Here is a 57,671-nt window from a genome sequence, read left to right on the forward strand (position 1 = left end):
TCCGTGACCTGCTTCACCGCCTCGATCTTGAATTCTTCGGAGTATCGCTTTGCGCTCATCATCAACACCTGTAGATTTGCGTTTAGTGTAACGCTACCAGGCGTCTACTGTATCGGGGGCTTGCCAGTCATCCAGAACAGCAATGAGATCGACATCGAGCATGTGGTCCCGCTGAATGGTTGCCACCGTCAGGCCAGTGCGGTTATGTGGCAAATCGTACTTGTTTGACTGCGTTGGTTCTTGCTAAGGGTAGAGTTGTCAGAGTTTTTCAGGCGCGATAACCCACTCGTTAACTTCCGTGAATTCAAAATTCAATCGTGACCTTTAATCCACCCCGTGGGCGATTTGAAAAGACGATCTTCCCACCATACCGGCTAACAATGTCTTGAACGATTGCAAGGCCGAGCCCGTGGCCCGGAGTCTGCTCGTCCAGCCTTAATCCTCGTTGACCAAGCTTGCTCAATTCAGCTTCCTCAACGCCGGGACCATCGTCTGTCACGACAATTCGTTTTGAGGGGCCGCGTTGTTCCAATATTAGCTCCACCTCTCTATGTGACCACTTCCCCGCATTGTCCAGCACGATCCCCAGTATTTCAGATAGGTCGTATTCTTCAATTGGCCAACGGCTATTCTCTGGGAGAGAACTTGATAACTCAAATGATTTTGCCGGGTATAGTCTTCCCATCATCCACAGAAGGTCCCGTGCTTTTTCTACTGGATAGCAGCTTTTTCCTACCTGCGGCCCAGCAAACCGGCTGCGGCGCATTTCAGCTTCAAGTTGTTTGTCAATATCTCCGAGACGCGCAGCTATTTGCTGCCTTAACTCGCTATCTAGCGGCGTAGAAGTGTCGCTGAGAATTTGTTGGACAGACGCAATCGGAGTTTTAACGCTGTGGGATAGGTTTGCCAGCGCATTCCTCGAGCGCTCCAATCGTTGATCAAGTGAGTCAAGCAGCTGGTTCAACTGTTCGACGAGAGGGTGGAACTCCTCGGGGACAGTCATATTTATACGTGAGACTCTCCCATCCTGAAGTCTTTTCAGCGACGCCTTGAGTCGTGTGACAGAATGCATGGATAGATTGATTCCGAACCAGATTGCACAAACTAGTAACGAGATAAGTAAAAGAGATGCGATTGCTGTCCATGCATGTAGCTCTGCCTGGCTATTCTTCAATGCGCCGAGATCTTCTGCAACGATAACCACAAACGATTTTTCGTTTGCGACGAAGGAACTTCGATACGCCAAAATGTCGGCTGGACCCTCTGTTATTTCAGAATTCTCGACCCGAATAGTGCCTTCTTTTTCCGATTTGATTAGCGGCGCCAGGAGCGGCTTCCACGATTCCGGCGAAATGATGGTCCTGGAATCGGAGTGTTGCACAAAAGCATGGTGGAAGACGCGCTGAAAGTAATCGCCCGTCTTGAGTTCGTCGAAGGCTCCGTCACTGTCCCGGATCTGGTGCTCTAAAAACGAAACCTCCTCTCTTAGCCTGTCCGTGATAAATTCACGGGACATTCTCTCGAGTAAAACACCATGTGTGAACCAGGCAATTCCCATCAAGGCAACACCTGCGGGCAGCAGCAGTGCAAGCAGGGCGCCTTTTACAGAAGCAGGTTTCTTAAACTTGATCATTGAACATATAGCCTTGTCCGCGTCGGGTTGATATTGTGGAATTTCCCACCAGTTTTCGCAGCCTCCGAATATATGCCTCGATAACGTTCGCGCTCGGGCTATCTTCGAGGCTGTAAAGCTGCTCCAGCAATTGGTCTTTTGAAAAGACATGGCCCGGCTTACTCATCAGACAGCGCAGGAGACGAAACTCTGTGCCGGTAAGTGGATGTTCAGTTCCATCGTCCACCGATAAATATTGACGATTCTCATCCAGAACAAAGCGACCTGCCTTAACCAATGAATGTGTTCTCCCTTCACTTCTGCGAACAATAGCATTCAGCCTCGCTATTAGCTCTTCGGTCTGAAAGGGTTTCGCAAGGTAGTCGTCTGCCCCGGCCTTCAATCCAGCCACTTTATCATGCCAGTCATCTCGTGCTGTCAGGATTAGTACGGGAAAGGCAATGTTCTTTGCGCGCCACTTTTTTAAAACATCTAAACCGTTGCCGTCGGGCAGCCCCAGATCCAAGATGCTGACCCGATAATCTTCCTGTTCACCCAGAGTTATTGCTTCTTTTGCCGTATACGCAGGGTCCACGCTGAACCCCGATTTTTCAAGTTGATGCAAAAGGCTACGTGAGAGTAATTGATCGTCTTCAACCAGTAGTAAACGCATTTTTTTTCCTTTTTGCTGAGCGGCGACTGTGAATTCAACGTAATGTCTTTAGTAGTCCTGAATTCAGCCTAAATAAATTTTTTTGAATTTTCAGTAAGAATTCAGGTTGGTAAGCGATCTTATGTAACGATTCTGGACATTGATCAAGTGTCCTGAAAATACAATTAATTGTTGCTGAACGATTTCACAGGAGAAGATGGTATGAATGTATCAAAGTTGTTGGTAGCGGGTGTGGCCTTTTCAATGTCAGCGGGTGCTTTTGCAGCAGGAGCCCACGGTGGTGGGCACGGAGCCAGCAGCGGAGAACCTGCTAAAGCGTCCGAAGCTGCCCGCACGATCACGGTTGAAATGTACGACAACTACTATGAGCCGGAAGCGATCGAAGTGAAACCCGGTGAAACGGTGCGTTTTGTGGTAGAGAACAAGGGCAACCTCGTGCATGAATTCAACATCGGCACCCCGGATATGCACGAAGCCCATCAGAAGGAAATGATGATGATGGTTGAGCATGGCGTGATTCAGGGCGGCAAGCTGAACCACGACATGATGAACATGGATATGGGCAATGGTCATTCCATGAAACACGACGATCCCAACAGCGTCTTACTGGAACCCGGGCAGAGCAAGGAAGTTGTCTGGAAGTTCTCTGATAAAGGCAATATCGAATTTGCCTGTAACGTGCCGGGCCATTACCAGTCAGGAATGTACGGTGACGTAAATTTCGAATAATACAGTGTGCTGAGCGCCGCACGATTGCAAGGGCTGGTGAAGGCTTTCCAGCCTAGCTCCAATGAAGTGCAGTTGGGAATAAAACAGATGAAGATACGCCTTTTGACAGGGCTTTTGACCCTGCTGATGCCGGCCATGGTCATGGCCGGTGAATACGGCCTGACGGTTGACCGGGTTAAAATTGATACCGGCGATTTCGTGAAAGAAGGTATCGGCTACAATGGTGCATCTCCGGGACCGGTGATGCGCTTCAAGGAAGGTGAAAACGTCAAAATCAACGTGACCAACAACCTGGACGAGATGACCTCGATCCACTGGCACGGACTGATCCTTCCCTTCGACCAGGATGGTGTGCCAGGTATCAGTTTTCCAGGTATCAAGCCGGGTGAAACATTCACCTATGAATTTCCTATCCAGCAGGCAGGCACCTACTGGTTCCACAGCCACTCTGGTTTTCAGGAGCCGGACGGCGCCTATGGTGCCATTGTCATCGAGCCCGAGGGCCGTGAGCCATTCCGCTACGATCGTGAATACGTGGTGCAGTTGACTGACAAGCACCCCCATTCCGGTGACCGCATCATGCGCAACCTGAAAATGATGCCGGATTACTACAATCGCGAGCAGCAAACCGTTGGCGAGTTTTTCTCGGACGTGTCAAAAAATGGCCTGATGAACACCGTCAGTGACCGTATGGCCTGGGGTGGCATGCGGATGATGAAAGCGGACGTTGAGGATATCCATGGCTTTACGGGCTTGATCAACGGCAAAGGACCAAGCCAAAACTGGACAGGGATCTTCGAGCCGGGCGAACGCATTCGGCTGCGTTTTATCAACTCTTCGGCGATGACTTACTTTGATATCCGGATCCCCGGTCTGGACATGACGGTTGTGCAGGCAGATGGCAACAACGTTCAGCCGGTTAGTGTGGACGAGTTCCGGATCGGTGTGGCGGAAACCTACGATGTGATCGTCCGTCCGAAAGATGAGCAGGCCTACACCATTTTTGCTGAATCCATGGGGCGGTCCGGCTATGCCAGGGCAACGTTGGCCCCCGAAGAGGGTATGGAAGCGGCCGTGCCGCAACTGCGTGAAGCTGCCCGACTGACCATGGCGGATATGGGCGGTATGCCCGGTATGGACCATGGCAGCATGGCAGGCATGGATCATGGAAACATGGATATGGGCAGCTCAGAAGGTGTGTCCGGAATGGACCACTCAAACATGGGCAGCATGGACCATTCGAATATGAAAGGAATGGATCACTCCAACATGAAAGGAATGGATCACTCTGACATGTCCGGCATGGACCATGGTTCCATGGCGATGGGAAAAGGCGGTCCCAGCGATCCCTTCTATGCCAAGGGCAGTGGCCTTGTGCCGACGGCGGCCAATGGTGGCAAGTTCCTGTCCTATGCTGATCTGAAGGCTCAGGACCCGTTGTACGAAGACCGCGAACCGACTCGGGAGATCGAGCTTCGTTTGACCGGCAATATGGAGCGCTACACGTGGAGTATCAACGGTGTTAAATACGAAGACGCGGATCCCATTCGTCTCAAATATGGTGAACGGGTCCGTTTCAAGTTTGTGAACGAAACCATGATGACTCATCCCATGCACCTGCACGGTATGTGGTCCATCCTTGATGTTGGCGCAGGTCAGTGGAACCCGATCAAACACACCGTTAGCGTGAACCCGGGCACTACGGTGTACATGGAAACCGAGGTTGACGAGCCAGGCCAATGGGCGTTCCATTGCCATCTTTCTTACCATGCGGCTGCCGGGATGTTCCGCAAGGTGATTGTTGAGGGTGGCCCTGAGTCCACGCAGGCCAAGACAGGCGTTGTTGCTGAAGATGGAGGTGAGGCATGAGCTGTATTCGATCACTTGCCGCAGTCAGTTTCCTTGCCTCTATTGGTTTCTCAACGACGGTGATAGCTCAGGAAATGATTTCCGATACCACCGCTCGTAAACAACCGCTCACAGCCTGGGGTGTTCAATTTGAGGAGTTTGAGTACCGATACAGCGATGATGATGAGGAACTGGGCGTCTGGAATGCGGATGCCTTCTATGGCACCGACGAGTTCAAAGTCCGGCTGCTCACAACCGGGGAATACGAGATAGAGGCACAGGCCTACGAAACACTGGAAAACCAGTTGGTCGGCCAGATCCCCATCTCCAAGTTCTTCGACGCCAAAGCGGGTGTTCGCTTCGACACCCCTGAAGGGCCGGATCGCACTTATGCCGTGCTGGGTGTCGCTGGGCTTGCCCCACAATGGTTTGAAGTCGATGCCAACCTGTATGTTAGCAAGGATGGTGATTCGTCTGCCGAGATCGACGCGGAATACGAGCTGCTGTTCACTAACTACTGGATCCTGTCTGCGACGCTGGATGCAACGGTAGCATTCAGCGAGGACGAGGAAATTGGCGTGGGTAAAGGCTTGGTTTCCACCGAAACTGGCCTCCGGTTAAGCTATGACTTGATCGATCGTGCGTTCTCGCCTTACGTGGGCGTGGTGCATGAGCGCAAGTACGGCGATACCGCAGATCTCGCTAAAGCCGAAGGCGGCGGTACAGAAGACTGGTTTGCCGTCATCGGTGCCCGCATCGCGTTCTGATTGGGATAACGAGCCAGGTTTTGTCCTGGCTCTCTTTTTGATGTACATCAATTTCATCGAAAACCTTCACTGATTTTCAGTCGCAGTTCAGGTCCGCATGTTGTCATTGAGGGGAAATGATAAGGCGAAGAGGGGCCCGCCATGACTAAAGCACATAAAGCATCGAACCAGGAACAGTTCCTGCTGCGACGGAAACTTGTCGTGGAAGGTTTTGAAGAGAGTGAATGGTCTGACTTTATTCACGAACTCAATCATCACCCCTGTGTTGATTTTGCCGAACGCAAGCCAAATAATCTGTTAGACGTTACCTTCGATGGGACTCATTGGTCTACCGACGAGTTATTGGAGGTGATTGGAGCACATGGTGGCCGGTTGAAGGCGGGGTGGTGGGCTCAAAGGAAGCTGGCGTGGTATCGATTTACAGATGACAACGTTCGTGCCAATGCCAAGCATGATCCGTTTTGCTGTTCAAAGATCCCGCCCATGAAACGAAAATAACCGGAGGTTAAATGAGCAGGGAGCAAGATAGAACCACTCGCTATAAGGAAGGCAGTCTCACACTCGCGGGAACCGTTATGCTCGGTACCGGCGTCATGATCGGCGCCGGTATCTTTGCACTTACCGGGCAGATGGCGCAGATGACCGGTGTTCTTTTTCCGCTGGCGTTTCTGGCTGCGGCGGTAATCGTCAGCTTCAGTGCCTATTCCTACATTAAAATTTCCGATGCCTACCCGTCAGCTGGTGGGATTGGCATGTACCTTCACAAGGCTTATGGAAACCGGCTGCCGACGGCGTTTAACGCTCTGCTGATGTATTTCTCGATGGTGATCGCCCAGAGCTTTCTTGCGCGCACCTTTGGTTCCTACACCATGCAGCTGTTCGGTGGCGATGAAAGCGGTCGCATGGTGCCCATTCTCGGCGTGTCCCTGATCCTGGCAGCGTTTCTGATCAACCTGCTCGGTAACCGAATGATTCAGGGGGTGGCCTCCTTCATAGGCATCCTGAAGATCGGAGGCATACTTATTTTCGGGGTCGTGGGTGTATGGGTTGCCGACAGTCTGTTGGTCGACTTTTCAAGCACGGGCGAAGCCGGAGCAACGGGTAATTTCCTGGGTGCGACGGCACTTGGAATACTGGCCTTCAAGGGCTTTACTACGATCACTAACAGCGGCTCTGAAGTCATAGATCCCAAGCGGAATGTAGGGCGGGCCATCATTATTTCCATCGCGGCCTGCGTGGTGATTTATACTTTGGTTGGTTTTGCTGTGGCCAGTAACCTGTCGCTGGCTGAAATCATCGAAACGCAGGATTACTCGCTTGCTGCCGCCGCGCGCCCGGCTCTGGGAGAGTACGCGGTCTGGTTCACCGTTGCCATTGCCATGATGGCCACCGCCGGCGGTATTCTGGCCAGTATTTTTGCGGTCTCACGTATGCTTGCGATGTTAACCGAAATGAAACTGGTTCCCCATCGTCATTTCGGTATGCCGGGCAGTATCCAAAAGCACACGTTGGTGTACACCGTGGTCCTGGGGCTGGTTCTGACGGCTTTCTTTGATCTCTCCCGGATTGCAGCATTAGGTATCGTATTCTATTTGGTAATGGATATTGCCATTCACTGGGGAGTCCTTCGTTATTTGCGCCACGATGTGAAGGCAAAGGCGTGGGTGCCAGCGGTTGCCATCCTCCTGGATTTGCTCGTACTCGGAGGGTTTGTTTGGGTCAAACTGAACTCTGACCCGTTTGTGATTGGCGTTGCGGTTGGCACGATGGTTGTTATTGCGGCAGCAGAGCAGTTTTTTCTGAAAAGGTTCCAGGAAACCGGACATTCGGGACATGATGAATCTCATGCCCATGATCACCACTAATCAGTAGTCAACCGGGAGGACAGCACCGTGATGGAAGGTGATATGTTTGGCAACACAATGTGGGCAGGTCACTGGCTCTGGATGCTGGTGATTGGCATTGTGGTAGTGATACCGGCCTGGCGTATTTGCCAGCGCACGGGATATCCGGGGTGGATGGGGGTCTTGATACTTATCCCCATCGTCAATCTGGTTTTGCTCTACTTCATCGCTTTTAGTGACTGGCCAGTTGAGCGGAGTGGAAAATAAGTGGACTGTTGTAATGCAATTGATACATTGAGCTTTCTTCACAATCCTACGATACGACTTAAGGCTGTTGTTCGTATGATCACAATAATTGAAAGAAACTGGGAGATAACCAGATGAAAGCAATAAATTTTAAACTGTTCGTATTTTTGACTTTTTTGCAAGCGCCATTTTTGCACGCTGAAGAAGTTCTTTCTGGCGAAGATGTCGCAGATGTTGTCGTCGGAAACACGGTGCAAATGGAATTCCGAGATGCTCAGGACAATTTTCGCACTCGAACTTTTCATGAGTACTATGATCCTGATGGTTCGATCTATGGAATGACCAAATATCGCGAACAGCAGGGAAACCTTACCCACTATATCGGAAGATGGGAGGTCAAAGACGGTAAATTTTGCACATCTGTCTATGGTCGCGACTATTCCTGTAACAAGATAAAGCCTTTGTCTGGAAATGATTTCGAATTGCTCAATGAGGGAGGCAAGATAAGGAACGTCAAGGTATATGAAGGGAAGCATCATGGACTGGAGTAAGGATATCTGCGGGTGAGTTTTTAGCCTCTGTTTTCTCGGGAAGTACGGTTCGCCCATGCGGAACCAAGAAGCGAGTTAAGGGCATATTGATCTTGTCTCTGGAGAACGCTATCGGAGTGCAGACTCCGTTGCGCGACTTGAGGATTGGATGATGAGTATTTTGGAGCAGTACGGTCTGCTGCTTGCCTTGGTGCTTGGCATCGCAGCTACGGTTTTGGCCCTGTTTGGGATTGCCCGTGCCATGGGCCCGACGCGTCGGGAGCCGGGCAAGGACGTGCCAGCGAGTTCCGGAGTGTTGTCACGGGACCCGGTCTGGGGCCGCTATCACGCACGGTACTACGGCTACGCGCTGCTCTTTCTGGCCTTCGACATGGAGATGGCGTTCATGTACCCGTGGGCTGTTGTATACAGGGAAGTAGGGTTAGTCGCTTTGTATGACATGGGCGTGTTTCTTGCCATTCTCTTTCTTGGTCTGCTCTACGGCTGGAGTCAGGGGGCATTGAGGCGGCAATGATTTCTGACCCAACAATGACCATTACGGGCGCGCGCCAGCGGCAGGGGGGGTTCACGGTACTTCAGAAGTGGGTTTCCCGGGCTCTCGCGGGCAACCTGAGCTGCCTGATCGTCCCGGGGCCTGAAGTGGCACTGTCCCATGGCCTGGATGTGACGGCGGCAGGTATGCGCATCACCGCGACACCTCGCGATGCGAGCGTGCTCCTGATTATCGGCGAGCTTTCAGAGAAAATGAGTGAGGCCGTGGCGGTGCTCTATGCGCAGATGCCGAGGCCGCGAGCCATTGTCATTTTGGGCGGACAGCCGCCGTCAACGCTACCGGACGCTGATTTTTCCGCGGGTGTTTCGCAAGCCGGTCTGATCGACGCGGTTGACTGGTTGAAGCGCGCGCTGGCCAAGGGCGCATTCTCAGACTCCCCCGAGGATTTCGACGCCGCTGTTCTGCACGCCAGGATCGACTATGTCTGCCCCATGCACCCGGAAGTTGTCCAGAACGAGCCGGGTAGTTGCCCCAAGTGTGGCATGGACCTGGTCGCCCGGGAGGCAGGGGAGCCGGCCCCCGAGCATGACCATGACCATGGGCACGATCATCGCGAGCACCGGCACCATGAGCACGAACACCAGCATCATGATCATGCGCAGCAGCACGAACACCATGAACAAGAACGTCATCATGGTCACTGCCATGAACATCATGATTCGCATGAGCACGATCATGAGCAGCACGAGGGTCATCAGCACTCGCACGAAAACCATCATGATCACGGACACAAGCACCAGCACGATGAGTCCGACGGCGACGCGGAGGAGAAAGGTTCTGGGCATGATCATGGTGGGCATGACCACGGCGCCTCGGGATTCATGTCCATGATTGAAGTGACCAAGGACCTGCCTCGTAGCGCCGACGGGTTGGCGATGGACTGGATGGAGGTGCCGTTCGGTCCGGTTTTCCCCGGTCTGCCTGGTGGGCTCAAGTTGACGCTGACTCTTGACGGTGACGGCGTAACAGAAGGACAGGCCACATCCTTGGTGGGCATGATCAATGAGAGTGAAAAAGGCAAGGAGATCGACGCCGAGACCTTTATCGAGCGCCTGGCGTCGGCCATGCCACTGGCCAGCGTGAGCTACCGACTGCTGGCCTGCCTGGCAATCGAGCGGGCGGCTGGTCTTGAGAACGATTCGGCAACCGATCAGGCCCGGGCCGTGGCGCTTGAATGTGAGCGCATCGCCAGTCACCTGGGTTGGCTGGCGCAAACGGGGCGCCAGCTCGGCTTCGCCTGGTTGACGGATCGTGCCGCAACCCTGCAACTGGAGATCCGCCGCGCCAGTGGAAAACGGCTTTTGGAACTGACGCCCGCTCTGCAGGCATTGGCGGCTCGTCTTGGGCGAACGCCTTTGCTCAAATCGCGATTGAAGGGGATCGGCATACTGCCATCGGGCACTGGGGGCCTGAGTGGCCCCGTGGCGCGCGCTGCTGACGACGCCGGAGATGCCTGGGCGCGCCTGTGGCAGCGCCTGGACGAAATCATCACGAGCCTCGACTACATCAAGGCAACCGGGGAGCCGGGGCTACCTGTTTTGCGAAACATCGGGCGTGGATCAGGCACCGGTGAGGCCACCGTGGAAACCCCGCGCGGCGAGGCTCAACTGAGCCTGATTCTGGAACACGGCCAGGTGAAATCCTACAGGTTGGACACCGCCTGCAGTCACCATATCGGCCTGGTCGCAAAGCTTGTCGAGGGCCGGGAACTGGGCGACGCACTGGTGGCGGTCGGATCACTTGACCTTTCGCCCTGGGAGGTGATCTCGTGAACTTCGTCATCGTGTTGGTTGCGTTGCTTGGTAGCGTCTGGCTGCTCGCCGTGGTCGAGGGCTGGACGACAACGGGCCGCCTGCGTCCGGCCGCGCCCCTACTCAGCGGCCTGGCGCACCTCGGTCGTGAATCCATTGTACCGCGCACGCCGGACCGGGTCTTTTTCGAGACGGCGCCGGTGCTACTGCTGATCGTCGCGGTGCTTGGCGCGGCGGTTCTGCCGCTGGCGCCGACCCTGGTGATCGCGGATCTGGCTACCGGTGCGCTGTTCATCAACGCGGCGCTTGCCTATGTGCTGGTGGCGCTGATCATGGCCGGCTGGGGCCCGAATGGCGCCTACGCCATGATCGGCGGCTGGCGATTCCTTGGCCAGCTCATCGCCTACGCCATGCTCATTGTCATGCCCATCACTGCGGTGGCGATGCGCGCCGAATCCCTGGTGACCACGGTGATCGTTGGCTCCCAAGGCGGCTTGTGGAACATTGTCTATCAGCCGCTTGGTTTCGTGCTGTTTTTCATTGCCGCCATGGCGCTGGCGTTTCGTGCGCCTTTTGATCTGCCAACCGCACCCGGGGAACTGGGCGGGGGTGTGGACGCGGAATACACCGGCGTGCGCCTGGGGGTGTTGCGCCTGGCCAGGCTGACGCTGGTGATCACGCTGGCTTCCGCGACCACGGTGTTCTACCTCGGCGGTTGGCACGGGCCGCTGCTGCCGCCCTGGGCCTGGAGCCTGATCAAGACCCTGGCCGTGGCCGTGTCGATGCTCCTGGCCGGTCGCTATCTGCCGCGCATTCGCGAGGCGGATCTGATGCGGTGGTGCTGGACCCTGGGGATTCCCCTGGCACTGCTCAATATCATTGTTGTCGGTTTACTGGTTCTGGTGGTTCCATAATGTACGCTCAGGCTTTTTTTGTTGCCGTTTTCGGGCTGGCCGCCATCGGCTTCGGCGTGGTGGTGTTTCGCACATCGTCCATGGTGCGTTCCGCGCTGGCGCTGTTGTTTTCTCAGACTGCCGTCGGCTGCATGTTCCTGGCGATGCAGACCGAATTCCTGGGCGTGCTGCAGATCATGATGATGGCGACGGAGATGAGCATCATGGCCATTTTCATGGTGATGTTCATGATGGACCCGGGCGGGATGGGGGGCATGGATATGACCCACCAGAAGCGCTTTTCAATTGGCGCTGGCGTGGTCGCTGCCGGTGTTGCGATAGTGGTCGCGTTTTGGGCCGATTGGGGACCTGTAACGGCCGAGGCGCCGGATGCGGCGATGCAGACACGGGCGCTGGGCATGGAATTGCTGGGTCGTTCCATGCTGATCTTCGAAACCGCCGGTATCACTATCCTGACCGCGATGATTGCGGCCACGGCGGTGGCGATACCGGTGCAAACGACGGCCAATAGTGCTGACAAGGAGGATACGGAATGACTCTCGTCCTGATCGTGGCGCTTGTAACCGGTGCAATCCTGTTCGGTATTGGTGTTTATGGCGCGTTGTCCCAGACCAATCTGGTTATGATCATGATGGGGGTGGAGCTGATTCTTGCGGGCGCGTTGGTGAACCTGGTCGCCTTCTGGCGTTTTCTGCACCCCGAAAGCTACTCCGGCCAGATGTTCGTGCTGGTGGTGATGACCGTCATGGCGGTCGAAATGGCGGTTGGCTTCGGTGTCGCGATTGCGCGTTTCCGGGCCAAGGGCTCGGTTGAAATGGAAGAAGCCGGGGACCTGAAAGGATGAGTGCAGTGCTTCTACCGATAATGCCACCGCTGATCGCGGCCATGGCGTTGCTGGTCCTGCGCCGGGGCTCCACGGCGCTGGTTCTCGGCGGGGCGACGTTGAGTCTGGGCGGCAGTCTATGGTTACTGACCCGGGTCGCCGGCGGGCAGGCCGAAACCCTGCTTCTGCCGGGGCTGCCAGACATGCCGCTTCGAATGGTTGCCGGACCTCTGGAAGCGCTGTTGACGGTGGCGGTGGCCACCGTAGGCACGTTCGTGCTGATTTATGCAGTTGGTTATATGAAGCGGGAGTCCGGCCTGTGCCGCTTCTACGCCGTAATGTCCCTGTTCCTGGCTGCCATGCAGGCGTTGGTGCTGTCCGGCGACTGGGTTCTGTTGCTGGCGGCCTGGGAATTGATCGGTTTGTGCAGTTACCTGCTGATTGGCTTCTGGTTCCAGCGACCCGAGGCCGCGGATGCCGCCGGTCGCGCTTTCCTCTACACTCGTAGCGCCGATCTGGGTTTGTACGTGGCGGTATTTATGCTGATTGGGTCGGCCGGTACCGGCGAGATTGCCGCCTCCCTGGAGGCCGGCGGCAGTGCCTCGACTGCCGCGGGGCTTTTGTTGCTGCTGGCCGCCATGGGTAAGTCGGCCCAAGTCCCCTTGCAGGACTGGCTTATGCGCGCGATGGCGGGGCCGACACCGGTTTCGGCGCTGCTGCACTCGGCCACCCTGGTGGCGGCGGGTGCCATCCTGCTGATCCGTTCGGCCCCGCTGCTGACACCGGAGGTGTTGCTCGTCGTCGGACTTGTCGGCGGCGTTACCACGGTGGCGGCCGGAGTTATTGCACTTGCCGAGCGTGATCTCAAACGCCTGCTTGCCGCTTCCACTGCCAGTCAATATGGCTTGATGCTGGTTGCGGTTGGAGCCGGCGTTCCGCTGGCGGCCCTCCTGCATTTGCTCGCCCACGCCGCCATCAAGAGCACCCTGTTTCTTGCCGCCGGAGACTTCCAGCATGCCCGCGGGGGTACCGGGTTCGATCAGTTGGAGGGTGTTGGTCGTGACAGACCCTGGACTTTTGCCGGCTTTGTGCTGGCAGCGCTGGCACTGGCCGGTATCCCGCCACTGAGTGGGTTCTTTTCCAAGGACGCGGTAATCGCCGCCGCCCTGTCTGCGCAGGGCACCGCCTGGCTCGGCCCCCTGGCGCTGGCCGGTGCCCTGCTGACCGGCGGCTATATGGCCCGGGCCTTGTGCCTGCTATGGCGAGGCTCCGGAGAAACCCGCCCGGTTGCCGGTAGTGCCTGGATGACTTTGGGCGTTTGGGGGTTGGCGGTCCCTGCCACGATTCTCGGCCTGGCCTTCGGCCCCATCGAGGCCGTTCTTGATCTGCCCGCCGTCACCGCAGGCACATTGGCCGTGCTCCTTGGGCTTCTTGCTGCCGCGTGCGGCCTCGGCCTGGGCTGGCTCGTGCCGGCTCCCCGCCTGCTAGGGCCGGTTTATCCGTGGGCGCGACGCGGACTTTCCGTTGGCGGTGGGCTTACGGTCTGGGTCGGTAGGCCCGCAATGGCTGTGGCCCGAGGATGTGAGCGTTTGGAAGGGCGTCTGTATGAAGCTGTGCTTTCTCTTGGGCGCGCCGGTCTCTTCCTTGCCTCTGCGGGCGAGCGAGCGGAGCGGGGCTTGTTCAAGATTGTGCTTTGCGTGGGCAGAGTGAGCCTGAGGGTCGCGACCTACGTGCGGTTTGGAGATGAACGCCGTATCGACGGCCTGATTTTCGCCCTGGTGGCGGCTGTGCGTGCACTGGGTGCACGAGCCCGAAACCTCCAAAGCGGCCTCATCCACCACAGCCTGGCGATCAGTGCGGTCGCAATCGCCGTCACATTGGCTGTTCTGCTTTTTGCTTCATCGACGAGCTTTTAGAGGAAACCCATATTCATGTTACCACTTGTCTCGCTCACCCTGTTTTTGCCGCTGGTCGGCGCGGTGCTGATTCTGTGTCTTCCGAAGCCCGCAACGCGTACGGTACACGTCATAGCGATTATTACCGCCGCCCTTACACTGATCGGTGCTCTGTCCATGTGGTTTCAGGGTGCGAGCGGTGCAGGCTTTTCCCAGGTCGAAGAGCTGCAATGGATACCGGCCATCGGTGCCGCCTACCGGGTTGGAGTTGATGGGATCAGTCTGCCTTTGGTGCTGTTGAGCGCTGTTCTTTTCCTGGTTGCTGTGATCTATACGTCGTCGCTTCGTGAACGTCCGCGCGCCTATATTGCTCTGGTACTTCTTCTGGAAACTGCGTCTATCGGTACCTTTACAGCCCTCGACGGTATCCTGTTCTACGTCTTCTTCGAGGTTTCCCTTGTCTCCATGTATTTCATGATCGCCGGGTGGGGCCACGAAGACAGGCAACGGGCAGCGTTGATGTTTTTTATATACACCTTGCTGGGAAGTCTGCCGCTTCTGCTTGCTATCCTCGGGCTTTATCTGGGCAGCCCCGAACCGACCTTCGACATGCGAGCCTGGATTGAGAATCCCCCCTTGGAGGGTGCGGCGGCCATGTGGGCATTGGTCGCTATGCTGATCACCTTTGCGGTAAAAATCCCCGCGGTGCCGCTGCATACCTGGTTGCCCGCCGCACACGTGCAGGCGCCGACCGTCGGCAGCGTCATCCTCGCCGGCGTCATGCTGAAATTCGGCACTTACGGGCTGGTTCGATTTGCTCTGCAAATGACCCCCGATGCGTTCCGTGAAGCGGGCGTTGTTGTTCTTGTTCTCGGTGTTGTCAGCGCGCTCTACGGGGCTTTTGCCGCTCTGGCCCAGAGTGATCTGAAACGCTTGGTCGCCTATACGTCGGTTAACCACATGGGGTATGTCATTGTCGGTGTGGCCGTGGCGGCAATAACTCTGGATCCCTCGGTGCGAACTGTTGCTTTGGATGGTGCGGTATTGCAGATGTTCAGCCATGGACTGGTTACCGGTGCCTTGTTCTTGCTGGTGGGCATGATCCAGGACCGTGCCCACACCCGTGAAATGGGCGAATTGGGTGGGTTGCTCAAGACGGTCCCAATGCTCGGCTGGACCTTTGTGTTGGCGGCCTTTGCATCGCTGGGCTTGCCCGGGCTGGCGCACTTTCCGGCCGAGTTTCAGATATTTCTTGCCACTTTAAGCGCTTCGCCTGCCGCGGTGGTTGTGATTTTGGGTATTGCCATTATTGCCGGTACGTTTCTCAAAGCACTGCGGGAAACCTTTCTGGGCGAGCCCCGGCAGCGCTGGCAGTCCATGCCTGATTTGAGCGCTCGTGAGTGGCTTGCTGTGGGGCCATTGCTGGTGCTCACTGTCGGCACTGGCGTGGCACCCTCCTGGGTGCTGGGTATCATCCACCGCACTACATCGGCGCTGGCACTGTGATGGCTCGTGATCTTGCACTGTTGATTCCTGAAATTGCCGTACTGTTGACGGCTGTCGGTGCGCTGATCGCGGAAATGCTGCGTAGGCCGCAAATTGCGCTGCTGGTCGCAGTTAGCGGTCTGATCGTTGCCACGGGTCTGACCGTCAGTCTGATTGGTGAGGACACAACGGTGTTTGGTGGCAGTTTCCGGGTTGACGACCTCAGTGTGTGGGCCAAACTCATTCTGCTGCCGGCCACCATCCTCGCCATATTTTTGGCGAGAGTGGATGTGAGAGGCACCGTGCGAGAGGGCACGGTTTACAGCCTGCTTTGCTTTGCCACCATCGGCGCGCTCGTTCTGGCAGGCGCGGGTGATACGATGTTCCTTGTACTGGGTACATTATTAACTGGCCTGGCCACCTTTGCCTTGGTTGCCTACCCGGATACCGACCCTGCCACAGAGGCCGCCATGAAGTTTTTCGTGTTCGCCTCGGTCACAGGTGCGATCATGATTTTCGGCCTGAGTTACTGGTTCGGCGCTGCGGGATCCACGTTACTCGCGGATCTTCCTGGTATGGATACCATGCCAATGGCGGTTCTTCTTGGGTTCGTGGCGGTGGTTGTCGGTCTGGGTTACAAAGCCTCGCTGGTTCCATTCCATTTCTGGGCGCCAGATGCCTATGAGGGTGGGCCACTGTCAATAGCGGCCTACCTGTCAGTGGTGCCCAAGATCGGTGCTCTGTTCGCACTCGCTCAGGTGGTTCGCGATCTACCCCCGGAAAGTGGTTGGACCGCCATCATCGCCGGGCTGGCTGTTCTGACCATGACCTATGGTTATCTGGCCGCGCTGGTGCAGGATAACGTCGTTCGGCTGCTGGCCTATTCGTCGATTGCCCAATCCGGCTATTTCCTTCTGGGTATCCTGGCAGTCGGCGCCAGTGAACTTGCTCTGCCATCCATTATACTGTTTGCTGCCGCCTATGCGGCCATGAATCTGGGCGCTTTCGCCGTTGCCGCCAATATCGGACGGACTCTGAACGATTTTGACGGATTGGGTCGATCTCAACCGCTTATTGGCATCGCTATGGTGATCTTTTTGCTGTCGCTGGTTGGGATTCCCCCATTGGCGGGTTTTGTCGGCAAGTTCCTTTTGTTTGCCGCAGCCATCGACGTGCAGTACACCTGGGTGGCAGTGGTGGCGATCATCAATAGCGTACTCTCGCTGGCTGTTTATCTGCGCCTCGTTGTGCCGATGTACAGGCAAGGGAATGTCGTGGTGGCTAGAACTGATATCTGGTTGAAAGCCGTACTGATAATAGCGCTGACTGTCACACTCCTTTTGGGTGTATTTGCGCAAGTGTTTGTAGGGCCGTTTGCATGATGGCCGAAGCCCATTATTTATTGCCGAGAGTAATCACCGCCCTGACGTCTGAGATCAAGCCAGCCTCTATAGAGCCAACGCAGACCAAAGAGCGAGACTGTTGGAACGATAATCCACTGCACTAGAGGCGCAATACCTGTGCCAATAAAGGGTAACAGGGGCATAGAATCATTGTAGCTCCAGCGCTGGCCTGCGCCTGTGGCCCATGCTTCAAAGACTATGGTTATAAGCAGACCGGTAGCAAAATACGCTCCTAAAGCATGGCGGCGCCACCGCCCCTGTATCCAAAAGCCATCTTTAGTTGCCGCTGCGGCGACGCCATAGGCAAATAGTGCAATATTGGCATCGCCGATTGCCGCCCGCGTGCACAGCCAGACGACCGCACCATGGGACGCCTCCATCATCCCTGTAAAGAAAGGCACCTGGATCATTTCCCAAAAAAAATGCAGCAAAAAGCTGACAGACCAGATTAAAAAAAACAGGAACCAGCCTCTACGTGATGGTCGACGTGAACAATGCATAATCTATCCAGCCAATCTAATAACTTCAGGCAGCCGAAGTTGAAATCGCAACCCTTCATCGCAGCGGCCTCCTGACCACCCGATAATTCGGAAATGGCCAGAACCGGTCCACCCAAAAACAACGGCAGCAGCAAGGAGATAACTCGTCGGTTCATTGCGGCCATCTCGATTTCATGCGCCAAATGGTCGGATTGCATGCTTGGCGCCCAGTATGCCTTTCAATAGTGAGCAATCATAGCACCTCTCCAAGATGGGCGCTGGGTGCGAAATAGCCTCTTTGATGCGTCGTCAGGTCTGACAGTCTGACGGGTGGGGATGTCAGTACGAAAATCGGGAAAATGAAATTTAGCTGAAAATTCAGGTTCGTTTCAGTTGACCACTACAAGCTTTGTGCGTCAAGATTAAGTGCCGTTTAACTGGCACATCCACCTTGAGGCAATAAATCGTTGTCGATATGAAAATTAAAATAAGGAGTTTCAGGTGAGCAAAATCTTCAAATCAATAAGCGCTCCGCTGGCGATAGCTTTAGTAGCAACACCGGCGTTGGCCGCGGAGCCGGTCGGGCGTGCGTCACCGACCGTAGAAGACCTGAAGGTTGAAATAAATCAACTGACGGCTGAAGTGGAAGAGCTCAAGAAAGGCGATTCCCCCTTCACGGTGAACGGTTATTACCGCCTGCAGGCGACCTCAGAAAGCCTAGATACGACCGACGATAACAGTACTGCTTTTGTTGACCAGCGCCTGCGTGCAAAGATCACCGGCGACCTCAACGATAACGTGAGCCTGGTTTGGTACGGTGAGGTCGATTCTCCCTGGGGTGAGAAGGGAAGCTGCCAGGGTGACGATTGCGGCAAACTCAGCGCCGACGGCGTTGGCGTTGAGACCAAAAATGCCTACGCTGAACTGAAGGTGCCGAACAGCGACTGGAAGGTGCGAGCGGGCATCCAGGGGTATGGCTTCGGCAAGTACGAGAGCTTTGTTACCAACGACGACATGAATGGCGTCTCCTTTGCGGGCAATGTTGGTATGGCCACGCTGACAGGTGGCTGGTTCAAGTGGGAAGAAAACGATAGAGATTCTGCGGACGACGTGGACTTCTACATGTTGAGTGCCGAACTTCATCCCAGCGAGGTTTTCCACTACGGCCTTACCGGAGCTCAGATCAGCAACAGCAGTCCGGATGCTCTGAATGGTACGGCGGCTCGAACGGATGACAACTATTTCGGTGCCTACGCCGATTTTACCTATAACAAAATGGCCTATAGCGGCTCGGTACTTTACAAAAAGTCGTCCGGGCGTGACTCTGACGCAACAGATGGCGACACGTACATGTTGAATCTGTATGCCCAGAGGCATTGGGGTAACGCAAGCCTCAAGATTCACGGCATCTACATTCCGGCTGATGACAGCAGCAATGGTGCAGATCGCTTCGCGGCAAACCAGTCAGGCTGGGAGCTGAATAGCAGCAATCTGCAAATCTTCGGAACAGACTACTACTACAACAATGGTTCCCAGGGGGCCAAGTCAGTTTATGACGCAGCTTACCAGGGATACGGTCTGATGGGGCTGATAGTCTCGGGTGATCAGGAGCTTTCCAACGACTACTATCTGAAGTACGGCACCGGTTACTTCCGCGCTGCCGATGACGCGCCCGACAGCGCAGCTCAGGCCAACGGCTCAAGTCTTGGTACTGAAGTGGCTGCCCAGGTTGGGAAAAAGTTTGCTGGCTTGTATGACATCAGCCTCCGCGGCTCTTACGGTTTCATGGGGGACTTCTACGGAGATGACCCGGAGGATACCTATAAGGTCGTAGCTATGGTCAATATCAGTTACTGATTAACGTGTAATCTCATGATCCGATACAACGGCCGGGCCTTAGCTCGGCCGTTTGTCATTGAGCCGAACATGAGGGTTGGCAACGATTTTAACGACATCCTCCAAATGGGAGGATGTCTCTAGCTGACCCACACAAAGGGGGCAGCTTTTTCTACTGGGCAATATCTTACTAAAACCACCACCGGACGCCCGCCACGAAGCTGGAGGACTCGACGTCTTCCCCCTCGCGCTCACGAAGGTCCTCTGTGTTGCCCAGAAAGCGGGTGTAAGAAACACCCACGTAGGGCGCAAACTCCCTCGAAAAGTGGTATCTCAGACGGAGCCCCAGGCCCACATTATTGATGCCACTACCGACGCCCCACTCCTCAACATCGCTGAAGGCAACGAGCGTTTCGCCGCGGCCCTGCAAAATGAGCCTTTGGGTCAGCAGCCAGTCGTACTCGGCTTCAAGATCGTATGACACGTCACCGTCGTCGGTGACTCGGAGATTTGTGTCTACCTCAAACCAGTAGGGGGCAAGTCCCTGCAATCCAACAATGGCCGAATAGCGCTCCTTATTAGGGCTGGGGCCAAACGTTGTCTGGGCACCCAATCCTGTCTGTATATCCCAGAAGCGATCGAAGCGATAGCTGTACTGCACATCAAAATTTTCGATGTCGCCGCTGTCGCTGGATAGATCAGTCTCACCTTCCGTTTCGACCCAGAGCCGATTGCGATCTTTACCAATCCAGGCCTGGGCGTCCCACAGGGCCAATTCGTTGTCGCCGTCACGCTGGTATTCCATCCGGTCAAACAGAACCTGGCCAAACACCTGGTTGTCGTGTATCGGCAGCGTCCAGTCCGGTTCGGCCTGAACGCCAGTACCGGCGGCGCCGGCTCCCGAGGCAAGCGTTAAGGCTGAGGCACCCACAACCCACTTGATGCGATTCATCATAATGTTCATCCCCTATCCCGTTAAACGACCGACACGACACGAAACATGCCTGCGTCCATGTGGTACAGAAGGTGGCAATGGAAAGCCCAGTCACCCGGTGCATCCGCTGTGATCAGCGCGGATACACGCTCGCCGGGTTTGACGGAAATCGTGTGTTTGCGTGGACGATATTCACCTGCACCGGTTTCCAGTTCCATCCACATGCCATGCAGGTGAATGGGGTGATCCATCATCGAGTCGTTGACGAGGATCAATCGCAGGCGCTCGCCATGGTAGAACTTGACCGGGCCATCGACTTCAGAGAACTTTTTGCCGTCGAACGACCACATGTAACGTTCCATATTGCCGGTAAGGTGCAGTTCCACCTCGCGTTCGGCCGGGCGCTTGTCGGGCCAGCCCTCAATGCTCTGCAACTGGGAATAAGTCAGCACCCGATGGTTGGCTGTTTCAAAGCCTACACCAGGGTCATCCAGACGCGATTGCGGGCTGGAAGCCACCATGGCCGCCCCGGGACCGTGATTATCAGGGCCATGGGATATCGGCCGACCCGCCGTCGGGACCTCATTCATCGTTGCTTTGTCCGAGCTCATCTTGTTCATTCCCGAGTCGGCGCCATTCATCATCATTTGGCCATGGGCTTTGTCGTTGCTGCCTGACATCATTTCCATCTTGCCACCCATGTCCATGCCGCTGTCCATGTTCATATCGCCGTCCTTGCCCATGGCGCCCATGCTCATCGCGCCCATGCCCATGGCGGCCATACCGCGCTCGGTTCGCGGATACATGGGCGGTACTGGCGCCTCCATTCCCTTGCGGGTGGCTAACGTTCCGCGCACATACCCCGACCGATCCTGTGACTGGGCAAACACGGTGTGGGCCGTACCGGTTGGCTGTACGATCACGTCGTAGGTTTCCGCCACGCCAATACGGAATTCATCCGTTTCAACGGGCTGCACTGGCTGGCCGTCAGCGGAAATAACCGTCATCGGGAGTCCCGGGATACGGACATCAAAGAAGGTCATCGCCGAGGCATTGATGAATCTCAGGCGAATTTTCTCGCCGGGACGGAACAGCCCGGTCCAATTGCTGGCGGAAGGCGATCCGTTCATCAGATAGGTATATTCAGAACCGGTTACATCCAGGATATCCCGGGGGCTCATTCGCATTTTGCCCCACATGCCGGCTTTGTTCCACGCAGCATCCCAGCCCATGGTTTCAACATCCTTGAAGAAGTCGCCAACGGTGCGCTGGTTGTAGTTATAGTAGCCTTCTGCCACTTTAAGCTTGCGGAATACGTCCTCGGGAGAGTCAAAGGTCCAGTCGGAGAGGACCACAACGTATTCGCGATCATAGGCCACCGATTCCGGCTCGGCAGGATCAATGATAATCGGCCCATAGTGGCCTAGCTGTTCCTGAAGGCCTGTGTGGCTATGGTACCAGTAGGTGCCGTGTTGCTCGACCGGGAAACGGTACTCAAAAGTTTCGCCGGGCATGATGCCGGGAAAGCTGACGCCAGGAACTCCGTCCATCTGAAACGGCAGAATCAGACCGTGCCAGTGAATGGACGTTGCCTCCGGTAGCGTATTGGTGACACGCAAGATTGCCTCGCGCCCCTGTTTGAGGCGCACGAGGGGTGCCGGCAGCGTGCCGTTAATGGTGATGGGCTGTTCCGAGACTCTGCCCCCTATCTTGAGAGGCGTTCTCGCGACGGTCAGGTCGTAGATGTCAGCACCATTACGCACAGTGTGAAAGGCATTCGTGTTGTCCAGTTGTCCTCTAGCATAGGCAGGTAACAAGCTGTCGAAACCGGCAAGAAGTCCCATTGTGGCAGCTCCTTGGATGAGGCGGCGCCTGGACACACCTGTACAGAAATGTCTATCGCTCATAGGTTGCTCCTAAAGCCATGTATATATAGCATCTCGCGTTTGTAGCTCGAGCATTAATGTTACCCGGTGTAACTGAAATCAAACTGAAAAGTCGACCGGTAACCCCCCATTTTTAACGGGTTGCTGTTTTTCTGGGGAGTTGCCGTTACTGGTACAATCCATGGCAGACTGGCGAAACTTTCCCACCTCGAAAAACGGCGCTTACAAATGAAAATTCTGATTGTCGAAGACAATGCGGTACTTGCCAAAAAAATATCGGACTGGCTTGCGCAGGCGCACTACACAGTCGATGTCGCCAAAACCGGCAAAGAAGCAGACTCGTTGATTGAAACAAGCTCCTACCAGGCCGTTATTCTCGATATCGGACTGCCCGATGAAAATGGACTGTCTTTAATGCAAAGATGGAGAAAAAACGGGAAAAAAGAGGCCATCCTTATTCTGACCGCACGCTCCAACTGGACTGAGAGAGTAGAAGGGTTGAACGCGGGTGCCGACGATTACCTTCCCAAACCGTTTGAGTTTGATGAACTGAAAGCCCGGCTCAATGCAATTATCCGAAGGAAGGATGGCAGAACAACAGATCAAATCAGTGTCGACGGATTTCGTCTCAACGCCAGCTACCGAACGCTGACCACGCCCGACCAGAAAGAGTTCAGACTGACAGCCACTGAATTCCGCCTTTTGCAGTGTTTCCTGCGTTCACCAGACAGGGTATTTTCACAGGATGAACTGGTTGAAACCCTCTACAACATTGAAAGATGTCCCACCAGGAATGTTGTTCAGGTCTATATAGCCAGGCTCAGAAAAATAATAGGGGGCAATAAAATCAAGACTTTGCGTGGCCAGGGCTACTTCTTCGAAAAAGATCCTACTGGCTGAACGCCCGAACGAACCAGGTCAACATATGCCAGCTCCAAAGAGTATCCGAAGAACAGCCATTCAGTATGGGGCTGTTTTCAGCCTCGTCTATTTCACCCTGATATTCTTTTCACATGCCTACGTGATAAAACAACTATCGGACGAGTCCAGGAAACAACACCTGAGTAAAGAGCTGGAAAACTTTCAGGCAATCATTGAAGCCGAGTCCCCGACAACTGACGACCTCAGGAACATGATCCATCAGTTTGAAATGCTTCTGGGGCATGCCATCATCATCGAAACGGCAGGCGGGAGCGTCCTGACGAGCAACAACTTTGACCTGAGCCAAATGCAGGGCGTTGTGGATAAGCCCGAGGGTTTTATTCACATAGCGCAGGGCGCGAACACGCTTTTTGGGCTTAGACGTACGTTCACTGCTACTGGAAAGCTGGCCTCAATCACCGTTCTTGAAACCGAGGGGGCGCTCTCTGAACGACCGCTGAAGGCCCACCTGACATTGCTCGGTGCCTCGGCCGTTCTTCTGGCGATACTGCTGGCACTGATTGGAACCACCACACATCTGACGTTAAAGCCCATCAGTAAGATAAAAGAGGATCTAAGACGGCTCCAATCCGGGAAACAAAGTCGTCTGAACCCTCACGTGCCGGAAGAGTTTCGTCCGCTGATCCGGCAGCTCAATGATTTGCTCGAGCTGTCAAACCGGCGGCTGGACCGCCACCGCCGCCTGAATTCCGATCTCTCTCACCTGGTCAAAACCTCTATTTCTGCCAATCTTGCCATTTTGTCGGATATCGATACCTTGCCTCCGTCCCGGGAGGATGTTGTGTTTATGGCCTCTAACTTGCGGGAGCTTGACAAATCCCTGAAATACCGGATGAGCAAAGCAGACATATCAGGCAGACAGATGGGACGGACGTGCATGCCGGTTGAAATCACGGCAAGTGTCATCACCGTTATGGAAAAAATCTTCCCTGACACGGTTTTTCGCCTCCACACCAACTTACCTGAAAACTTCAGCTGGCCAATGGAGCGACAGGATCTTTCAGAGCTACTTGGCAATTTACTCGAAAATGGCGGGAAGTGGTGCCAGACAACCGTCGACGTTACAATCGCCCGCACGTCATCAGGACTCTCCATAGAAGTAGCGGACGATGGCCCCGGAATTTCTCCCGAGGCGGCAGCCACTGTCATGAACAGGGGTACCAGGCTGGATGAAACGGTCGCCGGTTTTGGGCTCGGATTGTCCATCGTGTCCGAGATTGTCGAAGACAACCTCGGACAGATGAACATGGGTACCTCAAAAAACGGAGGAGCCAGCATTGTCATTCTACTGCCACTTCCGGATTAGAAAACCTCCAGAAAGGCAACCGTCGATGACGCAGCGCGGCTTCTCCCATTTTTTACCGTTGGATATCACTCACCTTGGCTCTTGAAAAGCGACCGAACAGAACCGGCAAAACAAAGAGTGTCAGGAAAGTTGCAGTCACGAGACCACCAACAATCACGCTGGCCAGTGGCTTCTGGATTTCCGCTCCCACGCCCGTCGACAACAGCATCGGTATCAAGCCGAGCGCCGAGGTTATTGCTGTCATCAAGACAGGACGTAAACGGGAGACGGCACCTTCAAACACCGCGGTATCCACGTTCAACCCATCCTGTATTCGCTGATTGATGCTTTCGACCATAACGACCCCGTTAAGCACCGCCACACCAAACAGTGTGATAAATCCAACGGAACTGGGCACTGAAAGATACTGGCCGGAGACCCAGAGCGAAAAGACACCACCAATTACGGCAAGCGGCACGTTGACCAGAATCAACAGCGCTTGACCAACCGAACTGAAAGCGAAGTAGAGCAACAGCGCAATCAGCCCCAGAGATACAGGTACCACAATGGTCAATCGTTTCTGAGCTCGCTGCTGGTTTTCGAACTGACCACCAATATCCACCGAATAGCCGGGGGGAAGGTTCACTTCTGACGCGATGGTATCCTGAATATCGGCAACCACACTGCCCATGTCACGACCCTGCACATTGGACTGAATGACCACACGGCGCTGAACGTCGTCGCGGCGCACCTGGGGCGGGCCGGACTCAATAGACACATCGGCCACATCACCGAGTCTCACCCAGGCTCCGGAAGGCGCCTGCAACCTGAGATCAGCAATGGCATCCCGGTCTTCCCGGAAACGTTTGGCCAGGCGCACATAGATATCGTACCGCTCATTTCCGTTGATGATCTGGCCCGCGGCGGCACCACCCAGTCCGTCCCGGACGACACTCATCACATCAGACACGGCGAGTCCGTACCGGGAAAGTGCCTGACGGTCTGGCTGAACCACCAACTGCGCTTCACCGGCAATCTGCTCCATGGCCACGTCCCGGGTCCCCTGAACAGTTCGGACCGCCGCTTCGATCTGTTGGCCTTTCTCGGCCAGCACCTTGAGATCCGGGCCAAAGAGTTTGATGGCCAACTGCGCGCGGACACCAGACAACAATTCGTCAACCCGAGTTGCAATAGGCTGAGAAAAGTTAAACAGTAGCCCCGGGTGCTGTTCGAGCTTCGCCTCAAACAGGGCCTGCAATTCATAGCGATTACTGGCGCTGGTCCACTCGGCTGTTGGCTTGAGGCCAATGTAGATTTCGATGTTGTTGACGGGCTCCGGATCGCCGCCTATTTCCGGTCGGCCCGCCCGGGACAGGGCGTAGGTCACCTCTGGAAACTCCATCAGCATGGCCTCCAGTTTCGGCGCCACTTCAAGCGCCGTATCGAGGCTTGATGAAGGGGCCAGGGTCACCCGGAGGTTAATCGTGCCCTCTTCCAGTTCAGGCACGAACTCCGTGCCCAGTCGTGGAACAATCAGCGCCGCCAGTACAACAAGAACCGCCGCCGCGCCAACAACCACGCGGCTATGCTTCAGTGACCAGGCAAGCCCCATGCGATAGAGCTTTTCCAGGGGTTTTAGAATGAAGCTTTCCCGCTCCCGGATACCCTTACGGAACATGTATGATGCCAGCGCGGGTACAACCACCAGAGCGACGATCACCGCCGACACGATAGCCAGCATGATGCTGATTGCCATTGGCTGGAACAGCTTGGCTTCCACACCTTCGAAGCTGAACAGAGGCATGAAAACGACCAGGATAATCGCCGTCGCGAAAAAAATCGGCCGCGCCACTTCCCGGCCGGCTTCCTGGAGACGAAGGGCAATGCCATGATCATCGTGTGACGCGTCCAATGGATCGGGGTCATCTCCAGCCAACTCATCCCGATGGGCGTCATGCTCAGCATCAGGATGGGTCAGATGCTTGAACATGTTCTCAACCATAACAACAGAGCCATCCACCAGCATGCCGATTGCCACAGCAATGCCGCCCAGAGACATCAGGTTGGCCGAGAGACCGAACCAGGCCATGATCATCAGGGCAATCCCGATGGAAATCGGTATTGAAAGCAGCACGAGCGTTGTTGCCCGCAGATTCATCAGGAACAGGGCAAGCACGATCGCAATAAACACAAAAGCCAACAGAAGCGCATTGGTCACCGTCTCTACGGCCTTGGTCACCAGATCCGCCTGGTTGTAATAGGGCTCGAAACGAACCCCACTCGGAAGCGCCTGATTTATGCGATCAACGCGGGCCTCGATGCCGTCGATGGTCGCTTTTGTGTTGGCCCCCATTCGTTTGAGTACAATGCCGGAAACCACTTCACCCAGTTGTTCAACCTGACCGTCTTCACCCTTCCGGGTCATGGTCACCGCACCCTGACGAATCTCAGTGCCCAGCGTCACCTGAGCGACGTCGCTCACGGTCACCGTAATGCCATCACTGGTTTTCACGGGTACTTGTCGGATCTGCTCCAGGCCCTCCTCGCCACTGCCCAACCAGCCCATACCACGGATAACCAGTTGCTCCTGCCCGCGGCCCATGTACCAACCGCCGACATTGGAGTTGTTGTTCTCCAGAGCTTCCATGATGTCGTTCTGTGATAAGTCATAGGACAGCATCCGCGCCGGGTTCAGGTTGACCTGGTACTGGCGAACCTCTCCCCCAAACGACAGGATCTCCGTAACCCCTTCAGCAGGTATCAGCAACAGCTTGACCAGCCAGTCATGCAGGCTGCGTAGTTCCATTGCGTCGTACCCCGAATCCGGGTCCGCTATCAGCAGGTACTGGTAGACCTGGCCGAGACCGGACGTATTCGGGCCCATTTCAGGCACCCCGACGCCATCCGGAATCAGCTCCCGCGCGGCCTGTAACCGTTCGAACACCAACTGGCGCGCGAAATAGATATCCGTGCCCTCTTTAAAGACCACGGTGACACCAGACAACCCGGTTTTGGAGATGGACCGAACCTCCTCAACATCCGGCAACGCATACATCACCGCTTCAATGGGATAGGTGATCAGCTGCTCGACTTCCTCAGCCGCAAGTCCGGGCGCCTCTGTATTAACAGCGACCTGGACGTTTGTAACGTCAGGGAAAGCATCAAGATTCAGTTTTGGTATCTGAAACGCGGCCGTGGCGATAAGCACTGCAAGCGCAATAAGAACCAACAGGCGGTTCTGAACCGCCCTGTCGACTACTCGGTTGAACATAATGGCTCCCGGAATCAGTGGTTGTGCGGATCAAAGCCGCCTTTGGCAATCTCAGAGGCCACAAAAAATGCGCCCCGCAAAACGACTCGTTGGCCCGCAGCCAGGCCGGAAACCTCACGGAGCCCGCCAATTGAGCGGCCCAGTTCCACTTCCACGGGTTCATACTCGCCTTCGGCCTCTTCCACATAGACCGTCCAGTCGCCGTCCGCGCCACGCATCAATGCAGTCTCCGGCACGGCAAGCACCGGCTCGCTGGTCTTAAAACGAAAATACACATCTGCGAACATTCCTGGATGAAAACGATCTTCAGGATTGTCCAGCTCAAGCCTGACAATCCGCGTGCGGGTCACAGGATCAATGGTGTGGGCTTCCTGGGACACCGTTGCCACGCCCACACGACCCGCTGCCCTGACTTCGGCTTCCGCGCCCTTCTCTAGAACAATGTCGGAGCTTGCTGGCAGATGGGCTTCTACCCAAAGCTCACTCTCATCAGCAAGAGTCACCAGCGGCTGGCCAGCCTCAACTCTTTGTCCTTGCTCAAACTCATCGGTCAGTACTGCACCATCCACGCGAGCCCTGAGCATGTATTCACCGAGACTATCCACCCCGCTGGCCTTCAACGCACCAATGTCATCATCGTTCAGCCCGTAAGCAAGCAGAGTCGCCCTTGCTGCTTCAATGTTGGCTTTCGCTGTATTGAACCGCTGATCGCCAACCACGGAACGACCCAGCCCGCTGATTCGCTTCCATTCAGGAAAAGCTTTCCTGTAACCCGCCTGCGCCTGTGCCACCGTCTCACTGAACAGGGTTACCAGCGGCTGGCCCTTGGTTACGTGCTCACCCAGTTCCACGTGACGCCGCAGCACCACTGAGGCAACCCGGGGGGACACGTGATAGCTGGTATAGCCGTTGGTCAGCAGCTCACCGGGAGCGTAGATTTCATAGTCAACGTGCTTGCTTTCGAGGGTTGCTACTTCAATGCCGGCGAGCTCTTTCTGTTTGGCATTGATGCTTGCGGTGGCCGCTTCTTCATGGCCACCGTTCTCGTCTTCGTGGCCGTGCCCCCCTTCCTCTTCATGATCACCTTCCTCTTCATGATCACCTTCCTCCTCATGCTCACCTTCCTCCTCATGCTCACCTTCTTCACCATGATCTTCCTTATGCTCGCCCTCCTCACCGGTGACTTCCTGATGATCGTCGCCACTGGCAGCATGATCATGACCGACTTCCTGATGAGCATCTTCCTCTGCCTGTACAAAAGAAAGTGGGGCTGTAAGCAACGTCAATGCGAATACAGAAATCAGAGTTTTTTTCATAATGAATATCCAGTTTCCAGACTAGTATTGGAAGAGGGTGATCAGTTCGCCAGACTGGCTCAAGAGCTCAATCAGGCCCAACTGCGCCTGCTTTTCCAGTTCAATACCGGTTTTCAGGCTCTCCGCGCGCTGGCCCAGCGCCTGGAGATACTCAGAGGTGGAGAGGTCGCCGACCTGCCACTGCTTCTCAAGCAAATCGGCACTTCGCTGTACACGCCCCTGGGAGAGTTCTGTCCATCGGCTGAGTTGGGTGTCGTATTGCTTCCAGGCAGCTCGGGCGCCCGCCAGACCATACTGCTGCTTCCGATAAAGTGCCTGAAACCGAGCCTCGGCCTCTAATGATCGTCGGTTGGCAGCCTGGATTTCGGCACGGTAGTTATTACGGACATTCAGAGGGATCGAGAACGTCAGGCCAACCAGGTTCTCACCGCCATCACGCCCTCCGCTCAGCCCGACCGTGGGAGATGCCGCCGCTCTGCGACTGACCACCTCGGCTTCGCTCCGCAGCACCTGCCACCTCGCGCGGGCAGCAGAAATTGACGGATGATCCAGCAAATTGTCGTTATCGACCCTGGAAGCAAGAGCCGGCCAAATGTGCCCGGGGATCCCCCCATCCTGAGGCCGCCAATCCGGCAGAAGCTCTCTGACCCGGGCTTGCGCCTGATCAACCGCAGCCTTTGCCTGGGCGAGTTCACTGAGCTGCTGAGAAAGGCTTAAAAAAAGCAACTCTGCATCGGTACTCCCCAGGTCGCCCGCCTGCTGGCGTTGCTCAACCTGCTCCAGCAACGCATCCAGACGGTGTTGCTGGGATTCCGCAATTTCTTCGGCACGCGTCGCCGCGCGCCACTCGACAAGCGCAAACAGCGACTCGGACGTTTGTGCCAAAACCGCCTCGTTCAAATCAGCTTCAGCGGAAAGCCTGATCAGCTTTGCCTTGTCCTTTAGCGCACCCTGTTGATCAGACCAATCGATCGTTTGTGATAGCCCTGCCTCAAAGTTGTTTTCACTGCCCGTTCTGTCTGCTCCAACAGACAGCTCCGGGTTATACAGCGGTTGTTCGCTTGCCTCAGCATCCTGATTCCGGGCTGCCGCCTGCTCTGTCGCCGCCATGACATCCGGATGCTTGCTTATCTGGCCAGTGAGCCAATTTGTCCAATTCACAGTCTCCGCTTGACCGAACAGAGGAATAGACAATAGTACTGAACACAGCAACGCCCTGGGCGAGTGCTTGCTTGCCTTCATCGACTTTCTCCCGAAGGGGTTGTTAGCCACAATTCATGGGGGCGAGACGCCCATGACAAGGTAGGTAGAGGTGGAGATAGTAAGTGAAAAGGTTGAAATGAACTTGAATTTGGAAGGCATTAGCTCAGGGAACTTGAAAGTGCTCCTCAATAAGGGCGGGGAGAAGCGGCATCGCGACTCATGGCCACGATGCCGCCATCCAATCTAGGAAAAGCGCTGGTTTGATGCCGGTTGAAGTGCGCTCTCGTCGGTCGCACCATCGTCGATACGAACAGCCCGAACCAGGCGGGATACAAGCACCTTGCCGTCACCCGGGTGCCCTTCCTGGGTTCTGCCCGTTCTGACAATGAGTTCCACAACTTCACCAGCGACATCATCGGTCGCTACGTCTATTTCCAGCTTGACCATCTTCACTTTCTCCAGAGGCGACTCATCGCCGACCAGATGACCAAATTCGCTGAGAGACACGACAGCAATACTTGCCACCCCCTTAACTTTGGCCAGAGCATCAACCACATGCCCTGCCATCACTTCTCTGACATACGCTTTTATTTCATACATAAACCGTCTCCTGACTATCAGACTGAAACGTCACGACGTTCAGATGCAAACCACTGGTACACACTGGGCAACACCACCAGCGTCAGCAGCGTTGAAGTGATCAGACCGCCAACCACAACCGTTGCCAGTGGCCGTTGGACATTAGAGCCAATGCCATCGGCCAGCAGCAGGGGAATCAGCCCCAGAATAGCCACAGAGGCGGTCATCAGAACCGGCCGCAAACGGCGTTGAGCACCCAGCTTGACTGCTTCAATGACTTCGTAGCCTTCGTCCCGCAACTGGTTGATGTAACTCACCATCACCACGCCGTTAAGTACGGCCACACCAAACACCGCGATGAATCCCACGGCAGCGGGCACAGAGAGGTAAAGCCCCGTCACAAACAGCGCGACAATGCCACCGGTAATCGCAAAGGGCACATTCATGAAGATCAGCACCGCATAGCGCAGACTACTGAATGCCGAGAAAAGAAGCAGGAAAATAAGCGCCAGGGTAATGGGCACAACGATCGCAAGCCGAGCCATGGCCCTTTCCTGGTTCTCAAACTGACCGCCGAACTCCACGAAATACCCCGGCGGCATGACCACTTGCTCCTCGATCCGCTTGCGCAAATCCTGAACAACACCGCCCATATCGCGACCACGTACGTTCATCTGCACGTACTGTCGCCGACTGGCATTGGAGCGCGAAATTTTCTTGGGGCCAGCGTACATTTCAACATCGGCCACCCGTGAAAGCGGGATGAGCTCGCCACTATTACCCCGGAGGGGAAGCTTTCTGATTTCATCGATGGACCCGCGATAGGACTCTTGCAGCCGGGCGAAGATCTCAAATCGCCGGACACCGTCGAAGACCAGCCCCGCGCCTTTACCGCCAATCCCGGTTTCGACCGTACTCATCAGGTTATCAATGCTGATGCCAAACTGCGCCAGCACTTCACGGTCGGGGCGAATAACGATCTGTTTTTTACCTGCGCTCTGCTGAGCGCGCACATCCGTTGCCCCCGGCACATCATTCGCCAGGGCCGCCACTTCCTTGCCGATCCGGCCCAACTCGTCGAGGTCGTCGCCGAAAATGCTGGCAACCAGTTGCGCCTGAACGCCTGAGAGGAGTTCGTCGGTTCTGAGCTGAATCGGTTGTGACAGATTGTTGGCAAGCCCGGGAACCCGCTCATCCAAAGACTCCGCAATCCGGCTCTGAAGGTCCTCATAGCTCACATCTTCTCGCCACTGATCCAGAGGCTTCAGATTGACGAGCGTCGCGACAACGTTCACGGGTTCAGGATCACCGCCCACCTCGGCACGACCGATCCTGGCATAGGTGCCGGTGACCTCTGGAAATTCATCGACAACGGACTGAATCCGTTTGCCATACTTGATGGCGGATTCAAGACTGGCTCCAGGAGGCAGTGTCGAGCGAATCTGGAACGTGCCTTCCCTGAGCGTGGGCACGAACTCGCTCCCGAGATAGGGAAACAGCAGGAGACTGCCGGCAAAGGCAATGACGGCCACGCCCATTACAATTTTAGGGGCTTTGACGACAGTATTCACCACCGGCTTGTATAGCCGGTTCAGGAACAGAACCAGCTTCGGCTCTTTGTGTTGTCCACCCATCTTGAATGACAGCGAGGCCAGAACCGGCACCAACGTCAACGCGAGTAACAGCGCACCGATCAACGCAAAACTGATGGTGTAGGCCATGGGCGAAAACAGCTTGCCCTCAACGCCCTGCAGCGTAAACAGCGGCAGAAAAACGATAATAATGATGCCAATGGCAAACACAATCGGACGAGCCACTTCCCGGGCAGATTCACCTACAAGCCTCAGAACACTGACCTTTTCCTCTGATCGTTCTTCCAGATGTCGGAAGATGTTCTCTATCATCACAACGGCGCCGTCCACCATCATACCGATGCCGATAGCCAGCCCCCCCAGACTCATCAGATTGGCGGACAGGCCCGAAATCCGCATCGCAATGAATGCGAAAAGCACAGACAACGGCAAGGTCGCCACCACGATCAGTGTGGAACGTATATTTCCGAGGAACAGATAGAGGAACACCAGCACCAGAACCGAGCCCTCAAGTAATGCTTTCTCGACAGTGCCTATGGCCTTGCCCACCAACTCCGCCTGGGAGTAATAAGCCTCTATTTTCAGCCCTTCGGGAAGTGACTTGTTCAGATCATCGATTTTTGCGTTGACGTCCTCGAGTACCTGACTGGTGTTGGTTCCGATCAGCTTCATCACGTAGCCGCCCACGGACTCCTCGCCCGAGGACACCTCCGCGCCGCGGCGAATTGCCGGTCCAAGGCTAACCTCTGCCACATCCCTGACATAAATAGGAGACTCTCCCTCACTCTTGGACACAATGATGTTCTGGATGTCCTCGATGCCCTCGGTACCTGAATTAACCCAACCGTAGCCGCGAACTATATACTCTTCACCTCCTCGCGTAATGAAAGAGGCGCCGACGTTCCGATTATTCTGGGTGAGGGCGCCGCGAACGTCAGACACTGTCAGGTTCCTTGCCTGAAGCTTCTGCGCATCGATATTGACCTGATACTGTTTTACCTCGCCGCCGATGGACAGCACACCGGTTACACCCGGAACGGTTCTGAGCTGGGGCTTGACAATCCAGTCCTGGATCGTGCGGATTTCCTGCAGGCTGTATTGATCCTTATCCTCAGCTTCCAGGGAATACATCAGGATGCGCCCAAGACCGCTCGCTATGGGCCCGAGTTCCGGCTGCCCCATCCCTTCGGGAATCTGGCGCTTGGCCTCGGAAAGCCGTTCGTTTACCAGCCGCCTGGCGAAGTAGATATCGGTGCCATCTTCGAAATAGATGGTCACCCGCGACAACCCGAAAATCGACGTGCTCTGCACTTTTTCCAGCTTGGGAATTCCATACATGCTGATCTCAACGGGATAGGAAATCAGCGTTTCGATATCAACCGGCGACAGACCAGGACTGGTGGTAAACACCTGAACCATGGTCGGCGTCGCGTCCGGAAACGCATCCACCGGCAGTTTTTGAAATGAAAATACGCCGGCAACGATCACGGCGATAGCAAAAACAAGCGTCATCAGACGATTGTTCAGCGCATAATTCACAATTGCGTTGATCATGCTCCCCCCGGGGTTTAGTGTCCGTGAGCGGCGCTGCGGCCACTGGCGGTAATGGCCGACATCAGATCAAAAGCGCCTACTGAAACCACTTCCGTGTTTGCGCTAATGCCGGACTTGATCTCGATCCAGTCGTTTGCCTCCTTGCCAAGCGTGACGGGAACCGCCTTGTAAGCCCCTTTCTCATCGCCCGGAACAAACACAACGGAGTCATCGCCAATGGTTTGAACCGCATCATCCGGAACCAGCGGCAGTGAGGCCTCCGATTCCGTCATGATTCTGGCCGTGGCATAGGTATTCGGGCGAAGGTCGCCTCTGGGAGACTCCAGCACAACGCGAACCGGGATGGTGCGGGTCTTTTCATCGAGCATGCTCGACACCCAGGATACCTGCCCACTGTGAAACCGGTCAGAACTTGAATCCCTGGAGGAAATCTGAACCTCGTCTCCCGTTGAAATCTGGTCAATATCGGATTCGGACACCTGAAGAATGGCCCACAACACCGAGGCATCCGCCACGATGAAAGGCGTATCCGACGGACTCAGCGTTTGCCCCAGACGAACATGCATCTGCTCGACACGCCCCTCAATGGGTGAGCGGAGCGCGTATTGCGCCAGCCCCCCACTGTCACCTGACGACTCGCTGCCGTAAACCGCCAGTTGTTCCCGCACGGAATCGTACTCCGCTTTTGTTTCAAGAAAGGCAGCCTTGGCATCCAGGAACTCTTCTTCACTGGAAATACCCTGTCCCTGCAACTCCCTTTCACGATTGTAGTCAGACTCGGCCGCTTCTTTGCGGGCCTCCAGCGAGATTAACCGGGAGCGAATCCGGGCCAGCTCCACACTGTTCAGGGTTGCCAGTAACTGCCCCTTATTGACACGATCCCCCAGATCAACCGCCAACCCTGTCAGTTTTCCCTCCAGCAGCGGACCAACCTCGGCCACGCGGTCCGGCACATACTGAATCTCGGCAGGTGCCGTAACAATTGCGCCAGCGCGCCCCTTGGCAGCCGCCACAGTCTGAATCGACAGTAACTCTGTCTGCTCCGGCGTCAGATGGATCTGGCGGGACTGGTTTTCCTCTCCGGCATGCTCGGCTTCTTCATTTTCGTGCTGGTCACCCTCGGCTTCTCCGGCAGCGTATGCCTGCTGCAAGCTCAGAGCGCCGACAACTATTAACAGTATCTTCAGATTGCGAATCATTCATTCACCCTCAATATTTAGAGAACGGTACTAAGAGAACGGTCAATTTTGAGTTTCATACCCTCAGGAACCGGCTGACATCGACAGAGCACCTCCTGTGCTTATCTCCAGCGCCCGGACGGCATCGATATAATCATTCTGCGCCTGAACGTATTCCTGCCTTACCGACAGGAGATTGTCCTGTGCCGCCAGAACATCCGAGGCACCGACCTTGCCCGCCCGAAGTGCTTTCTGCATCAACTGTAATGTTTCCTCTGAACGCTCCAGGATCGACTCGTTCATCTGGCGCAGCCGAACGGCGGTGGATTCGTACCGGGCCACAGCCGACACAACCTGACGCTCTGTAGCCAGGCGCAAAGCCTCTGCCTCAAGCTCGGAGGTTTTCAGCCGCGCAGCAGCTTGTCTCTGCTCACCGGAATAATCATGAAAAACGGTCAAAGGCATCGACACCCCTGCACCGAAAAGGTTGGAGCCTTCCTCACGATCATAAAATCCGAAGACTTTCAGATTTGGAATCGTCAGGCTTTTCGCAACTTCAAGGCCAGATTCATCCGCTGCAATTCTGGCGGCCGCCGCTTTCAGGTCCGCTCTCTGACTCTGTGCCATCTCGACAAGCTGGCTGGTCGGAGGCAGGTCTTCGAGCGTCACATCAAGCTCGCCGGTCACCCCAACGGCATCGGAGGGGGACACCCCGAGCACTTCGGTAAGGTCAATTTTTGATTGCTCGAGCTTTTGTTCCGCCGAGGCTTTTTGATTCCGGGCCCTGGCAAGCCCAATGACTGCGGTATTGAGATCAATCCGGGTTTGTTTACCCTGTTTTACGGACATTTCAACCAGGTCTTTGGTGCGTTGCATAAGTTCAACGGCACGGGTTGCGGTTTCCAACTCTTTCTGAGCCAGCAGTATCCGGAAATAGGCGGCCCGCACCCGCGCCTTGGTGGCTACCTTCAGGTATTCAAGCTCCTGTTGCCGGGACGTGAGATTACTCCGGGCACGCGACTGCCCAAGGTCGCCGCGATTACCCATCCAGATCTCCTGAGTAACCCTCACCCCATATTCCAGGGACTCGTCGGCCTGATCCGGGGCCTGACGGGCCCCCAACTCAAACTCTGGATTGCTCGGCGCCCAGCGGCTGGCATGATCAAGCTGTCCCTGCTGTATCGAGACCGCGGCCCGCCTCAAAGCCAATACCGGGCTATTCTCGAAAGCCATCACCATGGCCTGGTTCAGGGAAACAGCCTGGCTGGATTTGGCCTGCTGATATTCTTTCAGCGACACACTCTCTTTTGCCTGGGCCGACACCATAGGAGAGACGGCCAAGGCTCCCGGAACTATCATCGCGCACAACAACAATCGTTTGTTCATTCAGTATCATCCTGGCTGTTTGACTGAGGTCAGTGAGTCAGCATTTTTGCGTGGGAATCTGGAACGACCTTACAGACAAACCTTTAATACAGTTTGAAATTCAGGCACCGGATAAGAAATGAGCTTTGGCGGCAGGGGGGGGCAGAGGTAAGGGCGAGGATGTCGAGTCACCGGGCGTCAAGGCAGGCGCACGATGGTGGGTTCTTGCATGATAAATAAAAACCGGCCCGTCATTTGGGCCGGCTTTTTATTCTGGATCTGAATTGCTTGTGATCACTTGGCCGATCAGAAACTCCTGCTCCAACCCAGCCAGAACTTCGGATCATCCGAGTTGACAGAGCCAAGCGCGTCGGTTGACTCAATGTCCGCGTACTCCACGTTAACACTGAAAGAACCGAAGTTTCCCGCATCCTTTGTAACGTTGGCGGCGACGTGTGAATAACTTGCCTCGCCGACAGAAGCCTTGCCGTCATCAGCGAAGTCGTAATAGCCAAGCGTCACACCGGCACTGTAGCTGTCCTCCAGAGGCACCTCAACAGAGGCGTAGTAATAGGCATCCCCCTGCACGAACACCCCATCACCACTGGTGTCGCTGTTGATCGTGTAGGCCAGGCCGATGGCCGCAATGCCATAACTGATCTCGCCGTACAGTTCGCCGAAGTCGATGGAGTCCGGCGCGTCAGGATACGCATAATAAATGTACCCAACGTCATAACCCAGTTCTTCCACAGAGCCGGAGAATCCGGCATAAAGATCAAGCTCATAGCTGGTGCCGTCACCAAAATCGACATTGGAACCCCAACCACCGGCGTAGAAGCCCGACGCATGCTCATAATCCAACCCTCCCTGGACAGCCGCAGCCCCGTCTGTCTGGGTGACGCCCCGGAACAGATAGTTGCTGCTGGCGCTCACATTTGAGCTGACGTCAGCGCTAACAATGGCGGGCGCAGCCTGAAGTGCTGCAAGCAAAGTGATACTGATAAATCCGGATTTGGTGAAAAACTGCTTCTTCATAATGGATACCTTCGGTTGGGTTTCATTGCTCCAAATATGATTTAGCAAAAGTCTTGCCACATCTTATTTATTCTTGTTTATCATTATTATAGAGACAAATCGGCACATTCTGAGCTTGCCCCCGAAAAACGACCCAACACCTAGCGCCCCAGAACCTGTCACCGGCCCGGACCAGTGCCCTGTTTTGATGCATTCTCTGTAACCATTCTGTAATCTTTGCCAAATAGACTTTAATAGCGCTTCAACACACACAAGCAAACCGAAAAAGGTGAGACAGATCATGAGCAAGAAATATTTGGGCTTGGCTTTGGCGATTTCTGCCGCTTCTGCTGCACAGGCCGGAAACGTTACGACCAGCGGCGAAGACCTTGTGATCGATACCGACAGCGGTATCAAAGTGAAAGTGTCGGATAACTCTGCGTCTTTTCAGCTCGGCGGGCGCATTCAGTGGGATTACGACGCCACGCAGTCTGACGACAACGGTGTTGACACTACCGATTTCGATGTGCGCCGGGCACGCCTCTACGCCAAGGGCCACTTTGGCGACTGGGCGTACAAGACCCAGTTCAACGTCGCTGAAAGTGATGGCGCCGACGGCGGTACTGCTGAAGACCTGTACATTCGTTACATGGGATTTGGCTCAGCTGCAACCGTGACTATCGGTAAACAGAAAGAGCCATTCGGCCTGGAAGAATTAACGAGTTCGAAAGACATCTCAGCGCTTGAGCGATCTGCCATGACCGAGCGTTATGCCCCCGGTCGCAGCGGTGGCATCCAGCTCAGCGGCAAGGGCAGCAACTGGACCTACGGTATCGGCTATTTCGAGGCAGACGGCGATGGCAGCGACGACTTCAATAACACGGCAGTAACCGCGCGGGGCACATTTGCACCCGTTCAAACGAATAATGCTGTTGTTCATCTTGGCGCGGGCTATACCACGCGTGACGCCGACGTTCAGGCCGATGAGGTCGATACGTTTAATCTGGAATTGGCCGGCGCTTCCGGGCCCTTCCATGCCCAGGCCGAATACTTCGATTCCGAAGAAGGTCAGGTGGATGTTGATGGTTATTACGTACAGCTTGGTTGGGTTGTCACCGGCGAAAGCCGTCCTTACAAGGCTGGGGCGTTCAAGCGAGTGAAACCGTCATCGCCCAAAGGAGCCTGGGAAGTTGTTGCCCGCTTTGAGGATGGTGACGGAAAATACAGTGATGTGGGGCTGGCCACGACCGACGGTGAGCAAACAACACTGGGCGTTAACTATTACGCCAACAAGAATGTTCGACTTGGAATGAGCTACATGGATGGCGAAGAAGCCAATGGCGCTAGCGGAGATGAAGTGCGTGCGAGGTTACAATATGCATTTTGACCGCATGGCGGGTTCTTGAATAAGCTTACCACTTGATTAGGGCACTGGTACGGGAAACATTGCGATCAAAAAACAATCGGAAAATTCAGTTAGAGTTCAGTTTAGCTTGATATAGTTCTTGCGAGTTAACGAAGTACTCAGGTTTTTAGGGCAGATATTCATCTGCCCATTTTTTTGTCTGCCCCGCTCTGAATAGAGCTCATCTGAAGTTTCTGGGTACATAGCTATCTGGCAATAATCAATTCCTGAAAAAGGGGCGCACCGACGCGCACGTGGAGTCGTCTGGCAGTCTGTCGGGATTAGGTTGTTAGGTCTCTCATAGCCAGAAAACCCCGGCTGGAAACCAGGGCTATGACAGAGAGGGAATGCAAAGGCGAACTCGCCGCCGATCAGTTGGCCTTGGGTTGTTGATCAGAAATTAACGCTGATCCCCAGCGAAGCGGTACGTGGCATGTTTGGCCTGGCGCCATCGGGCAAACGTGAAACAATTTGCTGTTCATCGAACAGGTTGTCCACTTTCAGGAAGACATCGGCACTGGCGGTCAGCGCGTAACGGCTGATGAAGTCGACCAGGAACAGGGATTCGGTCTCGTCCAGTTCGGTGGCCGTGTTGTTGCATCCCGCGCTCACACACATCTCATCGACGTAGGTAGTCACCAGATAGTTGTCCCAGCCGCTCTGGTGCTCCATGCCGACCCGCAGGCTCATCTGGTTTTCCGGAACGTCTTTGAGCTGCTCGCCTTTTTTCAGGCCAGAGGCAGCATTGTCCTTGCTGATTTCCGCCTGGGTAAAGGTGTAGGTAAGGCTGACCGGAAGGTAGAAGTCGCCCGCCTCGGTGCCGGTCTGGAGCTGGAATTCCGCACCGGCAATTTCAGCCTCGCCGGTTATAAAGCTGCCAGAGGTGGCGCCATTGCTGCACGGCGAGCCCACGGAGCAGTTTTCGGCCTTGTTGGAAAAGTCGCTGTAGAAGCCGATCACTTCCGCGAAGAACGCATTGCCAAAGTAGCGGACGCCAGCCTCCCAGTTCTTGCTGGTTTCCGGTTCTTCGTTTGCCCTGGCACCACCCCCGAGAGGGGAGAAACCTCGGTGCACGCCGCCCAGAACCTGCCAGCTTTGGGTCAGGTCGTAGGTAAAGGAAGCGCCGGGCAGGAGTTCAGCGCTGTCATTGGCGCGGGTGCTGTCGATGGTTGTGCGGCCGGGATCCGCGTATTGGGTGCGACTGGTCTGCACATCTTCGTAGCGCAGGGCCAGATTAATGCTGAGCTTGTCCGTCGCCTGCCATTTGTCGAGTGCCCAGAAGCTCAGGGCTTCGCCGGTCTCGAAGCGGTTGTTGCTGCCCGTTGGGGCCACGCTGTTCTGGAACACCAGGGAGCCATTGACCTGGTCGTACACATCCACCGGCTGGAAGCGATCCATTTCATCTTCGTGGGCGCGGGCGCCGAAGTCGAATTCGTGGTTGCCAATGTTTACATCGAAGTTTGTCTGCACGCCCTGGGAGACGTACTCTCTGGCGTTGTTCTTGTAATTCAGGCCGCTGGTGTCAACGGTACCGTCGAGAATACCCTGGGCATTGGCGTCACCGGCGTTTGCCTGGTCGATGATGTTTCCGGCGCCACTGAGCTTGTACCAATTGCGTTTGAAGTCGTTGCGATAGAGGGTTGTGGTGCTGCTTACATTGTCGCTCCACTCGAACTGATGAGTCAGGCTGACACCGGAGTGAGTATTATCCATCTGGTCGGGACTGGAAAGCCCGTAGCGCCGGTTGGGGTCCTGGTTGAAGTCCGCATCCGTCAGTCCGACATAGGTCGAGTTGGAGGTTTCCTCGGAATACTGCAGCTTGGCGGTTACGCTCTGGCGCTCTCCCTGCCAGCGCAGTTTGCCGACATAGTCTTCGATATCAAAGCCGGTATCGCGGTTACTGCGGTCAATCTCCTTGAAGCCTTTCGCGGAGCGCTGGATGGTCTCAAGCAGGTAGCCCCAGTCGCCGGCCGTGTCACCGTAGGTTACATGAACGTCGGTGGAGCCGCGGTCGTTGGTGACGGTCTCAATATACCCCTGCCGCTGATCGGGAATGGGTGTGGAAATCAGGTTGACGACACCACCGGTGGTTTGCGGGCCATAGCGCAGCAGCGGGGCACCCTTGAGCACTTCCAGCGAGGACATGCGCTTCAGCGTCGGGAAATAATAGGCGGCCGGGTTAGAATAGGGGGCCGGCGCGATCAGAATGCCATCTTCCATCAGGGTAACATTGCTGCTTCGCTCGGCCGTGGCACCGCGAATGCCAATGTTAGGGCGCAGGCCCTGACCTTCCTCTTCCCGTACATACACGCCCGGGACGGTTTTCAATACCTGGTTGATGTCGGCCTCAACCTCGGTTTTCAACTGCTGATCGCCAACTACATAGCCTGACCCCGGCAGAGTTTGGGCTGCAGACGCATCGCCAATGATTTCCAGGGCTTCAAGGGTCTGGGGCTGGTCATCGCCAGCGGCAGAGCCCATGGCTGGGGCCAGGCTGATCGCCACAGCCAGTGATAGTTGGGAAGGTCTAAACATACGGTTGTTCTCCGTTATCATTGAATTTGCCGGATGCAAGTGATAATGATTAGCATTGCATTTCGAAACTTTATGGTTTTGTAACTATTAAGTCAATAGCCAATTCTTATGGGTCGAAACGTGTCAACAGGCTGAAAACCGTCAACTCCCGCTTTTCCTTTATCGACCGAGAGGATTGTTCAGATAGCTTGCGGGTATGCCGATGCTAATGACGTCAACACCCTGCGCCATGGCCCGGTGTTCAAGCCGGACGCCGAGTGAAACCGCTTGAGGCAGAGTAGGGTCTGGCCAGCGCGCCGGCCTTCTCAGCCCTGGAGAATGCTGTGAGTGCCTAGGGTGTGCGGGTAATTCTATAAACTAGAGGCTGCCGGGGAGGGTCACGAGATTTACTCTAGGCTGTGTATAGGGTCAGAGCTACGGCATCCTTCAGCGTCAAATCAAGTTGATTCTGAGAGGCGTCAAATTGTTTGTCGCATTATGCTGGTTTACTAAGCAGCCTCGCCGAACTGGAGCCGAGTCTGGGTTGTTCCTGCTGGTCTACTGGAGTTCTCGTTTTTCTGTCGAGTTTTCCGCCTCTCCGATCCGCATTTGGGGTTCATTGCCTTTGGCAGGCTGACTATGGGGCAGCTGTTAAATCTGCAAATGATCATTGGTGGCTTTTTCTAGGATTTGAGGAAATAAGCGCCGCACAGTCCTTCAAGCCCAGAGGTATCTCAATGGAATGAGCCGCAAACGAGGCCCGTAGGGACGGCTCTGTGAGACGGATGAGGTGATGGCACCTTGTCCTGCTCGTTTTGTCTGTGAGCTTTTGGAGGTACCCCTTGCGAGTCAGGCTCAATCTGACCGATATCAAGGTTGCCGCGGACATAGGCGCCCTAAACTGAATTATCGACTCATGAATGAAACATTGACTCCACTCACCCCTTATACGGCCACAGAAGGTACCACTAGGATGAAAACGATGCTAACGCCGCTCCCTGCCAGGAAAGGCCAAAGAAACCAGAAGTCGTTGCTGGCCTTGGCCATTGGTTCACTTCTGGCCTCTTCCGCGACGCCTGTCCTGTCCCAGACCCTTACCGACGCCTTGACCGGGGGAGCGGTTTCGCTTGAAGTTCGCTACCGTTACGAATTTGTGGATCAGGACAACCCTCTCGATCAAGCCCATGCTTCCACCGTTCGAACCCGACTGGGGTACCGGACTGGTGATTTCCAGGGGTTTGAGGTGTTTGCCGAGGCGGAAGATGTGACCGCTGTGGGGAATGAGAACTACAATAGCACCATTAATGATACAACCGATCACTCAGTGGTCGCTGATCCGACGGAAACCGAAGTCAACCAAATTTACGTACGTTACAAAGGCCTTCCGGATACCACACTGACCTATGGTCGTCAGCGCTTTGCTCTGGACAATCACCGGTTTATAGGCACAGTTGGCTGGCGCCAGAATGAGCAGACCTTCGATGCCTTTATCGGCGCCAACGAGTCGCTTCCAGACACGACGATTACAGCGGGCTATCTTTACAATGCTAACCGGATATTCTCGGACGCCAGCCCGAATGGCAATTTCCCCATGCAGTCGCCGATTCTTAATGTTCAGTATCAGGGGTTGGCCGCCGGAACCCTTACCGCCTACGGATATCTGTTCGACTTTACCACCGCAGACGTCAACTCAACCCAGAATTTTGGCTTGCGATTCACTGGTGGCACCGATGTAACGGAAGACGCCAAAGTCCTGTACACTCTGGAGTACGCAATCCAGAAGGACTATGCAGACAACCCGCAAAGCTTTGAGGCCGCCTATTGGCTGGCGGAAGCGGGCCTCGCCGCGTATGGCGTTACGGTCAAGGTGGGCATGGAAACCCTGGAGTCGGACGACGGCCGATCATTTCAGACTCCTCTGGCTACGCTTCACGCAATGAACGGTTGGGCCGACCAGTTCTTGGTCACCCCGGACGATGGCTTGCAGGATCTTTACGTATCGGCGGGTGCCGCAGTAAAGGGAGTCAAGTTGCTGGCCATATTTCATGACTACAGCAGTGACATCAATAGCTTGAGCTATGGCTCTGAGCTGGGGCTGCTGGCTGCCTACCCAGTCAACAAACATTACACGGTGGGTGCCAAGTTCGCCAGCTATGCCGAGGATGGTCGCGGTGTGGATACGGACAAGGCCTGGTTGTGGGGACAGGTCAAGTTCTGACTTTCTCACTGTTGCGTTAATCAGACATCCGCCTGAAAGAAAGCGGAGTCACCCCGACCGAGGGGAAGATAATCCGAATGGCAAGGGCCACTGGCTAACGGTGCGGTCGAGGAGGCCTCAGGAAGTTTTCCGCACACAACACGAATCGCGGTCAGCTCTGTTACGCAGGCGTGTGGCTGGCCGGCGATCATCCGCGACTTACGGGTCTTTAAGCCCTCCGCGAATGGTTTCAAGGACGGCGCTCGGTCCGTGGCAATGTCATAAATTTACAGAAATTGATGTGTTATCTATGCTTTATGCAGAAGCTAAACAACAAGGAGAAACAAGATGGGTAAAGCTATTAATGGTAAGTTCGAGAACATGGATCAGGCACACAATACGCGAGACGACCTTATTGGCAGCGAAATTCCACAGGATCTGATCTATATTGATAAGGATGAGCAGACGATCCGGGTGATGTTGCCGGCGGAGGAAGCAAGAGAAGTCTATGAAATATTTGACCGACACGGTGTCACTTATAAGTGAACGCTCGTTAACATAGATCCCTGATCTTCAAGCCGCCTTCTTTCGCCTTAGCTCCACTCGCATGACGTTAATACCGCCTGTGCGACCCAGCCGATCAACGTGGCGAGAGGCCCATAGGAGATGACGCCTTTATAATCCACGTCATAGGGAGCAAGCTCTTCCGCCAGATCGATATAGACCCTCGGGGTGACAAAATTGTTTTTGCTTTCAAAAGGTTCCTTTAAGCTGTCGCGAGTGGTTTACCCACCAACCATCAGATCTTTTAACCAACCCTGCTTCAGGCAGCGTTTGAACTCGCTGTGGCTCAGTTCCCTGTAGATGACGGTTATGCCCAGAAGCTCTGAAACAGCAACGCCCCCCCCACACCGCGCCGCAAAAAGGTAGACTAAGTGTAGTTGATGCCTTTTCCCATGCTTTCTTGCTCAATGACAGTCACTGTTTTTGGTCAGGTGTGCGAGATTGTCGAGCTCACACTCCTCGCTGTAATGAATCAGCCCGCGTTTTACCTGTTCCGCCATACCTTTTGACAGCCGGGCTGCCGCCTGTTCGATGGTTTTTTCGATATCTTCCAGGGAAGCCTGCAGCAGATCGTAAGTCACATACAGCTCCTGATCCGTGAAGTCCACTGCATCAATACCCATCAGCGACTGCAGTGATGTTTTCAAATCAGCCTTGAGGTCATCGCTGATTATTTCGCGGAGTCGCATGCGGCGTTTTTTTAGAATCACTTGATTTTTCTGCTTGGGCGACAATCCGTGTTGAGGATCGCCCACAAACAGATGCGGGCGGGATTTAAATCGCTCCAGGCACTGACGCGAACAGAAATAGTGGTTGATACCCTGGTAATTCCATAGTAGCGAGCGATTGATTTTTTTCATATCACACACGGGGCAACGAATCGTGGACGCCAGCTTGTTCATCAAGCCCTCCTCAGGGGTTTTGGCCTATACCATTCAACAGTTGGTGTAGCTCGCTTTCAGTGGTTAATGCCAGCGTGGTGGAAGAGTCGATCACCCGGTTATAGGTCTCCAGGGTTTTGACAAAGTCATACAGATCACGGGATATTTCCGACTGGTTATACGCCGCTGCGTAAATTTCCGTGGCTTTCGCGTCCGCCACCCCCTGAATGGTTTGAGCTTCCCGATAGGCTTCAGACTCAATGCGCTGCAAATCCTTTTCCTTGTCGCCGATAATTAGCGGCTTCGCCGGCACCCTCGGAACGGAATCGCTCGGCAATCTGCTGGCGTTTGCTGATCATTCTGGCGAACGCTTTCATTGTAGTTGATCCGCTTAAAACGAATGTCGGGCAATTCAATGCCAAATTTAGCCATCTTTGCCGAAGCCGCGGCAGAGATGTCCGCTTCTATTAGCTGCCGCCCCCGTCGGACGGACCGCGGTTGGCCAATCACCGCTTTTGTGAGCGGCTGGTCGAAGGCGGGCTCCCTGCCTTTCTTGGTGTGTGCAAGTTCTATCAATTCGTGTTTGGCAACAGCTTTGCGGGTTTCACTACCGAGAATATCTTCCAGTCGCGACCGAACACTGTAATCGTCCCGCAACCGCAATGCCTATATACAGAGTGATCTGACGTGGTGAAACCGGTATATCCGACAAGGAGGGGCGGAATCGATCGTTCATGGTTGTTTCCTTTTATCGATTAATGATTCCTGCAATCGACGGACACGCGTTAACCGGTTGTGGCATCGGTGCCTATCTCCAACACATTGTTATCAAGATATTGATGTGGTGGAATAATCAGGTTGGTGGGTGCCGGTACGTTTTTAAAGACCCGACCGGCGAGGTCGAACTTCGATCCGTGGCAAGGGCAGAAAAACAATGCATGCTTGACCTCCTCCGTGCCCTCCGGCTCGTAGTTCGGAATGCAACCCAGATGCGTACAAATACCCACTGCCACCAAGATGTCCTCCCGGATACTGCGGTATTCATTCCTGGCATAATCTGCTTGTTGGTTGATCTCAGAGTCCGGATCGCGCAATTCCTGGCGATGCGTTGCCTCTCGTAAATTGTCCAAATTTTCGCTGGTGCGTCTCAGCACCCAGACCGGCTTACCCTGCCACGCCACCGTGATCATGGCGCCGGGTTCAATTTTGCTGGTATCTACCTTTACCGGAGCACCGACAGCTCGCGCCTTGGCGCTTGGGTTCCACGAGTTAATAAACGGGATGGCAGCACCCACCACGCCCGCCCCCGCGGCAAAAGAGGTGGCCGCAATCAGAAAGCGGCGCCGGGGTACATTGGCTTCATTCATCTTAAGTTTCTCCCTGATTCAGCGGTCGCATAATCATCAGTCGCTGTCGCCAACGCCCCGGGTCTAACGGGGCGACTACTTTCGACTTAACTCCACTTGCATGACATTAATACCCCCGGCCCGAAACATGCCGGCGCAACTGGCCAGGTAAAACCGCCACTTGCGCATGAACATTTCGCTGTACCCCAACGCCCCTATCGCCGATAGCTGTTCGTCCACGTTCGCCAGCCATTTTTCCAGCGTAATGGCATAATCCTGTCCGAACTGAAACACATCGTTCACCACCAGGCCGTTATCAGTGGCAACGGCTTCAAAACGCTCTCTGGAAGGCAGCATGCCACCGGGGAAAATATGCTTCCGCAAAAAGGAGTCGTTGGCGGGCACAATCCGCCTGTTCGCTGGACAAGGTTGCCCCGGTTACATGGCACCCGTGTGCAGTTGCCACTTCCATAAAACCGCCCCAGCCACAGCCTATTTCCAGGATGCGGCTTCCCCGTTCCGGTGCCAGTCGCTGAAGGATCCGCTCATATTTCGCTTGCTGTGCCTCGTAAAGCGAGAGGGACTCGTTGCCACCAAACAGGGCGCAGGAGTAGGTCATGCTCTTATCCAGCCAGAGCTGATAAAAATCGTTGCCTAAGTCGTAGTGCTCATGGACGTTTTCACGGCTGCGCTTAACCGTATTGGAAAACAACCGATGCTTGAACCAATGCCATAACCTGAGCCCCACGCTAGAGCGTAAAGCGCGGTCAAAAACGACTATGTTCACCGTGACAAGGCGCATTAGGGCAAGCAAATTGGGCGTGGACCATTTGCCTGCCATGTAGTCTTCTCCCAGTCCCACATCACCGTGGGTGATCAGACGATCAATGACATGCCACTGCAGGATTGTCATTTCTGCATGTACACCGTCTTGCTTCCCTTCATGGCACGTCTTTTCTCCATCTGGCCATGTAAGTGATAACGAGCCGAACTGAAGAGATCTCAGCGCCTTTCGAAAAAGATTGAGCTGAATGATGCTGCTTTTCCCCGCAGGCCTTTTTTGAGGCTCAAGGTGCATGCTTGCCGAGAAAGATTCGTTGCTCATGCCTTTCTCTCCTCAGAGTGTTCCTAGAAAACATGTTTCCAGTAAATTCAGTAACCGGCAAGTGCATGCGTCATCAATTTTAGGACATTGTTTCTAATTTGATCGAGATCAAGGTGTGCTCTGTTTCGGTCCGGTAATTCAGTTTGAATTCAGGCAGATGTGGTTGACTTGCGTCAGGAAATGCCATGCCCGGGCCTGAAGCAATGCAAAGGCAGCTGGTACAGCAGCAGACTGGAGAGGTCTTTATGGAATGGTTGGCGGAAAACTGGTTCTCGGTGCTTATTGGCATCGTTTTCGTGGGCATGCATATGTTCGGTCACGGAGGACATGGTGGTCACGGCGGGGGCGGGCATGGTGGACATAGTGCGCCGGACAAGTCGGAAAACGACCCGGACAGACGTTCTGGCCATCGGCATTAACGGAGGACGGAACATGCTTGACACAAGACTGGTTACCTGGGCGTTGGGCCTCTTTGCGGCGGTCACCTTCATCGTTTGCGTGATCTATGGACTGGTGACGCCGCAAAGCCTGCACATGCACACGTTTCTCGAGCAGGTGCTGCCGGCGTTCAAGTGGCTGACCTGGTGGGGATTTCTGCTCGGATTGATTGAGAGTTTTCTATATGGCGCTTATGTCGGGCTGGTGTTCTGCCCGATCTTCAATTGGCTTCATCGCCATCTCGGTGTCGGGCGCGCGTCGGGCTGACGAAAGCTCCGGTCTGCAAATAAGGAAAGGGAAACAAGGAATGAAAACTACCGTTGTGGAGATCCGCGGCTTGCTATCGGCACTGAGTGCCCGGGGCGTAGAGAAACAGCTATTGAGATTGCCCGGCGTCAAGAAGGCCGAGGTCAACTATGTGGCCGGCAGCGCGACCGTCACCTATGACGAGGCGACGGTGGACCTTGAGGCTATCAAGGCCCGGATACACGAGTGCGGCTATCACTGTTCCGGAGAACAGTTGCCCAGGCACGTTTGCGACCCGGGGGACCCGCCGACCGAAGCCGGGGCTGTGTCCACGCCCGTCCACGATGGCCATGCCTCCCACACCGGCCACGACGATACGGCGCATCCTGCTGAACACGGCGAACATACCGGCGCCAAGGACGAGATGGCCCACGAGATGGGCCACGGCGGCAGCATGGACATGCAGGCAATGGTGCGCGACATGCGCAACCGTTTCTGGGTCTGCCTGATCTTCAGCCTCCCGATTTTCATTTATTCGCCCATGGGTGGGATGTTCGAACCACCGGTGCCACCCTTCGGGCTGCGGCTAGACCTATGGTTGCTATTACTGGCAAGCATCGCCGTGCTCTGGCCAAGCTGGCCGTTCTTTGTTGCCGCCTGGCGCGCGCTGAAAAACGGCGTGCTCAACATGGCTGTGCTGGTCGTTCTCTCGGTGGGTACTGGCTACCTGTTCAGCGTCGGTTCCACGCTCTTTTTCCCGGGTGTGCAGTTTTTCGAGGCGGTGGCGGTGCTGCTGGTGTTCATCCTGCTCGGCCATTGGCTGGAGATGCGCGCCCGTGCCGGTGCCTCCGACGCCATCCGCTCGCTGATGGATCTCGCGCCGCCCAAGGCCACGGTGTTGCGTGATGGCCAGGAACGGGAGGTTCCCACCGCTGAGGTTCTGAAGGACGACATCGTCGTGATCCGCCCCGGCAATAAGATTCCGGTGGACGGCGAGGTTCTAGAGGGCGAGTCCCAGGTGGATGAGTCCATGCTCACTGGCGAGTCCATGCCGGTGGAAAAAAAGCCCGGCGATAAGGTGATCGGCGCCACTATTAACAAGAGCGGCAGCTTCAAGTATCGCGCCACCAAGGTGGGTTCCGACACGGCCCTGGCGCAGATTGTCAAGCTGGTGCAGGAGGCGCAGAACTCCAAGGCTCCGGCGCAGCTGCTGGCGGACAAAGCTTCACAGTGGCTGGTCGTGATTGCCATCGTGATCGGTCTGCTTACCTTTGCTATCTGGTTCTGGTGGATTGGCGAAAGCCTGCTGCTCGCCGTAACCCTGACTATCACCGTATTTGTCATCGCCTGCCCGGACGCCCTCGGCCTTGCCACGCCCATGGCCGTGATGGTGGGCACCGGCCTCGGCGCCAGGAACGGCATCCTGTTCAAGAACGCCTCTGCACTTGAGGATGCCACCAGGCTGGATATCGTGGTCTTCGACAAGACCGGCACCCTGACCATGGGCGAGCCGCAGGTGGTCGAGGTGGTCGTGGTGGCGGGCAGCACCGAGGAGGCGGTCCTCGCACTGGCGGGGACGGTGGAGCAGGGCTCGGACCATCCTCTGGCCCAGGCGATACAAAGTAAGGCCGAAGGCTTGCAGCTTGATCCGCTGACCGGCTTCACCAACATCGAGGGCAAGGGCGCGCGGGCGGAGATTGGCAGCAAGACCGTGCTGCTCGGCAACCGCCGGCTGATGGACGAAGAGAAGGTCGACATGGCGAGCCTGAAGGACGAGGCCGCGCGTCTGCAGAGCGCGGGGCAGACCGTGGTGCACGTCGCCCAGGACGGGAAGCTGGTCGGCCTTATCGCCATTGCCGATGCGCCGCGCCCCACCGCTACTGCCATGGTCAAAAAGATGCGTGAACGCGGGGTGGAGGTGGCGATGCTCACCGGCGACAACCAGGCCACCGCCGAGCGCATCGCCCGGGAACTCGGCATTGAGATGGTGATCGCCGATGTCCTTCCGGGGCAGAAAGCAGACAAGATCAAGGAGCTCCAGGCTCAGGGCAAGAAGGTTGGCATGGTGGGCGACGGTGTCAATGACGCCCCGGCACTGACCCAGGCGGAGGTGGGTTTCGCCATCGGTGCCGGCACCGATGTGGCTATTGAGAGCGCTGACGTGGTGCTGATGAAGAGCGACCCCTACGATGTGCTGGGAGCCATCGAGCTGTCGCGCGCTACCCTGCGCAAGATGCACCAGAACCTGTTCTGGGCGGTGGGCTATAACGTCATCGCCTTTCCCGCGGCGGCAGGCGTGTTCTATCCGTTGGTGATAAGCCCAGAAGTAGCGGCGCTCGCAATGTCTGGAAGCTCCGCTCTTGTTGCGGTAAATGCACTCCTGTTAAAGCGCACCCAACTGGACGGCTTAGGGTAGACGAACACTTCCAATTGGAAAAATTGATGTTCATCAAGCCCACGCTATTGAGCGACTCTTTTTGCATCTTTTGTTGGGGTTTTTCAGTGTGAATTCAGGCTTATGAGTTTAAGTGGTAGGTAATTGCTGTTTGCTGACATGATTAATGACAACAAGGGGGAACGGGTAAATGGACATCAAAACCTTCGGAGAACTTATTAACTGGACACGGGATCTGCATGCTCACCTTGCACGATGCCTGTCACATTGCGCCACGAAGAATGAAGAGGAGCGAGCACGGGCGCTGCTGGACTATCTGGCGACCCATGAATCGGAAATGGAACGTATCGTGAATGAATTCAAGTCGCAGGGCGATTTCAAAGCATTGGAGACAAGGGTCTACGACTACCTGTCTCACCATCCCATTAAGACCCACAGAACCTGCGATGAGCCATACGCACAGCTGGATTTTGAGGGCATATGCAGAGAAGTATTCGATTTCCATGATCAGATAGAGGACCTTTATCGTACCATGGCCGACAAAGCCGAAATTCCCGAGGCGAAAGAATTACTGCAGTCGTTGCTAACCATGGAAGAGAACGAAGCTATGCGATTGGCCAGGCAGATAGGGCGTATGAACGACCTCTGATCAGAACACTGAAATTATTCTTCAACGCAGAAAAGGATGTTGATACATGGTGGCGTCTTCCAGTCAGTTACGGGTTTTCAAGATGGGTATCAATACTCATCAGGAGCCTGTCGTCTACATGCGTGATGATTGTGATGTGTGCCTTTCAGAAGGATTCGCCGCCAGTTCCAGGGTGGGAATTTCCTCGCAGGGACGTTCCATCATCGCAACTCTCAATATTTCGTCTGATGAAACGGTTCCCAAAGGGTATGCGGGGCTTTCAGATATCGCCATAGAGCGGCTCGGGGTGGCTCAGTCTGACCTGGTTTCAGTACATCATGCGCCCTATATCGAATCCTTGAGTCTGGTTCGTCGGAAAGTATTCGGACACAGCTTGCTTCCGGCTGAGATGGCCCGCATTGTCTCCGATATCTCCGCACACAAATACAGCGATGTCGAAATAGCCTGTTTCCTGAGCGCTTGTGCGGGTGGCAGATTAGGTTTCGATGAGATTGTTGCTTTGACCCAGGCGATGGTGAGTTGCGGACAACAGCTCGATTGGCCAGGCGTGGATCGTGTGTTCGACAAACACTGTGTTGGAGGCCTGCCGGGCAACCGGACCACGCCGCTGGTTGTGTCGATCGTCAGCGCAGCAGGCTTAGTAATGCCTAAAACCTCCTCCCGTGCCATCACCTCACCGGCGGGAACAGCGGACACCATGGAAGCGCTGACCAATGTGAGGCTTGGGCTGAACGAGATTCGCCGTGTGGTCAGAGAAACCGGTGCCTGTCTCGCCTGGGGTGGGGCGATGAACCTCAGCCCGGCTGATGACCTGTTGATTCGCATCGAGAGAGCGCTGGACCTTGATGGTGAGGGCCAGCTCGTGGCCTCGGTGCTGTCCAAGAAGATTGCTGCCGGTTCCACCCATGCGGTGATTGACATTCCGGTGGGGGAGACGGCCAAGGTTCGAACGCCCGGCGATGCCGACCGGCTGGCCTCTCTTTTCACAAGCGTTGGGGCGGCCTGTGGGCTGAAGGTACGCTGCATCGCGACAGACGGCAGCAAGCCGGTTGGTGCAGGGATCGGGCCGACAGAGGAGGCCCGTGATGTTTTGGCCGTGTTGCAGGGAAAGCGGGGTGCGCCGGAGGATCTACGGAGCCGCGCCATCTTGCTGGCTGGCCATTTATTCGATCTGGCCGATGGTCTTGGCGTGAAAGAGGGGATGATCAAAGCAGAGCGATTACTTCAAAACGGCTCTGCCTGGGAGCAGTTCAAGCGCATAACAAAGGCTCAGGGGGGACTGAAGAGCTTAGGTGAAGCCCGTTTTCGGCGTCCAGTTCTGTCCTCGGAATCCGGAACAATCGTGTCTATCGACAATCGTCGGCTTGCCCGTGTCGCCAAGCTGGCAGGCGCACCTGCCAGCTCTACCGCAGGGCTGCGGCTACTGGCGACCGTCGGTGATAGAGTCACTAAGGGAGAGCCTCTCTATGAATTGCTCAGTGACAGTCCGGGGCAGCAGGATTATGCGCTGGCGTTTAACGATATGGGGCCGGCAATCTTCACTGTAAAGCGAGAGGAATGATTGTGGACATTATTGAAAAAAATGTGCTGTTTAGCCTCACCCCGCACCCATTACAGGAGAAGCTTTGTGATCAGCTTAACTTGGAGCCGGGAAGTTTGGAGGTGCGGAGGTTCCCTGATGGTGAGTCCTACTTACGTGTGCTCACATCAGTCAAAGGTGCGAACTGCGTAATATTGGCCGACCTAACGCATCCAGACACCAAATACCTTGCTCTCCTGTTTCTCTTTGAAACTCTCCGGGAACTCGGTGCCAGGTCGATTGGGTTGGTGGCGCCCTATCTTTGCTATATGCGCCAGGATCGACGCTTCGAAGAAGGGGAGGCGGTCACTTCCAGGGTGTTTGCCCAGTCTTTGTCTTTACATATCGACTGGCTGATCACCGTTGATCCACATTTGCACAGGTACCAGTCTCTTGACGAAATCTACAGCATACCCACGCAAGTTGTTCAGGGAGCACCGGCGCTGGCGGATTGGCTACGGGGGCAAAACGGTCTGTTGCTGGTAGGTCCGGACGCGGAAAGTGAGCAATGGGTATCAAGTATCGCGCAGGCCAGTAACCATCCTTATGTCATTGGCACCAAGCAGCGTCTGGGTGACCGGCGCGTTGAAGTCACCTTGCCGGATATCTCGGCGTATAACGGCCGGAAAGCCGTCATCATTGATGACGTTATTTCCAGCGGACGCACCATTGGCGAGTGTGTCAGGGCACTTAAGGCGCAAGGCACGGAGGCCATCCTGTGTGCGGCGGTGCATGGCATTTTTGCGGAGGCCTCGGACACCTACCTTCTGGGTACCGGCCTGCAGACGCTGGTGACCACCAACACGGTTCCACACAGCAGCAATGAGATCGATGTCAGCGAGTTGCTGGTGCCGCCGGTCAGGCATTTTCTCAATCAGGTGGAGGGTGAGCGCCGATGAACATTACATTTCTGGGTGGCACGGAAACCGTGACCGGCTCCAAGTTCCTGGTTGAAACCGGCCAGACACGTGTATTGGTCGATTGCGGCCTGTTTCAGGGGTACAAGTGGCTGAGAAAGCGCAACCGGCAACCGTTGCCGCTCGATATTGCCTCGCTGGATGCCGTGCTTCTGACCCATGCCCATCTGGATCATTCAGGCTACATCCCCGTGTTGTACAAGCAGGGCTTCCGGGGGGCGGTTTATACCCATCATGCCACCCGAGAGCTATGCAGCATATTGCTGGCCGATAGCGGCCATCTTCAGGAAGAGGAGGCACATTACCTCGGCCGCCATAAGCTCAGCAGGCATGAGAATCCGGAGCCCCTGTATGATCAGGAGGATGCAGAAGCCTGCATGGAGCTGTTTCAGTCGGTGGACTTTCACCAAGTGATCCAGCTCGGTGATATACGCTTTCATCTGCGACCGGTCGGGCACATTCTCGGGGCGGCCTGTGTCATCATCGAGGCGGAAGGTAAACGCGTCGGTTTTTCCGGCGATGTGGGCCGCCTCAATGATATTTTCATGAGGCCACCTGCGCCTCTGCCAGCTCTGGACATGCTGATGCTGGAGTCAACGTATGGCAATCGTCGCCACGACGATGCGGACCCGTTGTCGCAGTTGGCAGACATCGTTAATGAAACCGTCGACAAAGGGGGCAATATACTGATTCCGGCCTTTGCCGTGGGCAGAGCGCAGGTCTTGCAGCATATGCTCACCGACCTGATGAAGGCGGGACGAATTCCAAGGTTGCCAGTTTATCTGGATAGCCCCATGGCGATTGATGTTTCTGAGATTTACTGCCGCTACGAAGATCAGCATCGGTTGAGCAGTTCAGAATGCCACGAAATGTGCAGCACCGTTCATTATAGCCGCAGCGTCCAGGACTCCAAGGCGCTGGCTGACCAGGCCTACCCGCACGTAATTATTGCAGGCAGCGGTATGGCAACGGGCGGTCGCATTCTTCATCACTTCAAACGTCTCCTCGGCCAGCACCGTACAACCGTTATCTTTGCCGGTTATCAGGCAGGGGGGACACGAGGCGCCAAAATGGTTGATGGAGCGGAAAGGATCAAGATCCACGGCGACTGGATTCCGGTCAAGGCCCGGCTGGAGGTGTTGAGTGGGCTTTCCGGACATGGAGATTTCACAGAGATCGAACAGTGGCTGGCTCAAAGTGACTTAGCCCCCGAAACGCCGATCAACTTGATCCACGGTGATCCGGAGGCGCTGGAGGCCATGAAGGATCACTTGCGTCAGAACACCCGGTTTGAGGTGGATGTGGCAGGCTACCAATCCATTTTGCGTCTTTGACGATGCCCTGACGGCCATCTTCGAGGGCGACCTGAATGAGCCGCTTAAGATCCGGCAACGACCTTGGACGCGGCGGCTGCCGAGTGCTAGAGTGGGCGATCTCATTGGCTGGAGTGAGAGGCAGTGGCCCTGATCCCGGCTCCAACCTGAACAGTAATGTCATAAGGAGTGTTTGGTGAAATCCCAATCCTGGCTCTGGTCTCTGATAGCGGTGTTGGTGCTCGCCGGCGGTTCTTATGGGGTTTTTGTTCTGTTTGGGGAAGAGCCCTTGCCGCAGGGAATCGTCTATGGCAATGGCCATATCGAGGGGCGGGAAGTGCGGATCGCGGCCGAAGTGGCCGGTCGGGTCATCGAGCACCATCTCGCGGAAGGCAGCAAGGTTTCGGCTGGCGACACGGTAGCCGTGATCGACCCCGCCGATGCCAGAGACCGCCTGCGCTCGGCACAGGCCGAGCTGGCCTCGGCGCGGGAAGTCCGTGACGGCTTCGACAGCCAAATCACCACCTGGCGTCATCATCTCAAGAATGCCGAGAAACAACGGCAGCGGATCCGGGACTTGCGGTCCCGCAATCTGGCCAGCTCGAGTGATCTGGATCAGGCGGAAAATGCCGTCAGTGAGGCCCGGGGCCGACTTGAGTCTCTCCAGCGGCAGAAGGATGCCGCCGAAGAACAGGTGGCTGCAAGGGCGGCGCAGGTGGCACTGGCTGAATCGCAACTGGACAAAGCGGAGGTTGCCGCGCCGCTCTCCGGAACCATCCTGATCCGGGCGGTGGAGACGGGAGAGGTTGTCGATACCGGCCAGCCGCTGGCCACGATGGTGAATCTGCAGCAGCTCGAACTCAAGGTCTATGTCCCCGGTGATATCCTCAACCGGATCAGCTTGGGGGATCCCGCCAGAATCCGCGTGGACGGTTTGCCCGGGGACTTTTCCGCCAAAGTCGGCAGGATTGACGATTTCGCCCAGTTCACCCCCCGCGATGTCCACATGCCCGACGAGAGAGTTCGGATGGTCTATGGCGTTACCCTGGTGCTGGATAATCCGGCCGATGCTCTGAAACCGGGTATGCCGGCAGATGCCTGGATTCGCTGGGATCCGGACGCCGAGTGGCCAGCGACCCTCTCGGTTCCGGCGCGCTGAGCCGTCATGTCTTCCCCGGAACCCATCGTCGCCAAAGGCCTTGGCCGCCAATTCGGAGACAATGTTGTCATCGAGCCACTGGATGTTTCCGTTGATCGCGGCCAACGAGTGGGCATTGTCGGTGCTGATGGCGCTGGCAAGACGACGCTGTTACAGATGTTGGCTGGCATCCTGGACCCCACTGTGGGGGAATGCCGGGTCCTGGGCTTCGATACCCGTCGTGAGGCCAAGCAGGCTGCTGCCCGGATTGGCTATATGTCCCAGGGATTTACGCTTTACGATCGACTCAGCGTCAAGGAAAACCTGAGCTTTGCCGCTCGCATCCGGGATGTGCCCGACGAACTCTATCGGGAGCGTTCAGAAAGGTTGCTATCCATGTCGGGGCTTGGCCGCTTTACTGACAGGCCCGCCGCCAAACTGTCCGGTGGCATGCGGAAAAAGTTGTCGCTATGTACCAATCTGGTCCATGAACCGGAGCTGCTGATCCTTGACGAACCGGGGCTCGGCGTCGACCCCCTGTCCCGGCGCCATCTCTGGACCATGCTCGACCGCTTCCGGTCGCAGGGCCTGACCATGGTTGTGGCTACCTCCTACATGGACGAGGCGGAGCGCTGCGACAGGATACTGCTGCTGGAACAGGGCCGCGTTCTTGCGGATGGGTCGCTGGAAGAGCTGCTGAGGCCCGCCGCCGGAAGGGTGTTCACTGTAAATGCTGGAGATACCGGACGAGGCTTGCGGGAGTTGTCCGGCATCCTGGCTCAAATTGACAGCGTCCATTCAGTGCAGTGGTTGCCGGATCACCTGCGACTGGTGATGAACGCGGACATCGCTGAAAACCAGCTCGCCGAGTTATTGCCCGAGGGAACCCACCTGGCGGCGGCCGAGCCCCGGCTCGAGGATCTGTTTGTGCTGCGGACGGACAGGAGGGCCGGCGAGCAGCAGTTTCCGGAATTGGCCCGGCAAGACAGGGGAAAAGAGGAAGGGCTGGTGGCCACCGGCCTGAGCGTCCGCTTCGGACATTTCAAGGCCGTTGACCGGGTGAGTTTCGAGGCGCCATCTGGCGAACTGCTTGCGTTGCTGGGGCCCAACGGGGCGGGCAAGACAACCCTGATCAGGGCCTTGTGCGGGCTGGTGGCCATCGATGAGGGCAACGCCCGGGTGGCCGGGGTGAGCTCCGGCGGGGGTAGCACCGCATTGCGCCGGCAAATTGGTTATATGTCACAACGGTTTTCACTCTATCTGGAACTGACCCCCTGGGAGAATCTCCGCTTCTTTGCCAATGCCTACGGCCTGGCCGGAGGCGCGGCGCGGGCTGCGATCGACTGGGCCAGGGAAGTAACGGGGCTGACAGATATTCCCGACAAGCTCACCGGTGATCTTTCAAGTGCCTTGCGCCAGCGTCTGGCGCTGGCCTGCAGCCTGCTTCACCGGCCCC

At 55.7% G+C, this 57,671-nt stretch carries 50 protein-coding genes (1 of these 50 running past the window's edge); 30 read left to right on the forward strand and 20 right to left on the reverse strand.

Annotation, left to right across the window (positions count from 1 at the left end; translation table 11 throughout):
* Positions 1 to 228, forward strand: a 228-nt coding sequence (locus tag DYI22_RS09780; protein WP_213477887.1) for a hypothetical protein, incomplete at its 5' end; no start/stop codon positions are given.
* A gap of 76 nt (positions 229 to 304) precedes the next feature.
* Here DYI22_RS09780 and DYI22_RS09785 read toward each other — a convergent pair.
* Positions 305 to 1,633 (reverse strand): ATP-binding protein, encoded by a 1,329-nt coding sequence (locus tag DYI22_RS09785; protein ID WP_213477888.1) that lies wholly within the window; start codon positions 1,631 to 1,633, stop codon positions 305 to 307.
* On the reverse strand, positions 1,620 to 2,285 hold the full coding sequence (locus tag DYI22_RS09790) for a response regulator transcription factor (RefSeq protein WP_213477889.1): 666 nt from the start codon (positions 2,283 to 2,285) through the stop codon (positions 1,620 to 1,622). The genes DYI22_RS09785 and DYI22_RS09790 overlap by 14 nt, the downstream gene beginning before the upstream one ends.
* Before the next feature lie 201 nt (positions 2,286 to 2,486).
* Here DYI22_RS09790 and DYI22_RS09795 point away from each other — a divergent pair, with 201 nt between their 5' ends.
* From DYI22_RS09795 to DYI22_RS09870, 15 genes are all read left to right on the forward strand, one after another.
* On the forward strand, positions 2,487 to 3,014 hold the full coding sequence (locus DYI22_RS09795) for a cupredoxin domain-containing protein (RefSeq protein ID WP_199456074.1): 528 nt from the start codon (positions 2,487 to 2,489) through the stop codon (positions 3,012 to 3,014).
* An 87-nt stretch (positions 3,015 to 3,101) separates the two neighbouring features.
* Positions 3,102 to 4,883, forward strand: coding sequence for a copper resistance system multicopper oxidase (locus tag DYI22_RS09800; RefSeq protein ID WP_199456078.1), 1,782 nt, complete (start codon positions 3,102 to 3,104; stop codon positions 4,881 to 4,883).
* Positions 4,880 to 5,629, forward strand: a complete 750-nt coding sequence (locus DYI22_RS09805; RefSeq protein WP_213477890.1) for a copper resistance protein B — start codon at positions 4,880 to 4,882, stop codon at positions 5,627 to 5,629. The genes DYI22_RS09800 and DYI22_RS09805 overlap by 4 nt, the downstream gene beginning before the upstream one ends.
* Positions 5,630 to 5,770: 141 nt before the next feature.
* The gene (locus DYI22_RS09810) at positions 5,771 to 6,127 is read left to right on the forward strand and encodes a hypothetical protein (protein WP_199456073.1); all 357 of its coding nucleotides are present in this window, start codon (positions 5,771 to 5,773) and stop codon (positions 6,125 to 6,127) included.
* An 11-nt stretch (positions 6,128 to 6,138) separates the two neighbouring features.
* Entirely contained in the window at positions 6,139 to 7,494 is a 1,356-nt protein-coding gene (locus DYI22_RS09815; protein WP_213477891.1) for an APC family permease, read from the forward strand.
* Between the two features lie 27 nt (positions 7,495 to 7,521).
* A complete protein-coding gene (locus tag DYI22_RS09820) occupies positions 7,522 to 7,740 on the forward strand; it encodes a hypothetical protein (protein WP_099615972.1) in 219 nt (72 codons plus the stop codon).
* A gap of 113 nt (positions 7,741 to 7,853) precedes the next feature.
* On the forward strand, positions 7,854 to 8,270 hold the full coding sequence (locus DYI22_RS09825) for a hypothetical protein (RefSeq protein ID WP_139043634.1): 417 nt from the start codon (positions 7,854 to 7,856) through the stop codon (positions 8,268 to 8,270).
* 148 nt (positions 8,271 to 8,418) lie between these two features.
* The gene (locus DYI22_RS09830) at positions 8,419 to 8,784 is read left to right on the forward strand and encodes an NADH-quinone oxidoreductase subunit A (protein ID WP_199452674.1); all 366 of its coding nucleotides are present in this window, start codon (positions 8,419 to 8,421) and stop codon (positions 8,782 to 8,784) included.
* A gap of 866 nt (positions 8,785 to 9,650) precedes the next feature.
* A complete protein-coding gene (locus DYI22_RS09840; RefSeq protein ID WP_213477893.1) occupies positions 9,651 to 10,595 on the forward strand; it encodes a Ni Fe-hydrogenase III large subunit in 945 nt (314 codons plus the stop codon).
* Entirely contained in the window at positions 10,592 to 11,488 is an 897-nt protein-coding gene (locus tag DYI22_RS09845) for a complex I subunit 1/NuoH family protein (RefSeq protein ID WP_213477894.1), read from the forward strand. The genes DYI22_RS09840 and DYI22_RS09845 overlap by 4 nt, the downstream gene beginning before the upstream one ends.
* Positions 11,488 to 12,024, forward strand: a complete 537-nt coding sequence (locus tag DYI22_RS09850) for an NADH-quinone oxidoreductase subunit J (RefSeq protein WP_091855032.1) — start codon at positions 11,488 to 11,490, stop codon at positions 12,022 to 12,024. The genes DYI22_RS09845 and DYI22_RS09850 overlap by 1 nt, the downstream gene beginning before the upstream one ends.
* Complete coding sequence (nuoK, locus tag DYI22_RS09855; RefSeq protein WP_053113951.1) at positions 12,021 to 12,332, forward strand: NADH-quinone oxidoreductase subunit NuoK; 312 nt, start codon at positions 12,021 to 12,023, stop codon at positions 12,330 to 12,332. The genes DYI22_RS09850 and nuoK overlap by 4 nt, the downstream gene beginning before the upstream one ends.
* Positions 12,329 to 14,227: an NADH-quinone oxidoreductase subunit L gene (locus DYI22_RS09860; RefSeq protein WP_213477895.1), complete on the forward strand. Its 1,899-nt coding sequence runs from the start codon at positions 12,329 to 12,331 to the stop codon at positions 14,225 to 14,227. Before nuoK ends, DYI22_RS09860 begins: the two co-directional genes overlap by 4 nt.
* 15 nt (positions 14,228 to 14,242) lie before the next feature.
* Positions 14,243 to 15,712, forward strand: a complete 1,470-nt coding sequence (locus tag DYI22_RS09865; RefSeq protein WP_213477896.1) for a complex I subunit 4 family protein — start codon at positions 14,243 to 14,245, stop codon at positions 15,710 to 15,712.
* Positions 15,712 to 17,073, forward strand: coding sequence for an NADH-quinone oxidoreductase subunit N (locus DYI22_RS09870; protein WP_213477897.1), 1,362 nt, complete (start codon positions 15,712 to 15,714; stop codon positions 17,071 to 17,073). The genes DYI22_RS09865 and DYI22_RS09870 overlap by 1 nt, the downstream gene beginning before the upstream one ends.
* 17 nt (positions 17,074 to 17,090) lie before the next feature.
* On the opposite strand, the gene DYI22_RS09875 is transcribed toward DYI22_RS09870, so the two are convergent.
* Complete coding sequence (locus DYI22_RS09875) at positions 17,091 to 17,594, reverse strand: hypothetical protein (protein WP_207953611.1); 504 nt, start codon at positions 17,592 to 17,594, stop codon at positions 17,091 to 17,093.
* Positions 17,595 to 18,074: 480 nt separating this feature from the next.
* On the opposite strand from DYI22_RS09875, the gene DYI22_RS09880 reads away from it, so the two are divergent.
* The gene (locus tag DYI22_RS09880; protein ID WP_213477898.1) at positions 18,075 to 19,430 is read left to right on the forward strand and encodes a hypothetical protein; all 1,356 of its coding nucleotides are present in this window, start codon (positions 18,075 to 18,077) and stop codon (positions 19,428 to 19,430) included.
* A 169-nt stretch (positions 19,431 to 19,599) separates the two neighbouring features.
* Here DYI22_RS09880 and DYI22_RS09885 read toward each other — a convergent pair whose 3' ends face one another.
* A complete protein-coding gene (locus tag DYI22_RS09885; protein ID WP_063744308.1) occupies positions 19,600 to 20,373 on the reverse strand; it encodes a copper resistance protein B in 774 nt (257 codons plus the stop codon).
* An 11-nt stretch (positions 20,374 to 20,384) separates the two neighbouring features.
* Positions 20,385 to 22,250: a copper resistance system multicopper oxidase gene (locus DYI22_RS09890; protein WP_213477899.1), complete on the reverse strand. Its 1,866-nt coding sequence runs from the start codon at positions 22,248 to 22,250 to the stop codon at positions 20,385 to 20,387.
* Between the two features lie 207 nt (positions 22,251 to 22,457).
* Between DYI22_RS09890 and DYI22_RS09895 the strand changes: the two genes are divergently transcribed.
* Complete coding sequence (locus DYI22_RS09895; RefSeq protein ID WP_104270570.1) at positions 22,458 to 23,129, forward strand: response regulator transcription factor; 672 nt, start codon at positions 22,458 to 22,460, stop codon at positions 23,127 to 23,129.
* A 25-nt stretch (positions 23,130 to 23,154) separates the two neighbouring features.
* A complete protein-coding gene (locus DYI22_RS09900) occupies positions 23,155 to 24,477 on the forward strand; it encodes an ATP-binding protein (RefSeq protein ID WP_213477900.1) in 1,323 nt (440 codons plus the stop codon).
* Between the two features lie 52 nt (positions 24,478 to 24,529).
* Here DYI22_RS09900 and DYI22_RS09905 read toward each other — a convergent pair whose 3' ends face one another.
* The 8 genes from DYI22_RS09905 to DYI22_RS09940 all read right to left on the reverse strand — a co-directional run bounded on the left by DYI22_RS09905 (position 24,530) and on the right by DYI22_RS09940 (position 37,549).
* Entirely contained in the window at positions 24,530 to 27,727 is a 3,198-nt protein-coding gene (locus tag DYI22_RS09905; protein ID WP_213477901.1) for an efflux RND transporter permease subunit, read from the reverse strand.
* A 14-nt stretch (positions 27,728 to 27,741) separates the two neighbouring features.
* Positions 27,742 to 29,043, reverse strand: coding sequence for an efflux RND transporter periplasmic adaptor subunit (locus tag DYI22_RS09910; protein WP_213477902.1), 1,302 nt, complete (start codon positions 29,041 to 29,043; stop codon positions 27,742 to 27,744).
* A 21-nt stretch (positions 29,044 to 29,064) separates the two neighbouring features.
* A complete protein-coding gene (locus tag DYI22_RS09915; protein WP_213477903.1) occupies positions 29,065 to 30,285 on the reverse strand; it encodes a TolC family protein in 1,221 nt (406 codons plus the stop codon).
* Positions 30,286 to 30,489: 204 nt separating this feature from the next.
* On the reverse strand, positions 30,490 to 30,846 hold the full coding sequence (locus DYI22_RS09920) for a P-II family nitrogen regulator (RefSeq protein WP_213477904.1): 357 nt from the start codon (positions 30,844 to 30,846) through the stop codon (positions 30,490 to 30,492).
* A gap of 17 nt (positions 30,847 to 30,863) precedes the next feature.
* Positions 30,864 to 33,971, reverse strand: a complete 3,108-nt coding sequence (locus tag DYI22_RS09925; protein ID WP_213477905.1) for an efflux RND transporter permease subunit — start codon at positions 33,969 to 33,971, stop codon at positions 30,864 to 30,866.
* Between the two features lie 14 nt (positions 33,972 to 33,985).
* Positions 33,986 to 35,170: an efflux RND transporter periplasmic adaptor subunit gene (locus DYI22_RS09930; protein WP_036208657.1), complete on the reverse strand. Its 1,185-nt coding sequence runs from the start codon at positions 35,168 to 35,170 to the stop codon at positions 33,986 to 33,988.
* Positions 35,171 to 35,233: 63 nt separating this feature from the next.
* Positions 35,234 to 36,535 carry a TolC family protein gene (locus DYI22_RS09935; protein ID WP_199456063.1) on the reverse strand — a complete coding sequence of 434 codons (1,302 nt, stop codon included), beginning with the start codon at positions 36,533 to 36,535 and terminating at the stop codon, positions 35,234 to 35,236.
* Between the two features lie 285 nt (positions 36,536 to 36,820).
* Complete coding sequence (locus DYI22_RS09940) at positions 36,821 to 37,549, reverse strand: TorF family putative porin (RefSeq protein ID WP_213477906.1); 729 nt, start codon at positions 37,547 to 37,549, stop codon at positions 36,821 to 36,823.
* A 280-nt stretch (positions 37,550 to 37,829) separates the two neighbouring features.
* Between DYI22_RS09940 and DYI22_RS09945 the strand changes: the two genes are divergently transcribed.
* Positions 37,830 to 38,915, forward strand: a complete 1,086-nt coding sequence (locus tag DYI22_RS09945; RefSeq protein ID WP_213477907.1) for an OprO/OprP family phosphate-selective porin — start codon at positions 37,830 to 37,832, stop codon at positions 38,913 to 38,915.
* Positions 38,916 to 39,326: 411 nt separating this feature from the next.
* Here the strand turns inward: DYI22_RS09945 and DYI22_RS09950 are convergent, their stop codons facing one another.
* Positions 39,327 to 41,468, reverse strand: a complete 2,142-nt coding sequence (locus tag DYI22_RS09950) for a TonB-dependent receptor family protein (protein WP_213477908.1) — start codon at positions 41,466 to 41,468, stop codon at positions 39,327 to 39,329.
* Positions 41,469 to 42,420: 952 nt separating this feature from the next.
* Between DYI22_RS09950 and DYI22_RS09955 the strand changes: the two genes are divergently transcribed.
* Entirely contained in the window at positions 42,421 to 43,665 is a 1,245-nt protein-coding gene (locus tag DYI22_RS09955) for an alginate export family protein (protein ID WP_228285437.1), read from the forward strand.
* 327 nt (positions 43,666 to 43,992) lie between these two features.
* Positions 43,993 to 44,190, forward strand: a complete 198-nt coding sequence (locus tag DYI22_RS09960; protein ID WP_091855216.1) for a hypothetical protein — start codon at positions 43,993 to 43,995, stop codon at positions 44,188 to 44,190.
* 422 nt (positions 44,191 to 44,612) lie between these two features.
* Here DYI22_RS09960 and DYI22_RS09965 read toward each other — a convergent pair whose 3' ends face one another.
* From DYI22_RS09965 to DYI22_RS09985, 6 genes are all read right to left on the reverse strand, one after another.
* Positions 44,613 to 45,110, reverse strand: coding sequence for a hypothetical protein (locus DYI22_RS09965; protein WP_092034298.1), 498 nt, complete (start codon positions 45,108 to 45,110; stop codon positions 44,613 to 44,615).
* Positions 45,111 to 45,120: 10 nt separating this feature from the next.
* Positions 45,121 to 45,360: a hypothetical protein gene (locus DYI22_RS17480; RefSeq protein WP_091855218.1), complete on the reverse strand. Its 240-nt coding sequence runs from the start codon at positions 45,358 to 45,360 to the stop codon at positions 45,121 to 45,123.
* 23 nt (positions 45,361 to 45,383) lie between these two features.
* Entirely contained in the window at positions 45,384 to 45,752 is a 369-nt protein-coding gene (locus tag DYI22_RS17695) for an SPFH domain-containing protein (RefSeq protein ID WP_353743823.1), read from the reverse strand.
* A 122-nt stretch (positions 45,753 to 45,874) separates the two neighbouring features.
* The gene (gene petA / locus DYI22_RS09975; protein WP_213477909.1) at positions 45,875 to 46,456 is read right to left on the reverse strand and encodes a ubiquinol-cytochrome c reductase iron-sulfur subunit; all 582 of its coding nucleotides are present in this window, start codon (positions 46,454 to 46,456) and stop codon (positions 45,875 to 45,877) included.
* 75 nt (positions 46,457 to 46,531) lie between these two features.
* The gene (locus tag DYI22_RS09980) at positions 46,532 to 46,792 is read right to left on the reverse strand and encodes a class I SAM-dependent methyltransferase (protein ID WP_213477910.1); all 261 of its coding nucleotides are present in this window, start codon (positions 46,790 to 46,792) and stop codon (positions 46,532 to 46,534) included.
* Positions 46,767 to 47,540: a class I SAM-dependent methyltransferase gene (locus DYI22_RS09985; RefSeq protein WP_213477911.1), complete on the reverse strand. Its 774-nt coding sequence runs from the start codon at positions 47,538 to 47,540 to the stop codon at positions 46,767 to 46,769. Before DYI22_RS09985 ends, DYI22_RS09980 begins: the two co-directional genes overlap by 26 nt.
* Before the next feature lie 432 nt (positions 47,541 to 47,972).
* Between DYI22_RS09985 and DYI22_RS09990 the strand changes: the two genes are divergently transcribed.
* The 8 genes from DYI22_RS09990 to DYI22_RS10025 all read left to right on the forward strand — a co-directional run.
* Positions 47,973 to 48,245 (forward strand): DUF5676 family membrane protein, encoded by a 273-nt coding sequence (locus DYI22_RS09990; RefSeq protein WP_091854502.1) that lies wholly within the window; start codon positions 47,973 to 47,975, stop codon positions 48,243 to 48,245.
* A 40-nt stretch (positions 48,246 to 48,285) separates the two neighbouring features.
* Positions 48,286 to 50,640, forward strand: coding sequence for a heavy metal translocating P-type ATPase (locus DYI22_RS09995; protein WP_213477912.1), 2,355 nt, complete (start codon positions 48,286 to 48,288; stop codon positions 50,638 to 50,640).
* Positions 50,641 to 50,809: 169 nt separating this feature from the next.
* Positions 50,810 to 51,268 carry an ATPase gene (locus DYI22_RS10000; protein WP_199456057.1) on the forward strand — a complete coding sequence of 153 codons (459 nt, stop codon included), beginning with the start codon at positions 50,810 to 50,812 and terminating at the stop codon, positions 51,266 to 51,268.
* A 46-nt stretch (positions 51,269 to 51,314) separates the two neighbouring features.
* The gene (locus DYI22_RS10005) at positions 51,315 to 52,829 is read left to right on the forward strand and encodes a thymidine phosphorylase family protein (protein WP_213477913.1); all 1,515 of its coding nucleotides are present in this window, start codon (positions 51,315 to 51,317) and stop codon (positions 52,827 to 52,829) included.
* Complete coding sequence (locus DYI22_RS10010; protein ID WP_099615958.1) at positions 52,826 to 53,746, forward strand: ribose-phosphate diphosphokinase; 921 nt, start codon at positions 52,826 to 52,828, stop codon at positions 53,744 to 53,746. The genes DYI22_RS10005 and DYI22_RS10010 overlap by 4 nt, the downstream gene beginning before the upstream one ends.
* Positions 53,743 to 55,098, forward strand: coding sequence for an MBL fold metallo-hydrolase RNA specificity domain-containing protein (locus tag DYI22_RS10015; protein WP_213477914.1), 1,356 nt, complete (start codon positions 53,743 to 53,745; stop codon positions 55,096 to 55,098). Before DYI22_RS10010 ends, DYI22_RS10015 begins: the two co-directional genes overlap by 4 nt.
* Before the next feature lie 175 nt (positions 55,099 to 55,273).
* A complete protein-coding gene (locus DYI22_RS10020; protein WP_008172531.1) occupies positions 55,274 to 56,236 on the forward strand; it encodes an HlyD family secretion protein in 963 nt (320 codons plus the stop codon).
* Positions 56,237 to 56,242: 6 nt separating this feature from the next.
* Positions 56,243 to 57,671: the 5' portion of an ATP-binding cassette domain-containing protein gene (locus DYI22_RS10025; protein WP_092034389.1), read on the forward strand. It continues 302 nt past the right edge of the window; 1,429 of the gene's 1,731 nt are visible here — the first part of the coding sequence; the start codon lies at positions 56,243 to 56,245; the stop codon falls past the right edge of the window.

Origin of the sequence: Marinobacter lipolyticus (assembly GCF_018424605.1) — a bacterium.
GTDB lineage: Bacteria > Pseudomonadota > Gammaproteobacteria > Pseudomonadales > Oleiphilaceae > Marinobacter > Marinobacter lipolyticus_B.

Coding starts and splice junctions, on each gene's coding strand:
- DYI22_RS09785 (WP_213477888.1), bottom strand. CDS start 1,633: ATGATCAAGTTTAAGAAACCTGCTTCTGTAAAAGGCGCCCTGCTTGCA.
- DYI22_RS09790 (WP_213477889.1), bottom strand. CDS start 2,285: ATGCGTTTACTACTGGTTGAAGACGATCAATTACTCTCACGTAGCCTT.
- DYI22_RS09795 (WP_199456074.1), top strand. CDS start 2,487: ATGAATGTATCAAAGTTGTTGGTAGCGGGTGTGGCCTTTTCAATGTCA.
- DYI22_RS09800 (WP_199456078.1), top strand. CDS start 3,102: ATGAAGATACGCCTTTTGACAGGGCTTTTGACCCTGCTGATGCCGGCC.
- DYI22_RS09805 (WP_213477890.1), top strand. CDS start 4,880: ATGAGCTGTATTCGATCACTTGCCGCAGTCAGTTTCCTTGCCTCTATT.
- DYI22_RS09810 (WP_199456073.1), top strand. CDS start 5,771: ATGACTAAAGCACATAAAGCATCGAACCAGGAACAGTTCCTGCTGCGA.
- DYI22_RS09815 (WP_213477891.1), top strand. CDS start 6,139: ATGAGCAGGGAGCAAGATAGAACCACTCGCTATAAGGAAGGCAGTCTC.
- DYI22_RS09825 (WP_139043634.1), top strand. CDS start 7,854: ATGAAAGCAATAAATTTTAAACTGTTCGTATTTTTGACTTTTTTGCAA.
- DYI22_RS09830 (WP_199452674.1), top strand. CDS start 8,419: ATGATGAGTATTTTGGAGCAGTACGGTCTGCTGCTTGCCTTGGTGCTT.
- DYI22_RS09840 (WP_213477893.1), top strand. CDS start 9,651: ATGATTGAAGTGACCAAGGACCTGCCTCGTAGCGCCGACGGGTTGGCG.
- DYI22_RS09850 (WP_091855032.1), top strand. CDS start 11,488: ATGTACGCTCAGGCTTTTTTTGTTGCCGTTTTCGGGCTGGCCGCCATC.
- nuoK (WP_053113951.1), top strand. CDS start 12,021: ATGACTCTCGTCCTGATCGTGGCGCTTGTAACCGGTGCAATCCTGTTC.
- DYI22_RS09860 (WP_213477895.1), top strand. CDS start 12,329: ATGAGTGCAGTGCTTCTACCGATAATGCCACCGCTGATCGCGGCCATG.
- DYI22_RS09865 (WP_213477896.1), top strand. CDS start 14,243: ATGTTACCACTTGTCTCGCTCACCCTGTTTTTGCCGCTGGTCGGCGCG.
- DYI22_RS09870 (WP_213477897.1), top strand. CDS start 15,712: ATGGCTCGTGATCTTGCACTGTTGATTCCTGAAATTGCCGTACTGTTG.
- DYI22_RS09875 (WP_207953611.1), bottom strand. CDS start 17,594: ATGCATTGTTCACGTCGACCATCACGTAGAGGCTGGTTCCTGTTTTTT.
- DYI22_RS09885 (WP_063744308.1), bottom strand. CDS start 20,373: ATGAACATTATGATGAATCGCATCAAGTGGGTTGTGGGTGCCTCAGCC.
- DYI22_RS09890 (WP_213477899.1), bottom strand. CDS start 22,250: ATGAGCGATAGACATTTCTGTACAGGTGTGTCCAGGCGCCGCCTCATC.
- DYI22_RS09895 (WP_104270570.1), top strand. CDS start 22,458: ATGAAAATTCTGATTGTCGAAGACAATGCGGTACTTGCCAAAAAAATA.
- DYI22_RS09900 (WP_213477900.1), top strand. CDS start 23,155: ATGCCAGCTCCAAAGAGTATCCGAAGAACAGCCATTCAGTATGGGGCT.
- DYI22_RS09905 (WP_213477901.1), bottom strand. CDS start 27,727: ATGTTCAACCGAGTAGTCGACAGGGCGGTTCAGAACCGCCTGTTGGTT.
- DYI22_RS09910 (WP_213477902.1), bottom strand. CDS start 29,043: ATGAAAAAAACTCTGATTTCTGTATTCGCATTGACGTTGCTTACAGCC.
- DYI22_RS09915 (WP_213477903.1), bottom strand. CDS start 30,285: ATGAAGGCAAGCAAGCACTCGCCCAGGGCGTTGCTGTGTTCAGTACTA.
- DYI22_RS09920 (WP_213477904.1), bottom strand. CDS start 30,846: ATGTATGAAATAAAAGCGTATGTCAGAGAAGTGATGGCAGGGCATGTG.
- DYI22_RS09925 (WP_213477905.1), bottom strand. CDS start 33,971: ATGATCAACGCAATTGTGAATTATGCGCTGAACAATCGTCTGATGACG.
- DYI22_RS09930 (WP_036208657.1), bottom strand. CDS start 35,170: ATGATTCGCAATCTGAAGATACTGTTAATAGTTGTCGGCGCTCTGAGC.
- DYI22_RS09935 (WP_199456063.1), bottom strand. CDS start 36,535: ATGAACAAACGATTGTTGTTGTGCGCGATGATAGTTCCGGGAGCCTTG.
- DYI22_RS09940 (WP_213477906.1), bottom strand. CDS start 37,549: ATGAAGAAGCAGTTTTTCACCAAATCCGGATTTATCAGTATCACTTTG.
- DYI22_RS09945 (WP_213477907.1), top strand. CDS start 37,830: ATGAGCAAGAAATATTTGGGCTTGGCTTTGGCGATTTCTGCCGCTTCT.
- DYI22_RS09950 (WP_213477908.1), bottom strand. CDS start 41,468: ATGTTTAGACCTTCCCAACTATCACTGGCTGTGGCGATCAGCCTGGCC.
- DYI22_RS09955 (WP_228285437.1), top strand. CDS start 42,421: ATGAAAACGATGCTAACGCCGCTCCCTGCCAGGAAAGGCCAAAGAAAC.
- DYI22_RS09960 (WP_091855216.1), top strand. CDS start 43,993: ATGGGTAAAGCTATTAATGGTAAGTTCGAGAACATGGATCAGGCACAC.
- DYI22_RS09965 (WP_092034298.1), bottom strand. CDS start 45,110: ATGAACAAGCTGGCGTCCACGATTCGTTGCCCCGTGTGTGATATGAAA.
- petA (WP_213477909.1), bottom strand. CDS start 46,456: ATGAATGAAGCCAATGTACCCCGGCGCCGCTTTCTGATTGCGGCCACC.
- DYI22_RS09980 (WP_213477910.1), bottom strand. CDS start 46,792: ATGCTGCCTTCCAGAGAGCGTTTTGAAGCCGTTGCCACTGATAACGGC.
- DYI22_RS09985 (WP_213477911.1), bottom strand. CDS start 47,540: ATGAGCAACGAATCTTTCTCGGCAAGCATGCACCTTGAGCCTCAAAAA.
- DYI22_RS09990 (WP_091854502.1), top strand. CDS start 47,973: ATGCTTGACACAAGACTGGTTACCTGGGCGTTGGGCCTCTTTGCGGCG.
- DYI22_RS09995 (WP_213477912.1), top strand. CDS start 48,286: ATGAAAACTACCGTTGTGGAGATCCGCGGCTTGCTATCGGCACTGAGT.
- DYI22_RS10000 (WP_199456057.1), top strand. CDS start 50,810: ATGGACATCAAAACCTTCGGAGAACTTATTAACTGGACACGGGATCTG.
- DYI22_RS10005 (WP_213477913.1), top strand. CDS start 51,315: ATGGTGGCGTCTTCCAGTCAGTTACGGGTTTTCAAGATGGGTATCAAT.
- DYI22_RS10010 (WP_099615958.1), top strand. CDS start 52,826: ATGATTGTGGACATTATTGAAAAAAATGTGCTGTTTAGCCTCACCCCG.
- DYI22_RS10015 (WP_213477914.1), top strand. CDS start 53,743: ATGAACATTACATTTCTGGGTGGCACGGAAACCGTGACCGGCTCCAAG.